46 protein-coding genes and 1 riboswitch (1 of these 47 cut by a window edge) are annotated in these 56,603 nt (G+C 68.9%); of the genes, 28 read left to right on the top strand and 18 right to left on the bottom strand.

Going from position 1 to position 56,603, the window contains the following annotated elements:
• Positions 1 to 1,682, top strand: a 1,682-nt coding sequence (locus NF4_RS23220; protein ID WP_198165435.1) for an NAD-glutamate dehydrogenase domain-containing protein, incomplete at its 5' end; no start/stop codon positions are given.
• Positions 1,683 to 1,882: 200 nt separating this feature from the next.
• On the opposite strand, the gene NF4_RS23215 is transcribed toward NF4_RS23220, so the two are convergent.
• Positions 1,883 to 3,022, bottom strand: a complete 1,140-nt coding sequence (locus NF4_RS23215; protein ID WP_063129474.1) for an SPFH domain-containing protein — start codon at positions 3,020 to 3,022, stop codon at positions 1,883 to 1,885.
• 205 nt (positions 3,023 to 3,227) lie between these two features.
• On the opposite strand from NF4_RS23215, the gene NF4_RS23210 reads away from it, so the two are divergent.
• Together NF4_RS23210 and NF4_RS23205 are read left to right on the top strand one after the other, a co-directional pair.
• Positions 3,228 to 4,748 carry an amino acid permease gene (locus NF4_RS23210; protein ID WP_157120523.1) on the top strand — a complete coding sequence of 507 codons (1,521 nt, stop codon included), beginning with the start codon at positions 3,228 to 3,230 and terminating at the stop codon, positions 4,746 to 4,748.
• 141 nt (positions 4,749 to 4,889) lie between these two features.
• A complete protein-coding gene (locus NF4_RS23205; protein ID WP_063129473.1) occupies positions 4,890 to 7,538 on the top strand; it encodes a serine/threonine-protein kinase in 2,649 nt (882 codons plus the stop codon).
• 4 nt (positions 7,539 to 7,542) lie between these two features.
• Here the strand turns inward: NF4_RS23205 and NF4_RS38735 are convergent, their stop codons facing one another.
• Positions 7,543 to 7,926, bottom strand: coding sequence for a DUF1707 SHOCT-like domain-containing protein (locus tag NF4_RS38735; protein ID WP_063129472.1), 384 nt, complete (start codon positions 7,924 to 7,926; stop codon positions 7,543 to 7,545).
• A 147-nt stretch (positions 7,927 to 8,073) separates the two neighbouring features.
• Between NF4_RS38735 and NF4_RS37950 the strand changes: the two genes are divergently transcribed.
• The 4 genes from NF4_RS37950 to NF4_RS23180 all read left to right on the top strand — a co-directional run bounded on the left by NF4_RS37950 (position 8,074) and on the right by NF4_RS23180 (position 12,609).
• Complete coding sequence (locus tag NF4_RS37950) at positions 8,074 to 8,370, top strand: WhiB family transcriptional regulator (RefSeq protein WP_063129471.1); 297 nt, start codon at positions 8,074 to 8,076, stop codon at positions 8,368 to 8,370.
• 87 nt (positions 8,371 to 8,457) lie between these two features.
• On the top strand, positions 8,458 to 9,213 hold the full coding sequence (locus NF4_RS23190) for a MerR family transcriptional regulator (protein ID WP_063129470.1): 756 nt from the start codon (positions 8,458 to 8,460) through the stop codon (positions 9,211 to 9,213).
• A gap of 209 nt (positions 9,214 to 9,422) precedes the next feature.
• Entirely contained in the window at positions 9,423 to 9,995 is a 573-nt protein-coding gene (locus tag NF4_RS23185) for a dihydrofolate reductase family protein (RefSeq protein WP_063814675.1), read from the top strand.
• A gap of 79 nt (positions 9,996 to 10,074) precedes the next feature.
• Entirely contained in the window at positions 10,075 to 12,609 is a 2,535-nt protein-coding gene (locus tag NF4_RS23180) for an ATP-binding protein (RefSeq protein WP_063129469.1), read from the top strand.
• Positions 12,610 to 12,628: 19 nt separating this feature from the next.
• Here the strand turns inward: NF4_RS23180 and NF4_RS23175 are convergent, their stop codons facing one another.
• Positions 12,629 to 12,943 carry a hypothetical protein gene (locus NF4_RS23175; protein ID WP_063129468.1) on the bottom strand — a complete coding sequence of 105 codons (315 nt, stop codon included), beginning with the start codon at positions 12,941 to 12,943 and terminating at the stop codon, positions 12,629 to 12,631.
• Between the two features lie 662 nt (positions 12,944 to 13,605).
• Complete coding sequence (locus tag NF4_RS23170; protein ID WP_084533356.1) at positions 13,606 to 16,077, bottom strand: phosphoketolase family protein; 2,472 nt, start codon at positions 16,075 to 16,077, stop codon at positions 13,606 to 13,608.
• A gap of 403 nt (positions 16,078 to 16,480) precedes the next feature.
• Here NF4_RS23170 and NF4_RS23165 point away from each other — a divergent pair, with 403 nt between their 5' ends.
• The 6 genes from NF4_RS23165 to NF4_RS23140 all read left to right on the top strand — a co-directional run bounded on the left by NF4_RS23165 (position 16,481) and on the right by NF4_RS23140 (position 23,100).
• Positions 16,481 to 17,056: an FKBP-type peptidyl-prolyl cis-trans isomerase gene (locus NF4_RS23165; protein WP_063129497.1), complete on the top strand. Its 576-nt coding sequence runs from the start codon at positions 16,481 to 16,483 to the stop codon at positions 17,054 to 17,056.
• Positions 17,057 to 17,285: 229 nt separating this feature from the next.
• Positions 17,286 to 18,659 (top strand): trigger factor, encoded by a 1,374-nt coding sequence (gene tig, locus NF4_RS23160; RefSeq protein ID WP_063129496.1) that lies wholly within the window; start codon positions 17,286 to 17,288, stop codon positions 18,657 to 18,659.
• 892 nt (positions 18,660 to 19,551) lie between these two features.
• Entirely contained in the window at positions 19,552 to 20,142 is a 591-nt protein-coding gene (locus NF4_RS23155) for an ATP-dependent Clp protease proteolytic subunit (protein ID WP_063129495.1), read from the top strand.
• 88 nt (positions 20,143 to 20,230) lie between these two features.
• Positions 20,231 to 20,896 (top strand): ATP-dependent Clp protease proteolytic subunit, encoded by a 666-nt coding sequence (locus NF4_RS23150; protein WP_063129467.1) that lies wholly within the window; start codon positions 20,231 to 20,233, stop codon positions 20,894 to 20,896.
• Between the two features lie 358 nt (positions 20,897 to 21,254).
• Complete coding sequence (clpX, locus tag NF4_RS23145) at positions 21,255 to 22,535, top strand: ATP-dependent Clp protease ATP-binding subunit ClpX (RefSeq protein ID WP_063129494.1); 1,281 nt, start codon at positions 21,255 to 21,257, stop codon at positions 22,533 to 22,535.
• Between the two features lie 100 nt (positions 22,536 to 22,635).
• Positions 22,636 to 23,100, top strand: coding sequence for a hypothetical protein (locus NF4_RS23140; RefSeq protein WP_157120521.1), 465 nt, complete (start codon positions 22,636 to 22,638; stop codon positions 23,098 to 23,100).
• Between the two features lie 15 nt (positions 23,101 to 23,115).
• Here the strand turns inward: NF4_RS23140 and NF4_RS23135 are convergent, their stop codons facing one another.
• Both NF4_RS23135 and NF4_RS23130 read right to left on the bottom strand, forming a co-directional pair.
• On the bottom strand, positions 23,116 to 23,685 hold the full coding sequence (locus tag NF4_RS23135; protein ID WP_063129465.1) for a carboxymuconolactone decarboxylase family protein: 570 nt from the start codon (positions 23,683 to 23,685) through the stop codon (positions 23,116 to 23,118).
• A 210-nt stretch (positions 23,686 to 23,895) separates the two neighbouring features.
• Positions 23,896 to 24,273 (bottom strand): nuclear transport factor 2 family protein, encoded by a 378-nt coding sequence (locus NF4_RS23130; RefSeq protein ID WP_063129464.1) that lies wholly within the window; start codon positions 24,271 to 24,273, stop codon positions 23,896 to 23,898.
• A 454-nt stretch (positions 24,274 to 24,727) separates the two neighbouring features.
• On the opposite strand from NF4_RS23130, the gene mihF reads away from it, so the two are divergent.
• Together mihF and NF4_RS23120 are read left to right on the top strand one after the other, a co-directional pair.
• Positions 24,728 to 25,042, top strand: coding sequence for an integration host factor, actinobacterial type (gene mihF / locus NF4_RS23125; protein ID WP_030523251.1), 315 nt, complete (start codon positions 24,728 to 24,730; stop codon positions 25,040 to 25,042).
• A gap of 173 nt (positions 25,043 to 25,215) precedes the next feature.
• Positions 25,216 to 25,653, top strand: a complete 438-nt coding sequence (locus NF4_RS23120) for a DUF6841 family protein (RefSeq protein ID WP_063129493.1) — start codon at positions 25,216 to 25,218, stop codon at positions 25,651 to 25,653.
• Between the two features lie 37 nt (positions 25,654 to 25,690).
• Here NF4_RS23120 and NF4_RS23115 read toward each other — a convergent pair whose 3' ends face one another.
• Positions 25,691 to 26,419 carry a TetR/AcrR family transcriptional regulator gene (locus NF4_RS23115; RefSeq protein WP_063129463.1) on the bottom strand — a complete coding sequence of 243 codons (729 nt, stop codon included), beginning with the start codon at positions 26,417 to 26,419 and terminating at the stop codon, positions 25,691 to 25,693.
• 108 nt (positions 26,420 to 26,527) lie between these two features.
• On the opposite strand from NF4_RS23115, the gene NF4_RS23110 reads away from it, so the two are divergent.
• Complete coding sequence (locus tag NF4_RS23110) at positions 26,528 to 27,700, top strand: FAD-dependent monooxygenase (protein WP_063129492.1); 1,173 nt, start codon at positions 26,528 to 26,530, stop codon at positions 27,698 to 27,700.
• A 124-nt stretch (positions 27,701 to 27,824) separates the two neighbouring features.
• Here the strand turns inward: NF4_RS23110 and fdhD are convergent, their stop codons facing one another.
• The 3 genes from fdhD to NF4_RS23095 form a co-directional block, all read right to left on the bottom strand.
• A complete protein-coding gene (gene fdhD, locus NF4_RS23105; protein WP_063129462.1) occupies positions 27,825 to 28,652 on the bottom strand; it encodes a formate dehydrogenase accessory sulfurtransferase FdhD in 828 nt (275 codons plus the stop codon).
• Positions 28,649 to 30,949 (bottom strand): FdhF/YdeP family oxidoreductase, encoded by a 2,301-nt coding sequence (locus tag NF4_RS23100; RefSeq protein ID WP_063129491.1) that lies wholly within the window; start codon positions 30,947 to 30,949, stop codon positions 28,649 to 28,651. The genes fdhD and NF4_RS23100 overlap by 4 nt, the downstream gene beginning before the upstream one ends.
• Before the next feature lie 104 nt (positions 30,950 to 31,053).
• Complete coding sequence (locus tag NF4_RS23095; protein WP_063129461.1) at positions 31,054 to 32,166, bottom strand: FHA domain-containing protein; 1,113 nt, start codon at positions 32,164 to 32,166, stop codon at positions 31,054 to 31,056.
• 236 nt (positions 32,167 to 32,402) lie between these two features.
• On the opposite strand from NF4_RS23095, the gene NF4_RS23090 reads away from it, so the two are divergent.
• Positions 32,403 to 32,924, top strand: coding sequence for a GNAT family N-acetyltransferase (locus NF4_RS23090; protein WP_063129460.1), 522 nt, complete (start codon positions 32,403 to 32,405; stop codon positions 32,922 to 32,924).
• Between the two features lie 2 nt (positions 32,925 to 32,926).
• Here the strand turns inward: NF4_RS23090 and NF4_RS23085 are convergent, their stop codons facing one another.
• Positions 32,927 to 34,477 (bottom strand): glycerol-3-phosphate dehydrogenase/oxidase, encoded by a 1,551-nt coding sequence (locus NF4_RS23085; RefSeq protein WP_063129459.1) that lies wholly within the window; start codon positions 34,475 to 34,477, stop codon positions 32,927 to 32,929.
• 98 nt (positions 34,478 to 34,575) lie between these two features.
• On the bottom strand, positions 34,576 to 35,148 hold the full coding sequence (locus NF4_RS23080; protein WP_063129458.1) for a TetR/AcrR family transcriptional regulator: 573 nt from the start codon (positions 35,146 to 35,148) through the stop codon (positions 34,576 to 34,578).
• A 120-nt stretch (positions 35,149 to 35,268) separates the two neighbouring features.
• Between NF4_RS23080 and NF4_RS23075 the strand changes: the two genes are divergently transcribed.
• Both NF4_RS23075 and NF4_RS23070 read left to right on the top strand, forming a co-directional pair.
• Positions 35,269 to 36,846 carry an FAD-binding oxidoreductase gene (locus tag NF4_RS23075; protein ID WP_063129457.1) on the top strand — a complete coding sequence of 526 codons (1,578 nt, stop codon included), beginning with the start codon at positions 35,269 to 35,271 and terminating at the stop codon, positions 36,844 to 36,846.
• Positions 36,843 to 37,766, top strand: a complete 924-nt coding sequence (locus NF4_RS23070) for a diacylglycerol kinase family protein (RefSeq protein WP_063129456.1) — start codon at positions 36,843 to 36,845, stop codon at positions 37,764 to 37,766. The genes NF4_RS23075 and NF4_RS23070 overlap by 4 nt, the downstream gene beginning before the upstream one ends.
• 9 nt (positions 37,767 to 37,775) lie before the next feature.
• On the opposite strand, the gene NF4_RS23065 is transcribed toward NF4_RS23070, so the two are convergent.
• The gene (locus tag NF4_RS23065; protein ID WP_232330610.1) at positions 37,776 to 38,462 is read right to left on the bottom strand and encodes a hypothetical protein; all 687 of its coding nucleotides are present in this window, start codon (positions 38,460 to 38,462) and stop codon (positions 37,776 to 37,778) included.
• 592 nt (positions 38,463 to 39,054) lie between these two features.
• Between NF4_RS23065 and NF4_RS23060 the strand changes: the two genes are divergently transcribed.
• The 9 genes from NF4_RS23060 to proB all read left to right on the top strand — a co-directional run bounded on the left by NF4_RS23060 (position 39,055) and on the right by proB (position 51,961).
• On the top strand, positions 39,055 to 41,733 hold the full coding sequence (locus NF4_RS23060; protein WP_063129455.1) for a valine--tRNA ligase: 2,679 nt from the start codon (positions 39,055 to 39,057) through the stop codon (positions 41,731 to 41,733).
• A 71-nt stretch (positions 41,734 to 41,804) separates the two neighbouring features.
• On the top strand, positions 41,805 to 43,190 hold the full coding sequence (gene folC, locus NF4_RS23055) for a bifunctional tetrahydrofolate synthase/dihydrofolate synthase (RefSeq protein WP_439956772.1): 1,386 nt from the start codon (positions 41,805 to 41,807) through the stop codon (positions 43,188 to 43,190).
• A gap of 37 nt (positions 43,191 to 43,227) precedes the next feature.
• Positions 43,228 to 43,647, top strand: coding sequence for a DUF4233 domain-containing protein (locus NF4_RS23050; protein WP_063129454.1), 420 nt, complete (start codon positions 43,228 to 43,230; stop codon positions 43,645 to 43,647).
• A 125-nt stretch (positions 43,648 to 43,772) separates the two neighbouring features.
• On the top strand, positions 43,773 to 44,189 hold the full coding sequence (gene ndk, locus NF4_RS23045) for a nucleoside-diphosphate kinase (RefSeq protein WP_030523235.1): 417 nt from the start codon (positions 43,773 to 43,775) through the stop codon (positions 44,187 to 44,189).
• 404 nt (positions 44,190 to 44,593) lie between these two features.
• Entirely contained in the window at positions 44,594 to 48,151 is a 3,558-nt protein-coding gene (locus NF4_RS23040; RefSeq protein ID WP_063129453.1) for a translation initiation factor IF-2 N-terminal domain-containing protein, read from the top strand.
• 358 nt (positions 48,152 to 48,509) lie between these two features.
• The gene (gene rplU / locus NF4_RS23035; protein ID WP_030523233.1) at positions 48,510 to 48,821 is read left to right on the top strand and encodes a 50S ribosomal protein L21; all 312 of its coding nucleotides are present in this window, start codon (positions 48,510 to 48,512) and stop codon (positions 48,819 to 48,821) included.
• A 46-nt stretch (positions 48,822 to 48,867) separates the two neighbouring features.
• Positions 48,868 to 49,134 (top strand): 50S ribosomal protein L27, encoded by a 267-nt coding sequence (gene rpmA / locus NF4_RS23030; protein WP_063129452.1) that lies wholly within the window; start codon positions 48,868 to 48,870, stop codon positions 49,132 to 49,134.
• A gap of 207 nt (positions 49,135 to 49,341) precedes the next feature.
• A complete protein-coding gene (gene obgE, locus NF4_RS23025; protein ID WP_063129451.1) occupies positions 49,342 to 50,799 on the top strand; it encodes a GTPase ObgE in 1,458 nt (485 codons plus the stop codon).
• Between the two features lie 40 nt (positions 50,800 to 50,839).
• On the top strand, positions 50,840 to 51,961 hold the full coding sequence (gene proB / locus NF4_RS23020) for a glutamate 5-kinase (protein ID WP_063129450.1): 1,122 nt from the start codon (positions 50,840 to 50,842) through the stop codon (positions 51,959 to 51,961).
• A gap of 29 nt (positions 51,962 to 51,990) precedes the next feature.
• On the opposite strand, the gene NF4_RS23015 is transcribed toward proB, so the two are convergent.
• The 5 genes from NF4_RS23015 to NF4_RS22995 all read right to left on the bottom strand — a co-directional run bounded on the left by NF4_RS23015 (position 51,991) and on the right by NF4_RS22995 (position 56,446).
• On the bottom strand, positions 51,991 to 52,650 hold the full coding sequence (locus NF4_RS23015; protein ID WP_063129449.1) for an endonuclease V: 660 nt from the start codon (positions 52,648 to 52,650) through the stop codon (positions 51,991 to 51,993).
• Between the two features lie 9 nt (positions 52,651 to 52,659).
• Entirely contained in the window at positions 52,660 to 53,544 is an 885-nt protein-coding gene (locus NF4_RS23010; protein WP_063129448.1) for a hypothetical protein, read from the bottom strand.
• Positions 53,545 to 53,653: 109 nt separating this feature from the next.
• Complete coding sequence (locus NF4_RS23005) at positions 53,654 to 54,433, bottom strand: ABC transporter ATP-binding protein (protein ID WP_063129447.1); 780 nt, start codon at positions 54,431 to 54,433, stop codon at positions 53,654 to 53,656.
• 46 nt (positions 54,434 to 54,479) lie between these two features.
• Positions 54,480 to 55,532: a FecCD family ABC transporter permease gene (locus tag NF4_RS23000; RefSeq protein ID WP_439956771.1), complete on the bottom strand. Its 1,053-nt coding sequence runs from the start codon at positions 55,530 to 55,532 to the stop codon at positions 54,480 to 54,482.
• On the bottom strand, positions 55,529 to 56,446 hold the full coding sequence (locus NF4_RS22995; RefSeq protein WP_084533364.1) for an ABC transporter substrate-binding protein: 918 nt from the start codon (positions 56,444 to 56,446) through the stop codon (positions 55,529 to 55,531). Before NF4_RS22995 ends, NF4_RS23000 begins: the two co-directional genes overlap by 4 nt.
• A gap of 133 nt (positions 56,447 to 56,579) precedes the next feature.
• Positions 56,580 to 56,603, bottom strand: a riboswitch (cobalamin riboswitch); it runs 130 nt beyond the window's last position.

The following is a 56,603-nucleotide window of genomic DNA, read 5'->3' as shown; positions in this document are numbered from 1 at the left end:
CGAAGGCCATTCCGGTCAGCCCGCAAGTCCGTGCCGCGCTGAAACTTCCGGCGGGTGTCACCCGGCTCTCGCCACCGGAGATGATCCGCGCAATCCTCGAGGCACCGGTCGACCTCTTGTGGAACGGTGGTATCGGTACCTATATCAAGGCGAGTTCGGAAACGAATGCCGATGTGGGTGACAAATCCAACGACGCGGTCCGCGTGAATGCCGATCGTCTCCGGGTTAAAGTGATCGGTGAGGGCGGAAATCTCGGTGTGACGGCGCTGGGGCGTATCGAGTTCTGCCGTAACGGCGGGAAGATGAACACCGACGCGCTGGACAATTCCGCGGGGGTGGATTGCTCCGATCACGAGGTGAACATCAAGGTTCTGCTCGACGCGGTGGTGTCGGCGGGCGAACTCGATATCGAGGATCGCAATCCGCTGCTCGCGGAAATGACCGACGAGGTCGCCGAACTGGTGCTGCGCGACAACATCTCGCAGAACTTCCGGATCGGCCTGTCCCGGTCGGGTGCCGGGCGGCGTGGTGCGGTGCACCGGCGGCTACTCACCGAACTGGAGACCCGGCGCGGCGTGGACCGCCGGCTCGAGGCGCTGCCGGCCGACGCCGAGATGGAGCGCCGGATAGCCGGCGGGGCGGGGCTGACCTCCCCGGAACTGGCCACGATGATCGCCCATGTGAAGCTCGCGCTGAAGGCCGATCTGCTCGCCGGCGACCTGCCGGACAGCCCCACTTTCGCGGCGGTGCTACCGGACTACTTCCCGACACCGCTGCGGGAGCGTTTCGCCGGCGCGATCACCAGGCATCCGCTGCGCCGGGAGATCGTGGCCACCGTGGTGGTCAACGAGATGGTCGATTTCGGCGGCGCGACGTTCGCCTTCCGGTTGTCCGAGGAGATCGGCGCCACCACCGACGACGCGGTCCGCGCGTTCACCGCCGCGGTGGAGATCTTCGGGTTGCGGGAGCTGTGGCAGCGCATCCGCTCCGAGCAGATGCCGACCTCGGTACGCGATCAGCTCGAGCTGGAGACCAACCGCACGCTGGAACGTGCCGCGCGCTGGCTGCTGCTCAACCGGCCGCAGCCGATCGCGATCGGGGCGGATATCACCCGTTATCGCGAGGGAGTGCGCGCGCTGGCGGACCGAGTGCCCGGCTGGCTGCCGAAACCGCTGGCCGAACGGGTCGCCGCCCACGCCGCCGAGGCGACCGAACACGGCGCCCCGCAGGATCTGGCCGCCGATGTCTACCGCCTGATCCATCTCTTCCCGCTGCTGGACGTGCTGGATATCGCCGATATCGCCGAACGCGACGCACGGGAGATCGCCGAACTCTATTTCGCGCTCAACGCGCATCTGGAGATCACCCGGCTGATCAGCGCGGTCGGCGATCTCGACCACGATCAGCGGTGGGCCAGCCTGGCGCGGCTGGCGCTGCGCGACGACCTGTACGAGTCGCTGCGGCTGCTGACCCTGGATATCGCGACCGCCACCGACCCGGAGGACCCGGTGACGGAGAAGCTGGACTACTGGGAGCAGACCAACCGGTCGCGGCTGACCCGGGCCCGTGCCGCGCTCACCGAGATCTTCGGGGTGAGCCGGCACGATCTGGCGACCCTGTCGGTGGCGGCGCGACAGGTGCGGAGCCTGGCGGGCAGTTCGGAGTCCGGCATCGTCGCCTGATCACGCGGGATTCGCGGGTGGCCGTCCGGCTCGGGCCGGACGGCCACCCGTCGTTTCCGCTGTGCCGCCGGGACCGAACTGGCCGAAGGCTCGTGGTCCTGTTGGTGCCTCACGGTCCTGGCAACGGGCCGGTCCGCCGACTCGGGTGCGGCGCCCAGCGACCGGCCGTGGTGCGCCCGGCGGCGGGGCGGCTTCCGGTTTCAGTCCGGGCGGCGGGTTCCGCAGGAGGCGCAGAACCTGGCCGTGGGCGGCAACTCGGTGTCGCATTCGCGGCAGCGGGCCGGTTCGGCCGGGGCGAAGCGATTCCCGCATTCGACACAGAACTTGGCGCCCGGTGGGTTGACCGTGGCGCAGGCGGTGCAGATCGGGTCCGCCGGCGCGGGAGCGAGTTCGGCGGGTTTCGCGGTGGGTGGCAGCGCTGGCGTGCTCGGCTCCTCCCGGGGCTGCTGATGCTGTTGCCAGGGCGAACTCGGCGGGGGCGGGAAATTCCCGGCCACCGCGGATCCCGGCTGCTGCAGGGCGTTGATGCCCAGCGCGGCGCCGATGAACCCACCGTCGTGGCCGTGCCCGGAGGCCAGCCCCTGGCCCGCGCCCAGCGCCATCTCCCCGGCGGCGTACTGCCGGAAATCTCCGGCGAGCCGGATGTAGGTGACATCCTTGGCGAGCCGTTTGAGCCGATCGGCGTCCTCGGGGGCCAGGGTGATGTCGAAGTTGCCCAGCCGCGGTATCCGTAACCCGTACTCGTAGAGCGCGGTATTGGTCTGCTGGACGACCGCCTGCTCGATCACAGGCAGGAGTCCGGACAGGCCGAGGACCGGCCACTCGCCCTGGGAAACGCCCTGTGTCACCGCGACCTTCATCGCCTTGAGCAGCAGGTCGGCGCTCCAGGATTCGATCCCGGCCGGATCGTGCAGATCGGTGCTGCCGGCCAGTGAGGTGATCAGCTGCCGGGCGTCTCGGACGGACAGCGCGAACTCACCGAAAACCCGCAGGGTGACGATCTGCTCGCTGACCGGGTCGGCGATGTCGGCGAGCCGGCCGCCGAATTTGATACCGGCGAATTCCCGGGTGGAGACGAAGTAGAGCTCGGCACGGTAGAGGTTGCCGCCGGTCAGCGTATCCACCAGTGCGCCGAGAACCGGGAGTTCGTCCGCGTCGATCCGGTGCCGGCCCGGGCCCAGCGCGCCCAGGACCTGACCGGACTTCACGAACAGTGCGGTCTGGTCGGCATTGACGATGGCGCGGGAGTATCGCCGGATGTTCACATCCGGCCACTTGTAGACGAGTTGCTTTTTGCCGGTCTCGGGGACGGCGATGAACTCGCGTTCGAACCAGGCCATCTGGGTGCTCCCTACGCATTTGACGTATCCAGCGTATCGACGTTCAGCGGCTCGATCAATGGCTCTTGCAGTGCGGCCGACCTCGGGTTTTCACCAAAGCGCCTGGTTTCCACTGGGTTACACCTGACGGCCCCCTATTGATCGTGCCGCTAAGTAGCGGTACATTGCTCGCAGACATGATCTGCGCCACTCGAAAGGCAACATGATGACAACAGTTCAAGAGCCTCCGGGTCAGGCGGCGCCGGCGGACGGTCTGCACGCCGAAGATGCGGGCTATCACAAGTCGCTGCGGCCCCGGCAGCTCCAGATGATCGCCATCGGTGGCGCCATCGGAACGGGCCTGTTCCTCGGCGCCGGCAGCCGGCTGCACGAGGCCGGACCCGGCCTGTTCCTGGTATACGCCGTCTGCGGCATCTTCGTATTCTTCATTCTGCGGGCCCTGGGCGAGCTGGTCCTGCACCGCCCGTCCTCCGGGTCGTTCGTGTCCTACGCCCGTGAGTTCTACGGCGAGAAGCTGGCCTTCGCGGTCGGCTGGATGTACTTCTTCCACTGGTGCATGACCGGCATCGTGGATATCACCGCGATCGCCACCTACGTCCACTTCTGGGGCGCGTTCGAGGTGATACCGCAATGGACCATCGCGCTGATCGCCCTGGCCATCGTGGTCGCGATCAATCTGATCTCGGTGAAGTGGTTCGGTGAGCTGGAGTTCTGGGCCGCGCTGATCAAGGTCGTCGCGCTCGTGGCATTCCTGATCATCGGCACCATCTTCCTGGCCGGTCGCTTCGATATCGAGGGTCAGCCGACCGGTCTCAGCGTCCTCTCCGACAACGGCGGCCTGTTCCCGAGCGGTTTCCTGCCGCTGATCGTCGTCACCACCGGTGTCGTCTTCGCCTACGCCGCGGTGGAACTCATCGGTACCGCCGCCGGTGAGGCGGAGAATCCCGAGAAGATCATGCCGCGCGCCATCAATTCGGTGATCGCCCGGATCGCGCTGTTCTATGTCGGTTCGCTGGTGCTGCTGGGCCTGCTGCTGCCCTACACCGTCTTCAAGTCCGGTGAAAGCCCGTTCGTCACCTTCTTCTCCAAGATCGGTATCGACGGTGCCGGTTCGGTCATGAACCTGGTGGTGCTGACCGCGGCGTTCTCCAGCCTGAACGCCGGCCTGTACTCGACCGGCCGCATCCTGCGCTCGATGTCGATGAACGGTAGTGCCCCGACCGTCGCGAGCCGCATGTCCAAGAACGGCGTCCCGTACGTGGGCATTCTCGCCACCGGTGTGATCGCGCTGGCGGGTGTCGGACTGAACGCGTTGGTTCCGGATCAGGCCTTCGAGATCGTGCTGAACGTCTCGGCGCTGGGAACTATCTTCTCGTGGACCGCGATCGTGCTGTGCCAGCTCCAGCTGTGGAAGTGGGCCCGCGACGGCAAGGTGACCCGGCCGAAGTTCCGCCTGCCCGGCACTCCGTACACCAGCTACGCCACCCTGGTGTTCCTGGTCGGTGTGGTGCTGCTGATGCTGTTCAGCGAGGAGATCGAACAGCGGGCTGCGGTGATCGCCATGCTGGTGGTTGGGGTTCCGGCCCTGGTCGCCGGTTGGTTCCTGGCGCGGAAGCGGGTGACCGAGCTCACCACCGCACGTGCCGCGGTGCCCGCGGCCCCGGCGCCGACCGAAGAACCCGGTAGCACCGTTCGTATCCTGGACGAACCCGAGGATCAGCGGTAACGCCGAACTGCGTGGAATACCCCGGATAGCAGGTCCGGGGTATTCCGCATTCCCAGGAAAGGGAACGATCGACCTGTCGCCCCCGCGGGCCGGGATCACAATAGACTCTCTCTGTTCTTCCGCGGGTTTGAGAGGTCGTGCATGCCAGAGCAGCCCAGCTCGTCGCAGCCCAGCTCCGAGCGTCCGCTCCCGCCGCCCTGGTCCAAGCGGCGGACCCGTGGCGCGGAAATGCCCCGCCGTGGCGCGCACACCTGGTCGACGCTGCGCACCAACAGCAGCGAAAGTGGCCGGCGGGCCGCCGAATCCGACCTGACGCGAGCCGCCGAAGAACTACTCGCCGAATCCGGCGGCGCCGAGCCGCGCAGTGCCACCGACGCCGCCTCGGTCCCCGGCGGATCCGGTGTCTTCGTGCCGGTGACAGTGGGTTCGGTACCCCCGGTCGTCGCCGCGCCCGCGGCATCGGACAGTCCGCCCGAGACGCCGGCGCTGTCGGACTTCGACCGGGCCATCGCCGCGTTGACCGGCGACGATATCGCCCGGCTCAACAGCCTCGCCGGTCCGGACGACGACGACGATCTCGACGAGTTGCTGCTCGCCGACGACGAGGAGGATTCCGACGATCCCGACCCGTTCGCCGGCTTCGAGGACGATATGCCCTCCGGGCGCAATGCCCGCTCCCGCCCGAGCGTCCGCCGCCTCGGCGCCGGACTGGTGGCGCTGCCACGGGTGGACCCGGTCGATCCCGCCACCGCGGTGCTCGCGGATCCGGTGGTGCCCGAGCACAAGCGGTTCTGCTGGAAATGCCAGGCGCCCACCGGGCGGTCCGGCCCGGACGGGCCCGGCGCGGTGGCGGGGGAGTGCGCGCGCTGCGGGTCGGCCTACAACTTCCTGCCCGCCCTCTCCGCCGGCGAGGTCGTGGCGGAGCAGTACCTGGTCAAAGGCTGTCTGGCCCACGGCGGTCTGGGCTGGATCTATCTGGCGGTCGATACGAACGTCAGTGACCGGTGGGTGGTCCTGAAAGGGTTGCAGAACCCGCAGGATTTCGAGGCGCACGTGGTGGCGCTGGCCGAACGCCAATTCCTCTCCGAGATAACGCATCCCGGCGTGGTCAAGATCTACAACTTCGTCAAGCACCGCTCGCAGCGCGAGGTGGCCGACGGCTACATCGTCATGGAGTACGTCGGCGGGCGCTCATTGAAGAAGATGCTGGATATGGCGGGGCCGGAACGTCTTCCGGTGGCCGAGACCATCGCGTACATGATGGAGGTCCTGCCGGCTCTCGACTATCTGCACTCGTTCGGGCTGGCCTACAACGACCTCAAACCGGACAACATCATGGTCACCGACGACGAGGTCAAACTCATCGACCTCGGCGCCGTCGCGGCGATGGAATCCTACGGCAGTATCTACGGCACCCCCGGCTATCAGGCGCCGGAGATCATCGAAACCGGTCCCACGGTGGCCACCGATGTGTACGCGGCCGGCCGCACCCTGGCCGCGCTGATCCTGGATCTGCGCAAGGATTCCCACGGCAACTACCGCACCGAGATGCCGACACCGGAGGAGTATCCGCTGCTGCGGCGCTATCCGTGCCTGTATCGGCTGCTGGTGCGCGCGACGCATATGGATCCGAGCCGGCGCTTCCCCTCCACCTATGCCATGTACTGCCAGCTGGCCGGGGTGTTGCGGATGGTGCTGGCCGCCGATTCCGGGCGCGAACACCCGCAGGCGTCGGTGGAGTTCGGTTCGCTGCGGGGGGATTTCGGTATCGACACCTTGATCGGCCAGACCGACGGGATGGTCGACGGCGGCCACCGCAGCCTCGGTCTCGACGCCGCGGCGGTGGTGGCCACCCTGCCCATCCCGCTGATCGACGCCGACGATCCCAGCGTCCAGCTGCTGAGCCCGCTGCTGCAAGGTGACGCCCGCCAGACCCTGGACTCCTTGCGCCAGACCTCCGAACGTATCGCGGCCGGCACCATCGACGCACCGGAGACCTTCGAGGTCGAGGGGGCGTTCGCCGCCGTCCGCGCCCATCTCGACCTCGGTGAAATGGCTCCGGCGCTCGCGCTGCTCGAAGAGCTGCGTCCCCGCGCGGTGACCGACTGGCGGGTCGAATGGTTCAGCGGTGTCATCGATCTGCTGGAGGGGCAGTACGAACTCGCCTATCTGCATTTCGACCAGGTACACACCATGCTGCCCGGTGAGCTGGCGCCGCCGCTGGCCCTGGCTGCCACGGCCGAACTCGCCTTGCAGACGCTGAGCGATCCCGGTGACTCCGACCGCTGGCATGCCGCCGCGTCGGAGTTCTACCGGCTGGTCTGGCAGACCAATCACGCCGTGGTCAGCGCCGCGTTCGGTTTGGCTCGCCGATTGGCCGCCGACGGTGAACTGTTGCAGGCCGTGCAGGTCCTCGACGAGGTCCCCGTTACCTCTCGTCATCACGGCACCGCCCGGATGACAGGCAGCCTGCTGCTGGTATCGCGGCCGCATCGGGAGATCACCGAGATCGATCTGCGTGAGGCGGCATCGCGGCTGGAACTCGTCGATGAGCCGCGGGCACTGCAGATGCAGGTCGTGGTGGTCGGCGCGGCACTGGAGTGGTTGAAGTCCCGGATGCGGCCCGCGTCCGCCGATGCCAGGCTGCTCGGCTATCCGCTCACCGTCGCGGGGCTCCGCGGCGGGCTGGAGTCACGGCTGCGCGCCCTGGCCCGGACCGCGCCCGGCCGCCTGCACCGGTACCGGCTCGTCGATCTGGCCAACAGCGTGCGACCGCATACCCGCTGGTGAGGGGTCAGGACTGCCCGGCGATCCGGCGCCGCCGGACCAGTGCCGGCAGCAGTGGCGCCGAGACCAGGACGATCACCAGCAGCAGTAGCCACAGCCAGCCGCCATACACCAGCGCAAGAACGAGCGCGAAGACGGCCGCGCCGCCGGCCAGCACCGCGAAACCGAGTGCGGGATCGGCGGTCTCGTTCGAGCCGGGTGTCGCCGACGGCGCGGGGAGATCGGTGAACAGGGCCGCGAGTTCCGGGGTGGTACGCGCGGCGGTCACGGCGGCGGTGCGTTCTTCGTATTCGGTGAGCGTGAGCAGGCCCGAACCGAGGTGCTCGGCGAGCTCCCGCAGCGCGCGATCGCGTTGCTCGACGGTGATGCGCGCGCCCGGTAGCTCACTCATACTCGCAGCATAGGACGGTTTCCGCGGTCCGGCTCGACCCGGTGGTCGCCACTGCCGGGAAGCCTTCGGGCGGCCGCTCGGCGCCAATTCCCACATCTGGGGAGTAATTACGCTGGCCTCACAGAATTGCGGGCAGAGGAGTTGTGTATGTCCACCGTGATCCAGTCTCGGCGCCCGGCGGCCGAGGTATGGGACTGGCAATTGAACGGGTCCTGCCGCGGCCTGGAATCCACCGTGTTCTTCCATCCCGAAGGGGAGCGGGGCCGGGCGCGCGCCGCGCGGGTGCGGCGCGCCAAACAGATCTGCGATACCTGTCCGGTGCTCGATCGGTGCCGCAGCTACGCGCTGGCGGTCGGCGAGCCGTACGGAGTATGGGGCGGTATGTCGGAAGACGAGCGCCGCACACATACCCAACGGGCCGTTACTTCTAGCTCGACGAACTAGCGAACCCCGCCCCAACTGGGGTTGAATCGGACGTTTCGGTCGTGTCCGGCGAAGGTCGTCGTCTCGCCTTTGTGGTTTCCTTGTTATATGGCTGCTGGTGTGGAGTACACGATCGATGAACTGGCGCGGGCTGCCGGCACGACCGTGCGCAGCCTGCGGGTTTATCACGAACGGGGGGTTCTACCTCCACCGCAGGTCAAGGGGCGTACGGGTTACTACAGTCCAGATCACCTCAATCGGGTGCGCACGATCAGCAGGTTGCTCGATCGCGGCATCAAACTGAACGGGATCAAGGAACTGCTCAAGGCCTGGGATCGCGGGGATGATCTGGGTGACATCCTGGGTGTCGGGCCGCTGCTCGGCGGTATGGAGTCCGGTGAGCCGTCCGCGGACGAGTCGGCCCCGCCCGCCGATGCCATTCCCGCCACCGAACTGCAGGAACGCTACGGTTCCGTGCCGAACGGGCTGGCCAGGATCGTCGCCGTCGGGCTCTACGAGCCGGTCGACGCCGCCACCTATCGGCCCGCCGATCGGCAGCTCATCCGGATCGCGGAGCAGTTGGCGGCCGCCGGTGTTCCCGACGCCGAGGTCCTCGGCGAGCTCGAACGGATCCGGGCCGATTGCGACCGGATGGCCCGCCGTTTCGTCGACCTGTTCCATCGCACGGCCTGGCAGAAGTACCAGGACTCCGGGCAGGAAGCCGCTGACCTGGCGGAATTGACCGGACAGTTGCAGCTCGCCCGCACCCTGCCCGGTAAGGCGGCGGCGGAGCTGGTGAACAAATTCGTCGCGCACTACATCGACAGCGACAGCGAACTCGCCGACCTTCCCGCGGAGAGCTGAACCGAGCACCACGGCTTCCCCGGCCTGGGAAATGAGTTGGGGAGCGTTGCGCTGAACGACGGTACATTAGGCGGTGGCTCTTCCGTCGGCCGACCGGCTTCCCGGCGAACGAGTACTTAGGTAACTTTTCGCTCTTCTACGGATGCGCGCAGCCCTGGGCGGGTGCAGAATCTGCTTCTTGGCACCTGACGCGGTAGATGAGGCATGGAATGGGAAGCGTGACACTGTGGATGCAGATATCACTCGACGGGTTCGCGGAGGGACCCGACGAGGCGGTCCACTGGCCGGTCGTGGACGAGGAACTCTGTACCGAATACCTGGATGAACTCCGCAGAGCCGACCTGCTGCTGTACGGGCGCAGAACCTACGAGATCCTGGCGGCCTTCTGGCCCACCGCCGATCTGGCCCCGGTCTCGCCGTTCTACGTCGAATTCGCGCGATTCTGGCGCGCCGCGCCGAAACTCGTCGTCTCCCGCACGCTGCGCAACCCCTCGTGGAACACCCGGGTCACCGGCCCGGATCCCATCGAGGAGGTGCGGCAACGCCGGGCCGCGGGGCAGGACATGGTGCTATTCGGCGGGGCGGAAACCGCACGGTCCTTCATGGCGCATGATCTGATCGACGAGTTCCGGCTCTTCGTGCACCCCCTGCTCCTGGGCGGCGGGGTTCCCCTGTTCCGGTCGCCGGTGGATACCAGCGGGCTGCAACTGGTGGATGTGCTGACCTTCGACAGCGCGGTGGTCCAGATGCACTACCGCCAGCAGGCCTGCCTGATGTGCTGAGCGCCCCGCGGACCGGTGTTGTGTGAAATGCACGGGTTCGTCGGACGGTCCGACGTGACGTGCACTAATTTACGTCTTCATGGCGGTGATCTACCCGGACGGTGCGGCACCGGCCGCACCTGCCACCGAGTTCTTCGGCCGGATGCGGGAACTCGCACGCCTGGACGACCTGCTGCGTTCCGGTTCGGGACGACTGATCACCCTGGTGGGGCCCGGCGGTATCGGCAAAACCAGATTGGCCGCCGAAGCGATGCGCCGGGTTCACCGCGCCGAACCGGACCGGCCGGTGTACTGGGCGCGCCTGGCCGAACTCGAACGCGACTGCGGTGAGTGCGCCGAGAATGTGCTCCGCTCGGTGGTGCGGACCGATAGCAGCGATCCCGACGCCCTGGATGTCGCGGTGGGTCCGCCCGCGGGCGCGATCGCCGAGCACGCGATTCTGGTGCTGGACAACTGCGAACACGTGCTCGCGTCGGCCGCGCGCGCGGTCATCGAGCTGCTCGCCGCCACCCCCGGTCTGACCCTGCTGGCCACCAGCCGCGAGCCGATCGGCTGGGCCGACGAGTACATCCTCGCCGTGCCGCCGCTGTCGGCCTTCGAATCGCTGCAGCTGTTCCGGCAGCGCGCCGAGCTCACCGGATGCCCCGTTTCCGACGATCCGGCCCAGCTCGCGCTGGTGCGCCGGATCTGCCGCCGCGTCGAGCACAATCCGCTGTTCCTCCGGCTCGCCGCCGCCCGGCTGCGCCACCAGCCACCCGCCATGGTGCTGGCCGAGCTCAGCGGCGACGCCGCCGATCAGCGCATGCGCTGGTCGCAGAGCGCGCGGGCGGGTACCGAACCGCGGCACCGCGGGGTCTACGACGTGATCGCCTGGTCGTTCGACCTGTGCGCGGCCGAGGAGCAGGTGCTGTTGCAGCGCCTGTCGGTCTTCGCGGCCGGATACGAAACCGACGGGGTCGTGCCGCAGCGCAACGGAGTCGAACTGCCCGCTGTCGTAGCGGTCTGCGCGGACGAGGTACTGCTCGCCGAGCGGGTGGCTCCGCTGCTGGAACGGCTGGCCGAACGCTCCCTGGTCTCGACTTTCCGCACCGAGACGAGTGTGCGCTGGTATCTGGTGGAGAGCGTGCGCCTGTTCGCCGGCGACCGATTGCGCCGCGAACCGGCCGAAGCGGCCCGGATGGCCGCCCGGCATCGCCGCTATCACCGTGATCGCGTGGTCGAGGCGCGTTCGCTCTGGTACGGGCCGGGCGACCGGTCGTGGCTCGACTGGGCGCGGACCTCCTGGGACGACATTCTGATCGGGATCGAAACCGGTCTCACCGATCCCGCGGAGGCACTGGTCGGCCTGGAGACGGCGTCGGTGCTGCTGTCGGTATGGGTGCCGTTCGTCAAGGGTGGTAGCCGGGCGCTCACCAGGCTCACCGCGCAAGCACTCGACGTCACCCGCACCGAGGGGGTCACCGAACACCACATCCGAGCCACCGCGCTGCTCGGCTGGTACTACCTGTGGCAGGGCGAGGCCGATCGGGCCGCGGCCCTGCTGGACGAGTGTGCCGCGGCCGGTGTGGGTGAGTCCTCCTGGCGGGATACGCCGGGAACGGATATCGGCCTGCCCGCTTCGGTCGAATGGATCCGGGGTCTGGAACTGATGCTGTTCCGGCTGGACCCGCACGCGGTGACGGTCCTGGAACGGGCCGGTCACAAGTTCACCGCGCAGGGTGACCGGGTGGGAGTGGAACGCGGTCAGATCTTCGCGGCGCTCGCGGCCGCCATGCTGAGCGATCCGGAGCGGGCCGACCGGATCACCCGTCGGCACCTGGAACGTTCGGTGGCCTCGGGGTCGTCACTGGCCGCGAGGTGGGCAGGAGTGGCGCGGACGCTGGCGCTCGCGCGTTCCGCCGAACCCGCGACCGCCCTGGAGCCGGCCCATATCGCGGTGTCCCGGATGGCTGCGGGCCGCAACAACACCTGGATGACCTCGTGGTCGGTGGCGGTGTGCATGCTCGTGCTGACCCAGGTGCTCGCGGGGGATCCCGCCGCGCTGGGTGCCGCGGCGGCCATCCGCATCCGTGCCACCGAACTGGCCTGGCTGGTCGGTGTTTTCCGGGCCTGCCACCGCTCGATGGGGGTCTGTATCGAGCGGGTGCCGATGGTGGTGCTCGGCGTGCGCCGGGCGACCGAGGTCGCCACGGCGGTCATCGGACCGGCGGATTTCGCCGTCGCCGAGCAACGGGGCGGGCAGTTCCGCCCCGGTAGCGACGCGGTACGGGAGTACCTGCGTCGCTGTTGGCCGGTGTGTCCGCTCGCGGTGGACACACCGGTCGATCGTGGGGAATCGGCCGATTCGCGCTGGGGGAGCTTATCGCCGGCCGAACGTGAGGTCGCGGTACTGGCGGCCGCGGGCTGGCCGAACAGTGCCATCGCCGAGCGGCGGGGTAGCTCGGTGCGGACGGTGGACGCGCAGGTCGCCAGTGTCCGGCAGAAGCTCGTGATCGGCTCCCGGCGCCAGATACCGGATCATATTCCGGCCCACCTCGCCGGTGCGGTGGATGCCGAACGTGCCGCCGGTCCCTCCCGGAGCCGGCGGCCTACGCCGCGCCTGCCCGGCCGGTAGTGACCGCGCGGCGCCGGGATCACCGGCAGGCGTAGTAGTACGGCTTGTAGGCGCAGATGTCGAGGTAGCCGCCCTGGTCGTTGTCGTAGGTGAAGCTGCGCTGGGCCGGGATCGCATGCACCGGCTCGCTGCGATTGCTGGGATCGCTCGGCAGGTCGTGGGTGTCGCCGTAGCTGCCCTTGCCCGGGTGGGAGTCGTCGCGGCTGCTGTGGCCGGGGACGTCGGCGAGGGCCAACTGAGGGGCGACGGTGGCGGGGATCGCGGCGAGGGCTCCGGCCAGCACGGCGGCGGCGGCGATTCGCTTCACGAATCCGAAGTTGCGGGCGATGGTCATGGCGTGCTCCGTTCTGTTCCGGCGGATAGAACTTCTACGGTGAGTCGATGTATGTGGGTCCGTAGTTCTATGTGCCGCTGTCTAACGGTACGGTACACGAGTGTTCGAATAAGCGTCTATGCATTTCCCACAATTGGGAACGGGTGGTCCGCTCGAGGGGGGCGGACTACCTCGCCAGGGGCTCGACCGGTTCGATGTCGGGCTCGGTACCGCGAACACCGCCTGGGGTGCGCAGGACAGCAGCTCGCCGCTCACGACCCGGTCCAAGGCCTCGATATCCAGGTCGTTTCCCGAAGCCCGGACGAGCGCTTCCGGCCCAGCCGGCGGTCGGGCGGTCGGCGCGGATCCTTCTCATGGGAGTACGCACGCCCGTGGGGGTCCAGAAGTGCTCCGGTCTACGGCTCTTGACGCCGAGCTGGACCGGGCGGCCGACCGGATCCACCGATATCGGCTGGTCAGAGCATATTTTGCGGAGGAAATTCCGGTTGGTCCACGTCACCGCCGCCGGCGTTCCGGACCCGGCGTTCCGGAACCACGCGGTACGAGAGCTCGGGCGTGGTCGCTTCGGTGCGCCTTGGACGGGGAGTCGACCGGGTTCGACCATCATCCTCTGCCACCGTCATCGGTCGGCCGTGGCCGGCAGTGACCCCGTCTGTGCCGTGTCAGGTGACCGGCCGACCGGGCCAGCGCCAGTTCGCCACCTCGGGAATGTCCTCACCGTGCTCGCGGGTCCAGGTGCGGGCTCGCAGGCGTGCGTCGACCATCTGCTGGCGCAGCCCCGCTGCCTGCTGCCGCAGCGCGGGCACCCGGTCGATCACATCCATCACCAGGTGGAATCGGTCGAGGTCGTTGAGCATGACCATATCGAACGGGGTCGTGGTGGTGCCGCGTTCCTTGTACCCCCGCACATGCAGACCCGAGTGATTGGTGCGGCGGTAGGTGAGCCGGTGGATCAGCCACGGATAACCGTGGAAGGCGAAGATCACCGGGGAGTCCCGGGTGAACAAGGTGTCGAATTCGCTGTCCGGTAGCCCGTGCGGATGTTCGTCGGCCGGTAGCAGCCGCATCAGATCGACCACGTTCACCACCCGCACCCGCAGCCAGGGCAGCTCCTCGCGCAGGATCGCCGCGGCGGCCAGGGTTTCCAGGGTCGGTACGTCACCGGCGCAGGCGAGGACCACATCGGGGGTGGTGGCCGGTTCGTCGCGGTGGCCCGCCCAATCCCAGATACCGATACCCCGGGCACAGTGCAGTGCGGCATCGGTGGGCCCGAGCCAATCCGGTTGCAGTTGTTTACCGGCCACCACCACGTTCACGTAGTGCCGCGAGCGCAGGCAGTGGTCGTACACCGACAGCAGGGTATTGGCGTCCGGCGGCAGATACACCCGCACGATCTCGGGCTTCTTGTTCAGCACCACGTCGAGGAAACCGGGGTCCTGATGGGTGAAACCGTTGTGGTCCTGCCGCCACACATGCGAGGACAACAGATAGTTCAGACTCGCCAGCGGCTGCCGCCACGGCACCGCCGCGCTCGCGTCCAGCCATTTCGCGTGCTGGTTGAACATGGCGTCCACGATGTGGACGAACGCCTCATAGCAGGTGAAGACCCCGTGCCGGCCCGTGAGCAGATATCCCTCCAGCAGGCCCTGGCACATATGCTCGGACAACACTTCGATCACCCGGCCGGAGCGATCCAATTTCTCATCATGGACGCCGATCTCGGCCTGCCAGTTGCGGCCGGTGACCGCGAGGATGTCCTGCAGCCGGTTGCTGGCCAGCTCGTCCGGAGCGAAGGTCAGAAAATTATCGGGATTGCGCGCGGTGACCTCCCGCAACCAGCTGCCGAGTACCCGGGTCGCCTCGTGGGTGGTCCGGCCCGGTTCGGTGACGTCGACCGCATGACCGCGCCAGTCGGGCAATCGCAGATCACGCACCAGCGCGCCACCGTTGGCTACCGGATTCGCGCTCATCCGCCGGCCACCGGCCGGGACGAGCCGGCACAGTTCCGAGACCGGGGCACCGGTTTCGTCGAACAGTTCCTCGGGCCGGTAGGAACGCAACCATTCCTCGAGCACCGCCCGATGCGACGCGTCCTGCCGGGCACCCGGCAACGGAACCTGATGGGCGCGGAACGTACCCTCCACCGGATCGCCGTCCACGATCGGTGGCCCGGTCCAGCCCTTCGGGGTGCGCAGCACGATCATCGGCCAGTGCGGGCGGGTGGTATCGCTGCCGTCCCGGGCGGCGCGCTGGATCTGCGCGATCCGCTCCAGGCAGGTGTCCACGGCGGCGGCCATGTCCTGATGGACCCGGGCCGGCTCGGCACCGGCGACGATCAACGGCTCGTAACCGTAGCCCCGCAGCAGCGAGACCAGCTCGTCCTCGGGAATACGGGCCAGCAGAGTCGGATTCGCGATTTTGTACTCGTTGAGGGCGAGAATCGGCACCACCGCGCCGTCGCGCGCCGGGTTCAGGAACTTGTTGCAATGCCAACTGCCCGCGAGCGGACCGGTTTCGGCTTCACCGTCGCCCACTACACAGAACACGGTGAGATCCGGGTTGTCCAGCGCGGCACCGAACGCGTGCAACAGCGAATAACCCAGTTCGCCGCCTTCGTGGAAGGAACCCGGTGTCTCCGGCGCACAGTGGCTGGGAACCCCACCGGGAAAAGAGAACTGGGCGAACAACGCGCGCATACCCTCGCCATCGCGGGGCACATGGCTGTACAACTCGGAATAGGTGCCCTCGAGCCAGGCGCAGGCGTTGGGGCCCGGCCCACCGTGCCCGGGCCCGGCGACGAACACGGCGTTCAGATCACGTGCCAGGATGGCGCGATTGGCGTGCACCCAGACCAGGTTCAGCCCCGGCACGGTGCCGAAATGGCCGAGCAGGCGGGGTTTGATGTGCTCCGGCGCCAACGGCTCGCGCAGCAGGGGATTCGCCATCAGATAGATCTGCCCCACCGACAGGTAGTTGGCGGCCCGCCACCACGCGTCGAGACATTCCAGCTCCTCGGCGGCCAAGGGGCCCGGGGCCGCCGACAGCGCATAGGGCCGGGGCGCGACGGTTTCCCCACCGTGACTGCCCACATTGTCGGCACTGGTGTCCCCGCCTGCACTCGCCAACTGCGTCATACGCCTAACCTCCTGGAGGTCGTGGTCGCGCCGGGCTACCGCACCCCGAGTGCGGACTGCCACCACGATAGCTGGAGGTGTGCCACACTGCCCTCGGTTCGCCGATGGCGGCCGGCGGAAATTCTTCGCTCTCACCCACGCCTTACCCACACCGCGGGATGGAAACCGGTGTCCGCGCCGGGGACCCGGCGGCTCGGGCGGCCGCGGCCATTCCGGACGGCAGGCCCGGACCGATGCGACCGGCACCGGGGTGAGCGCAATCTCGCAGGCGGCGGGGACCGAACCCGAGCTCCGCACACCGGTCGCCGCCACCGGCACCCGGGGCGGCTTCGCGCCGACGATGCGGGGAGGTGCCGCGATATCGCCGGGCCGCTCGTTCGAGGCCGGCGGTAGGGTGCGGCGCATGCAGACAATCGGCAGGATCCTCGCTGTCACCGCCGTCGCCGCGGCCGCCCTCGGCCTCGGTGGATGCGGCTCCGACGACTCCGGCGGCACCGCGACCACGTCCACGGCGGCCGATTCGTCCGCCGCTCCGGGGCAGACCGCGCCCGCCGAATCGAAGGGCCGCGAATGCACGGCCGACGATATCGACGTACAGGGTGGGTTCGGCGACGTCCCGCAGATCACCCTCCCCGACGACTGCGACCCGCCGAAACAACTCGTGATCAAGGACCTGGTGCCCGGCTCGGGCCCCGGCGCCGCCCCCGGTCAGCAGCTGACCATGAACTACGCACTGGTCACCTGGTCGGACAAACAGAAACTGGACTCCTCGTTCGACCGCGGCGAACCCTTCGAACTCACCCTCGGCGACGGTATGGTCATCCCCGGCTGGGAACAGGGACTCGAAGGCGTTCAGCAGGGTGCCCGCCGGTTGCTGATCATCCCGCCCGACCTGGGCTACGGTGCGGGCGGCAACGGAGTGAAGGCGAACGAGACGCTGGTCTTCGTCACCGACGCCGTATCCGTCCCCCAAGGGTGAGGCGCCGCCATAAACAGAGCACCGGGCTGCAGCGCACGTGACCCGGTCAACTACCCTGGTCGGGATGCGTATCCCGGGCGCGTGAAACCGCAGGTGCTCGCCGCTTCGGACGGTACGCCGAGGGTGCGTCCCCGCGCGCCGTCGCCAGACCACGCGCCATCACCCGGCCACGAGCACGGATATCGTGCGGGCCGGCGAACACGAACCGACGAGAACAAGGAGCATGTCCGTGAAGAGCACCGTCGAGCAGCTGAGCCCGACCCGGGTCCGGATCAATGTCGAGGTGCCCTTCGAGGAGCTGAAGCCGGACTTCGATCGCGCCTACAAGGCCCTGGCCAAGCAGGTGCGCATTCCCGGCTTCCGTCCGGGTAAGGCGCCGGCCAAGCTGCTCGAGGCGCGCCTGGGCCGCGGCGCGGTTCTGGAGCAGGTCGTCAACGACGCCCTGCCCGGCCGCTACAGCGAGGCCGTCACCACCTCCGAGGTCAAGGTCATCGGGCAGCCGGAGATCGAGATCACCAAGATCGAGGACGGCCAGGAACTGGCCTTCACCGCCGAGGTGGATGTCCGGCCGGAGATCACCCTGCCCGAGGACTACAGCACCATCGCCGTCACCGTGGACGCCATCGAGATCACCGATGCCGATATCGATGAGCAGCTGCAGTCGCTGCGCCAGCGCTTCGGCACCCTCACCGGTGTCGAACGCCCGGTCCAGGAAGGCGATTTCGTCTCCATCGACCTGTCCGCCACCGTCGACGGCGAGGAGGTGCCGGAGGCCGCGACCACCGGTCTGTCGCACGAGGTCGGTTCCGGCCAGCTCATCGAAGGCCTGGACGAGACCCTGATCGGGATGTCGGCCGAGGAGTCCAAGGAATTCACCTCGACCCTGGTCGCCGGTGAGCACGCCGGCCGGGAAGCCACCATCACGGTGACCCTCGGCTCGGTCAAGGAACGTGAGCTGCCCGAGGCGGACGACGAATTCGCCCAGCTCGCCAGCGAATTCGACACCATCGACGAGCTGAAGGATGATCTGCGGTCCCGCGTCGAGCGGGTCAAGAAGGTGCAACAGGCCGGCGATATCCGCGACAAGGTGCTCGAGCAGCTGCTCGAGAGCGTCGAGGTGCCGCTGCCCGAGGCCGTGGTGAAGGCCGAGATCGACGCTGTCCAGCACGACGCGATCCACGGCTTCGACCACGACGAGGCCAAGTTCGCCGAGGCGCTGGAGGCCCAGGGCTCGAGCCGCGAGGAGTTCGACGCCGACACCTTGGCGGCCGCCGAGAAATCGGTGAAGACGCAGCTGCTGCTGGACGCGGTCGCCGAGGCCGAAGGCACCCAGGTCGGCCAGGACGAGCTCACCGAGCGGATCCTGTTCCAGGCCCAGCGCTACGGGATGGCGCCCGAGCAGTTCATCCAGCAGGTGCAGCAGGCCGGCCAGCTCGGCGCGGTCTTCGCCGATGTCCGCCGCGGCAAGGCTCTGGCCGAGGTCGTCGGCAAGGTGACGGTCACCGATTCCGAGGGCAACAAGGTCGACACCGACGAAATGTTCGGTACCGCCAAGGAATCCGACGAGGAGACCACTGAAGAGGTCACCTCCGACGCGGAGTGACCCACGCGAGAATTGCGGGTAGGAAGCCCTGAGATCTAGGCGGTGTTGGCAATCGGGAGGCAGAAGATCGACAATCGCTGTCCCCCGTGCGCGCACATCCGAGTCCTCGGGGCTTCTGCTTTCCGCGAGGACGGGGATGCCTCCGGTACGCGCTGTACCGGGACTTCGAACGACGCGGGTGCACCCGGTGCCGAGTGGCGGTGCTCGGGAGCCGGGAAGAGCGAGTCGAGTCACGGGGAATCGAGGCCGGGCTTGCTCGCGAAGGCGAGAACAAGTGGGCTCGCTCGTGAAGGCGCTGTGTTTTTTGGCGCGCCTTCGGCGCGCGGGGTTGAGGCCCCCTGGGTCTCGCCGTTTCGGCCTCGGGACTCGAGCCTTCGGCTCCTGCGCTTTCGAGGCCGAAACGGCGCGACGGGCCTCAACCCTTCGAGGTGTCTCGTAAGACTCGACTCATGGGGTTGCGTAGCATACCGAGCTCCGGGGCAGCGGCTGACCGTGTTCCACGGTGGCACGCGGTACTCGGCCCAGTGTGTTGTGTCGTATGGCGAACCCGGGAGTGTGGGCCGTGTTCGTCCGCAGACCCTGGAATGGTTTCCCTCCGTGAACGGCTGCACCCGCCCGGTGCCGAGTTCGGCGAGGCCCACCAAGGGTTGCGGCCCGTCCCGCTGGTCAGGGCCCGAAGCGCATGCGCCGAAGGCGCGAGTCTCGGGCCCTGAACAGCGGGACCGAGGGGGCCGCAACCCCGCGGCGCCGGAGGCGCCGCAATTGATATTGCGCTCTGAGCGAATCGGGGTGGTACCGGGAGTTCGGTGCCGCCCTGCTTCGTTAATGTTTGTGACAGCAACGAGCCGGCGAGAGAAGGCAGGTATCCGTGACAATCAATCAAGCCGAGGTCATGACAGCTCCGACCGCTGGGCTCAATCTCAGCGATTCGGTGTACGAGCGCCTGCTGCGTGAGCGCATCATCTTTCTCGGCACCCAGGTCGACGACGACATCGCGAACAAGATCTGTGCGCAGATCCTGCTGCTGTCCGCGGAGGACCCGACCAAAGATATTTCGCTCTACATCAACTCGCCGGGCGGGTCGGTGAACGCGGGTATGGCGATCTACGACACCATGCAGTACGCCGAATGCGATATCGCGACCACCGCGATGGGGCTGGCCGCGTCCATGGGGCAGTTCCTGCTCACGGCGGGTGCGCCGGGAAAGCGTTTCGCGCTGCCGCACACCCGGATCATGATGCACCAGCCATCGGCCGGTATCGGCGGTTCGGCCGCGGATATCGCGATCATGGCCGAGCAGTTCGCATACACCAAGCGTGAGCTCAACGAGTTGCAGGCGATGCACACCGGTAAGCCGGTGGAGCAGATCAACGCCGACGCCGACCGCGATCGCTGGTTCACACCCGAACAGGCGCTGGAGTACGGCTTCATCGACCGTGTGATCACGAATGCGCGCCAGGCGGGCGGCACGGGCAGCAACTAGGGCGTTGCCGGCGAATCCGCGCCGGATGTCCGGCCGGTGTTCGCGAATCCGTCCAGCGGACAGCTCACTCACAGACTTGGAGACGAATATGGCCAATCCGATCGATCCTCGTGGCCTCGGCGGTATCGCCCCGGCGGGCCCGCAGTCGCGCTACATCCTGCCGTCGTTCATCGAGCATTCGAGTTTCGGCGTCAAGGAATCCAACCCGTACAACAAGCTGTTCGAGGAGCGCATCATCTTCCTCGGCGTGCAGGTCGACGATGCGTCGGCGAACGACATCATGGCGCAGCTGCTGGTGCTCGAATCGCTGGATCCCGATCGCGATATCACGATGTACATCAATTCGCCGGGTGGTTCGTTCACCTCGCTGATGGCCATCTACGACACCATGCAGTACGTGCGCGCCGATGTCGCGACCGTCTGCCTCGGCCAGGCGGCCTCGGCGGCGGCGGTACTGCTGGCGGCGGGGACTCCGGGTAAGCGGGCCTGCCTGCCGAACGCCCGCGTGCTGATCCATCAGCCGTCGGTCGAGGGCGGTATCCAGGGGCAGGTGTCGGATCTGGAGATCCAGGCGGCCGAGATCGAGCGGATGCGCCGGTTGATGGAGACCACCCTGGCCCGGCACACGGGTAAGGACCCCGATGTCATCCGTAGGGACACCGACCGCGACAAGATCCTGACGGCCGAGGACGCCAAGGAATACGGGATCATCGACACGGTGTTCGACTACCGCAAGCTCAGCGCCCAGAAGTGAGGCGCCTCCGGGTCCGGCGCGCCGTGTGACGGTACGCCGGGCCGGCCGGGCGGCGGGGCCCGGCCCAGGTGGATTCCCGCTGCGGCGTTGCGACACACCCCGGATGTTCGGTATCCGGAAAATGTGCCGTGACGCGGTATTCGCGTGAATCCCCGCACAACCGCGACGAGAAACCTGCCCGAGTTGTCGACCTCCATCGCACACACCGGGTACGGTCAAACCCAGGGACCTTTGTTCCCGGTTGACAGCACCGCCCTTCGATCCGGGTGATCGAGCCGGATTCGCTCCACCGCAGGCGGCGGTCGGCTGGAAGCTGGACGGATGGTTGCACGCGAACAAGGAAGTAGGGACCCACGAGATGGCGCGCATCGGCGACGGCGGCGATCTGCTCAAATGCTCGTTCTGCGGAAAGAGCCAGAAGCAGGTCAAGAAGCTCATTGCGGGACCAGGGGTGTACATCTGCGACGAGTGCATCGATCTGTGCAACGAGATCATCGAGGAGGAGCTGGCCGAGTCCAGCGAGGTCAAACTCGATGAGTTGCCCAAACCCGCGGAGATCCGGGATTTCCTGGAGAACTACGTGATCGGGCAGGACACGGCCAAGCGCACGCTGGCGGTCGCTGTGTACAACCATTACAAGCGTATTCAGGCCGGCGACAAGGGTCGTGACGCGCGCGGGGAAATCGTCGAGTTGGCGAAGTCCAATATTCTGATGCTCGGCCCTACCGGTTGCGGTAAGACCTATCTGGCACAGACGCTGGCGAAAATGCTGAATGTGCCGTTCGCGATCGCCGATGCCACCGCGCTCACCGAAGCCGGTTATGTCGGTGAGGACGTCGAGAACATTCTCCTCAAACTCATCCAGGCCGCCGATTACGACGTGAAGCGCGCCGAGACCGGGATCATCTATATCGATGAGGTCGACAAGATCGCGCGCAAGAGCGAGAATCCGTCGATCACGCGTGATGTCTCGGGTGAGGGCGTGCAGCAGGCGCTGCTGAAGATCCTGGAGGGAACTCAGGCGAGTGTGCCGCCGCAGGGTGGGCGCAAGCATCCGCATCAGGAGTTCATCCAGATCGATACCACCAATGTGCTGTTCATCGTGGCAGGGGCGTTCGCCGGTCTGGAGAAGATCATCTCCGACCGTACCGGGCACCGCGGGATCGGATTCGGCGCCGAGGTGCGGTCCAAGGCCGAGATCGATACCACCGATCATTTCGCCGAGGTGATGCCGGAGGATCTGATCAAGTTCGGTCTGATCCCGGAGTTCATCGGCCGGTTGCCGGTGGTGGCGTCGGTGACGAACCTGGACAAGGATTCCCTGGTGAAGATCCTGTCCGAACCCAAGAACGCGCTGGTCAAGCAGTACATCCGGCTGTTCGAGATGGACGGCGTGGATCTGGAGTTCACCCGGGACGCGCTCGAGGCCGTGGCCGATCAGGCCATCCTGCGCGGTACCGGCGCCCGGGGGCTGCGCGCCATCATGGAGGAAGTACTGCAGCAGGTCATGTTCGATATCCCGAGCCGTGACGACGTGGCCAAGGTCGTCGTCGACGCGGATACGGTGAACGACAATGTGCTGCCCACCATCGTGCCGCGTAAGCGGGAGCGTCCGGAGCGCCGCGACAAGTCGGCCTGAGGTCCGCGCAACCGCTGCGATACGCGACGGTGGCCGGCCCGGAGCCGGCCCGCAGTACTCTCGGTGACCCCTCGGCATTCGTGCGATGGAGGAGCAGGTCATGGTGACACAGCCGCTTGCGCGGGATATCCGGTCCGCGCGGCGTGGTGACGCCGATACGCCCACGCGGTTCCACCGCGTGGGCGTATCGCTGTCGGCGGCAGCGGCGGTCCTGGTCTCGTTGTTGCTCACCGCGCCGCCGGCCGGTGCGACCGTGCGCGAGGTCAGCGTGACCCCGGACCTGAACGCCGGCATCCGGACGAACTACGGCACCGGGTGCAGCTACACCGTGCGGGCCTGGCTCACCGAGGCAGTGACCGAGGTGACTTTCCTCGACAACGGGGTCCCGTTCGCCACGGTCGGACCGGACGGTGGCGGGCTGGCGCTTGTGCACTGGGTGCCCGCCTACGAGGGTGATCACACCCTGCAGGCGGTCCAGCCGACCGGTGGGAACGAGCAGGCGCCGTATGTGCGGGTCTTCGTCGGCAGGGGCGAGCACATCGGCTACGCCTGCTGGGTCATCTGAGCCGCGACGCCGGTCTCACGCCCAGGGCACGCGGCAGGAATCGGTGCCGAACCCCTGCGCGGTGATGCCGAGGGCGTGGTTGTTGCGGGCCCGCGAGTTCTCCAGCGCGATCTGATAGGTCAGTTCGACGACTCCGGCCCGGCCGAAGCGTTTCTCCAGGTCGGCGACCTGTTCGTCGGTGACGGTCATCGGGGTGGCGGTCATGGCGTCGGCATAGGCAATGGCCGCGCGCTCGTCGTCGGTGTAATGCGGTGACGTCTCGTAGTCCGCGATGTGCTGGAGTCGCTCGATATCCAGCCCGCCCAGCCGCTGCAGCATGGTTCCGAAGTCGACGCACCAGGAGCAGCCGACGGTCCAGGCCGTGCGGTAGACCGCGATTTCGCGGATATTGGCCGGCAGTTTTCTCGACGCCTTCTCGGCGAGCATCTCGTGTATGCCACTGGCCACCAGGATGCCGGTGTGGTGCGCGCCGACGGCGAAGGGTTCGGGGACTTCGCCGACCTTGCGCTTCGCGAACCAGTACAGCGCCTTGGTCAGGAACCCGGCGTTTTCGGGGGCCACGGCCGGAATGCGTGATGTGCTCATCGGGTCTCCTCTGAGGTGGGTTGGTTTCCCTGCAACTCGGACGAGACAGCGGCCCGCGGCGTAACGCCCCGGAGCGCCTCCTGTGACCGAGCGCACCCGTGCCCTGTGCTCAGGGTAGGCCGGGTGCGCGCCGGGGGCCAGGCCGGTGGTGGGCGGCACCGGGGTGCAGCGAGGTGGCGACTCAGCGCAGTCGAGTCGCCGCCTCGCGGCTCATTCGGGTTCGACGGACATATCGTCGGCGCCCCAGTAGGCGCGCATCCGGATGATCCGGCCTTCCGCGTCGAACTCCATGGTGTCGATCGGGCTCAGCGTCATACGCTGCCCGCCCGCTCTGGTCACCAGAGTGAACACGAAGGCGGCGTGGTTTCCGGCGATCCGCACGGTCTCCGGGACGAGGCTGGTCTCCCGCTCCAGGCTTGCTATCACGTCGTAGAACTCGCGGATGGCCTGGTGGCCCTGTTTGGGCTCGGTGCCGATCGGATCCTCGATCACGGCGTCGGGAGCATAGAGATCGACGATGGCCGAGGTCGGTCCTGAACCGACCAGTTTCACGTACTGCTCGACCACGTCGCGGATCTCCCGTGCCATCACCACTCCTACCGAAAATGAAACGTGTTCTAGATTCGGGAGCGTAGCAGTCGTGCGGGCTTCCGATCGCCGGATCGGGCCGCAAAAGGATATTCGCATATGTATCCGCCACTTCGGTGTGGCGAAAAATGCCTGGTAGCCGCGCTGGCCGTACAGGGCGGGCAGGTATCTCCGCTGACCCCTCGGTTCGCCGTTGAACCGCCGCCGTGCAAGTGTGCGTCTGCTGTGAATTTCGCCGCAGCGGGCTCGAGTGTTACGTGTTCCAGGCGTTCTTCCGTGCCGGATCCCATTGACCGGTCCGTCGGTTTCCGGGCTCCTACCGGGGGATCGAATCAGAAAACATTGCTATGACTGCAGGTCCGGACGGTGTGTCGATCGGTCGGTGTCGGTATTGTGATGTTGAATCGACCCGGTCAAACCAGATGTTCGAGCGATGAGTGAAAGCGGAGGAGATATGGCACTGCCAACGATGACCGCGGAACAACGCACGGAGGCTCTGGCCAAAGCGGCGGCGGTGCGCAAGGCGCGCTCCGAACTGATCGGTCAGGTGAAAGACGGCAAAGTCTCTGTCGCCGACCTGCTGCGCAAGGCCGATAGCGATGAACTGGTCAAGAAGACGAAGGTGGTCGCCGTGATCAAGGCACTGCCCGGTGTCGGCCCGGTGAAGGCCGCCAAGCTGATGGACCAGGCGGATATCCCGGAGGATCGCCGGATCGGCGGGCTGGGCGCCCGACAGCGGGCGGCGCTGCTGGAGGCGCTGGCCAACTGAGGAGGTGGAGCGTTCGATCGTGGACGCTCCGAACTCCGGCCGTGGCCGAGCCGGTCGGTGACACGACCGGCGTGGCCCGGCGGGTGACCCGCCCGTGCCGCCCTACCCGATCGGGCACGTCGATTCCGGGCGGTTTGCGGCCCCGGTGGGAGGAATGTGGATACCGTGGCGATATGGCCATCCGCGAAGAACTCGAATCGTTCCTCGACGAATACCAGTCGACGCTGAGCGCCTACGACGCCGAGCGTACGGCCGCCCTGTGGGGGACTCCGGGCACCATTGTCAGTGACGATTTCGTCGGTGCGTTGCATTCGCGGGAAGAGATGGCCCAGGGGCTGGCGCAGGCTCATCCCATTTATCAGACGCTGGGTCTGGCGCGCGTCGACCACACCGTGGTCGATTACGCGGAGCTGACCGGTTCACTGCTGCGGGCACGGGTGCGGTGGCATTTCTACGACAGCGACGACGCATTGCTCACCGACAGCGATTACGAGTACCTGCTGCGGCGTGACGACGACGGGTTGCGCACCTATGTAGCGGTCGCCATCGACGAGGCCGAGAAATTGGCGCGAGTGGCGGCGGACCGGGGCGTCCGGCTGCCGGGCATGTGAGTGCCGCGCTCTTTCCGGATCCGGGTGCCGCCTGCCCCTAGTCGCCGGGCGTGCCACGTTCGGCGAGCAGGGCGGCTATCCCGTCGAGAATGCGCTCCGTGCCGAATTCGAGGGCGGCGTCGCGCTGGGGGGTCGCTGCTCCGGCGGCGGGTGGAGGTTCCGATACGGCCGCGATCAGCCGCGGGAACCGGTCGCCCGCCAATTCCAGTGCCGCGGCCATTGCGCCGGTGAATTCTTCCTCGGTGGCGCCGGGGCCCACAACCTGCTGGGCCAGGCTGCGCACATGCCCGTTCAGTACGACGAGCGTGTCCAGTCGCTCCGGGCCGGTCAGTGCGATATCCGCCATCGCCTCCAGCGCGGCCTCGGTCCAGCTCAATTCGTTGGGGCCCATCGGCCGCGCTCCGGCGAGTAATTCCATCACCCACGGGTGGCGGCGGTACCGCTCGAAGGTGAGAAGTGCCCAGGACCGCAGGCCGCTTCGCCACTGCGGAGACTCCGAGGTGTCCAGTGCCGGCAGGCCGGCCAGGGCCTCCTCCACCATCAATGCGGTGAGTTCCGCCTTGCCCGGCAGGTGGCGGTACAGCGACATCTTCGTATAGCCGAGACGATCGGCCAGCCGCTGCATGGAGAGGGCTGCCAGGCCTTCCGTATCGGCCAACTCGACCGCCGCGGTGACGATCGCGGCCCGGGTGAGCGTCGGCTTGGGGCCTCTGGTCGGGCGCCGGTCGGTTCCCCAGAGCAGCTCGAGCACGGTCGGCGTCGCCATCGGGTCCCTTTCCGGAGGTGGATTGACATGAAACTGTGTCTACCATACGCTGATTAGCGTCCACTGGAAACAGTTTCCGATGGACGCATATTATGGATGGAGTTCGTCATGCAGAACCGCACCGTTCTCGTCTCCGGGGCGAGCATCGCCGGCCCCGCGCTCGCCTACTGGCTCGACCGCTACGGCTTCGATGTGACCGTGGTCGAACGGGCCCCGGCCCTGCGCCCGGGTGGGCAGGCCGTCGACTTCAAGGGATCTGTGCAGCGCACGATCCTCGAGCGGATGGGTGTGTACGACGAGATCCGGCGGCGCAGTACCGGCGCCACCGATATGGTCTTCGTCGACGCCGACGGCCGGGAACAAGCTCGGATATCCGGTGACTTCACCGGCGGCGACGTCGAGATCCCGCGGGGCGATCTGGCTCGGATCCTCTACGCCCCGACCGCTCAGCGCTGCACGTATGTATTCGGTGACTCGATCACCGCGCTGCGGGATACCGGCAGCGGTGTCGAGGTCGAGTTCGAGCACGGCCCGGCACGCCGCTTCGACCTGGTGTTCGGCGCGGACGGCATCCATTCCCGGGTGCGCCGGCTGGCGTTCGGGCCGGAGGAGAAGTTCGTCGGGCACCGCGGTTACTACTACGCCATCGCCGGGGAACCACTCGTCGCCGAACCCGGGGACGGACCGCGGCGGCGGGTCTCCCACGCGTACAGCGCCCCGGGCCGGCTCGCGGTCCGCGGTGGGCCGAAGGCGCAGCAGATGTACATGTTCGCCGCTGCCGCACGGGCCTTCGCCGACGAAGCCGATAGGCGACGCGTACTGGTCGAACACTTCGCCGGAATGAACGGACCGGTCTCCGAAATGCTCGCCGAACTGCCCGGGCACGACGACTTCTACCTGGACGCGCTGGCCCGGGTGCGGATGCCCAGCTATGTGTCGGGCCGGGTGGCCCTGGTCGGCGACAGCGCCTACGGCAACACTCTGGCCGGCTTCGGAACCGGTCTGGCAGTGGTGGGAGCCTATGTGCTGGCGGGCGAACTCGCCGCCGCGGCGGGTGAACACACCGCGGCATTCGCCCGGTACGACCGGATCATGCGCCGGTACGCGAAACTCGGGGGCCGCAGTAGCCCGGGCCCGTTCCTGGCGCCGAAAACGGCTCCCGGCCTGCGGCTCCGGAACTGGTTCCTGGGGTCACGCTGGTTCGATCTGATGGATAAGTTCGCCGGCGACGCCAAAGACGATATCGAGTTGGCCGACTACGCCGGTGCGGTCGCGCGATAGCGAGTACGGCTGCCGGCCCGCACATTCCACGCCGAGGGTCGTGAGCGTCTCGCCGGTGCCGGGACACCTGCCGCCGGACCCTACGGCCGCACTCGAGGGAGGTCTCGAGGCCACCCCGCCCGGGTCATTCGGTGGTGCCGATACCGCGGATGCGCTCCGGATGGGTATAGATGTTCATGGTCTCGCCGCGTACGAACCCCGCCAGGGTGAGGCCGGACTCGTCGGCCAGGTCGACCGCCAGCGAACTGGGTGCCGAGACGGCGGCGAGGACCGGAATACCGGCCAGGACAGCTTTCTGTGCCAGTTCGAACGACGCGCGCCCGCTCACCACGAGCACGAGATCGGACGCCGGAATACGGTTCTCGCGCAACGCCCAGCCGATCACCTTGTCCACGGCATTGTGGCGGCCGATGTCCTCGCGGACCACCAGGTCCGTACCGTCGGCGGTGAACAGACCGGCACCGTGCAGACCGCCGGTGGCATCGAAAACCGACTGGTGGGCGCGCAGGCGATCCGGTAGCGCTGCCAGTACCTCGGCATCGAGCAACGGTTGCGGCGCCGGCAGCGGATAGCGGCTGCGCATCCGGACCTCCTCGACCGCGGTGCGCCCGCAGAGCCCGCAGGCACCGGTGGTGAGGAACGGCCGGTTCGGGAGCACGATCGGGGCGTGCAAGCCCACATCCAGCACGTTGTAGGTGTTGCGCCCCTCGTCGTCGGTTCCGGCGCAGTAGCGGGCGCTGTGGATATCGGCGGCCGCGCCGATCAGGGTCTCACCGAACAGGAAGCCGTGCACCAGGTCGATATCGTGGCCGGGCGTACGCATGGTGACAGTGAGCGACTCGCCGCGTACGCGAATCTCCAGGGGCTCTTCCACAGCCAAGGTGTCGGGACGGACGATCTCCCCGGACGGGGTGATGCGCCGCATGCGGCGGCGGGCGGTGACTCTGCTCATGGCCGGTGGGTATGGGGTTCGAGCCGGACGGTGACGGCTTTCGACACCGGGGTGTTGGAGCGGGCGGCCACATGGTCCAGCGGCACCAGCGGGTTCGTCTCGGGATAGTAGGCGGCGGCATTGCCGCGCGGAGTGGAGTAGGCCACCAGCCGGAAACCTTCGACCCGCCGATCGACGCCGTCGCTCCACTCCGAGACCAGATCGACGAGATCGCCGTCGCGGAAACCCAGGTCGGCGATATCCGCGGCGTTCACCAGCACCACCCGGCGCCCGTGATGGACTCCGCGATAGCGGTCGTCGAGACCGTAGATCGTGGTGTTGTACTGATCGTGGCTGCGCAGGGTCTGCAGGATCAGCCGCCCCGGCGGAACCGGCACCCAGCGCAGCTCGTTCACCGCGAAATTGGCCTTCCCCGTGGCGGTCCGGAATTCGCGGGAATCGCGCGGCGGATGCGGCAGTACGAATCCGTTGCGTTGCCGGACCCGGGTGTTGTAATCGGCGCAACCGGGCACCACCCGGGCAATGGAGTCGCGGATGAGGTCGTAGTCACCGCGGAACCGGTCCCACGGCACCGGATGGTCCGGACCCAGCAGCTCCCGGGCGAGTTCGCAGACGATGGCGACCTCGCTGCGCAGTTGCGGCCCAACCGGTTTCAGCCTGCCGGTGGACAGGTGCACCATCGACATCGAATCCTCCACCGAGACCTGTTGCCGCACACCGTTCTGGATGTCCAGGTCGGTGCGGCCCAGGGTCGGCAGGATCACCGCGGTCTCCCCGTGCACGACATGGCTGCGGTTCAGTTTGGTGGAGACCTGCACGGTCAGCGCGCACCGGCGCAGCGCCGCTTCGGTGACCACGGTATCGGGGGTGGCGGAGACGAAATTCCCGCCCATACCGAAGAAGACGCGGGCGTGGCCGTCGCGCAGTGCCCGGATGGCGGCGACGGTGTCGTAACCGTGCGCCCGCGGGCTGGTGATCCCGAATTCCCGGTCCAGGGCGGCCAGGAAGGATTCGGGGGCCTGCTCCCAGATACCCATGGTGCGGTCGCCCTGCACATTGGAATGCCCGCGCACCGGGCACAGACCCGCCCCCGGCCTACCGATCATGCCGCGGGACAGCAGCAGGTTGGCCGCCTCTTCGATCGTGGCCACCGCGTGCGTGTGCTGGGTGAGTCCCATCGCCCAGCACACGATGGTGCTCGTCGAACCGGCCAGCAGTGCGGCCGTGCGTTCGAGATCGTCGCGGGAGAGTCCGGTTGCGGTGAGCACGGTGTCCAGGTCGACAGCTCGGATATGCCGCTCGTAATCGGCGAAACCGGCGGTGTGCGCGTCGACGAAGGCCCGGTCCAGCACGGTGCCGGGAGCCCGGTCCTCGGCCTCGAACAGCAGTTTCGCGAGGCCCTGGAAAAGCGCCATATCGCCGCCCAGGCGGATCTGCAGGAAATCGTCGGCGATATCCACGCCGGTGGTCAGACCCCGTACGGTCTGCGGATCGCGGAAACCGATCAGGCCGGTCTCGGGCAGCGGGTTGATCGCGATGATGCGCGCGCCCGCCTTCTTCGCGTCGGCGAGGGCGCTGAGCATCCGCGGATGGTTGGTGCCCGGATTCTGGCCGGCGACCAGGATCAGATCGGCGGCCGCGAAATCGTCGATGGTCACCGACCCCTTGCCGATACCGATCGAACCGGTCAGGGCGGTGCCCGAGGACTCGTGGCACATATTGCTGCAGTCGGGCAGGTTGTTGGTCCCGAAACTGCGCACCAGCAGCTGGTACAGGAACGCCGTCTCGTTGGCGGTACGGCCGGAGGTGTAGAACACGGCCTCGTCCGGCGAGTCCAGGCCGCGGAGCTGCTCGGCGATGAGCCGGTAGGCCTCCGCCCAGGAGATGGGGGAGTAGTGGGTATCGCCGGGCCGCAGCACCATCGGATGGGTGAGCCGACCCTGCCGCCCCAGCCAGTACCCGGACCGCTGCGCGAGTTCGTCGATCGAATAGCGGGCGAAGAACTCCGGCCCGACCGTCTCGAGCGTCGCCTCCTCGGCGACGGCCTTCGCGCCGTTCTCACAGAACTCGGCGGGCCGGCGGTGACCGCTCGGCTCCGGCCAGGCGCAGCCCGGGCAGTCGAATCCGTGCACCTGATTGACCCGGGCAAGGGTCCGCGCGGTGCGCACGACGCCCATATCGGATACCGCCCGCTGCAGCGCCACGGCCACCGCCCGGACCCCGGCCGCCTGCTCCTTCGGCGGGGTCACGGTCAGTTCGGACTCGTCGATATCGTCGGTCGGGGCGTTGCGGTGCATACCGACATTGTGGTCCACCTTCGTGGCCGGGGCCCGTCCTGGTTCCGGAGCGGCCGGGCGCCGGAGTGAAGAACCGGGTTCACGGGCTCACCGAGGCGTCGAAATCAGGCAGGGCCGCCGTGGTAGGTGAGGACCTGCTCGCTGATGCGGATCCGGCCGCCGGGCGGGAGCTCGGTCGGGGACTGGCTGATCCGGGTCCAGCGCGGTTCGCCGGGGGTGGAGACGAAGGTTCCGGCGGCGGTGCCGGCGTCGCGGAGGAAGACCTTGCCCGAGTCGACCGAGAGGTAGGCGTGGACCCGGGAAATGTGGCGATCGCGCTGCAGGACCAGGGGAGCGGCGGTTTTGCGGCGTACCGATTCGTCGACCGAGGGGCCGCGGCCGATGACGTAGGCGCGGTCCAGCGGGTAGGCGGTGCCGTCCTCGGCCACCAGGGTCGGCGGGGCCGGATGGGCTTGTTCGGCGCCGGGTGCGGCGCGGGTGTGCGGATGGGGCCGGGCCGGTTCCTTGCGCAGGCGGATCGGTTCGGGATCCACGCGCATGGGCGCCGGCGCGGCCGACCACGCGCGGGTGCCGGGCAGTGGTTCCGCGGCGGGGGCTTCGGCGAGGCCGGTGCGGGGCCCGGAGTGCGATTCGGGTTCCGGCTCGCTCGCGGCGAGCCCGGCCGGTGCCGTCGCGACGGGTTCGTAGGAGTTCGCCGCTTTCTTCGCCGGGGTGGCGGCCCGGTTCTGGTTCTTGGTGCTGCGGCGCACCGCGGCCTTGATGACGAAACCCCCGCCGGGCACGACTCCGGCGCGCAGATCGGTGCGCGGATACGGCGTGATCCGGCCGTCGGCTCCCGGACCCACGGTCAGGGTGCGCACCGGGTCGCGCACGATCTCGTCCACCCAGGTGAAGGCGCGGGCGCCGACGAGCCGCCGGGAACCCTCGGCGCCGGAGATCATCGCCGACACCGGGCCGCGCAGCAGGACCAGGGTGCCGTCGGCGGTGGGCGCGACGAGCCCGAACGGGGGCGGCTCCGAACCGGTCCCGAAGACGACCGCGGCGAGCCGCTGCGCGATGGCTGCCCCGGGATGCTCGGCGTCCGCCACGGCTTCGACCGCGCCGAGTATCCGCTCGGTGGACGCGTTGGCGCCCACGAGATAGATCACGACGTCACCGAACCGCGCGACCAGGCCCTCGCCCGGTGCGATCCCGATAGTGGACGTATCAACGCGCACCCGCGGCTCCTTCCTGGCGCACCACCGGATCCAGCATAGATGCGAATCCGTTACCCGGCTTATGAGATGGTGACGACGGATCGCCGGGGTGAGCGGGGGACACCACCCCGCCGCACGGAACAGAGAGTAGGGACCGTTATGCCGCTCAGCGCACTCGACGAACACACCGCGGTGGTCGCTGCCGGGCTATCGGCCGGGCACCCGGCACTGGCGTATGTCCGGCGGGCAGGTGCGGCGTGATCCGTGCGGCGAGCGCCGCGGATATCCCGGTGCTGCAGGAGATCGAGGTGCGGGCGGGGCAGCCCTTCGCCGCGGTGGGGATGGAGGCGGTCGCCGGTGATGAGCCGCTGTCGGCCGAGGTGCTGGGCGAATTCGTCCTGGACGATCGCGCCTGGGTCTGGGAGACCGCGGACCGGGGGCCGGCGGGGTACCTCATCGCGAGCATCGTCGACGGGAACGCCCATATCGACCAGGTGTCGGTACTGCCCGAATATCGTGGGGCGGGAATCGGCCGGCGCCTGATCGACCGCGCGGTGCGCTGGGCCGCCGACCACCGGTTACCCGCGATAACGCTCACCACGTTCACGGACGTGCCGTGGAACGGACCGTACTACCGGCGGCTGGGATTCCGCTATCTCGATCCGGCCGCGGAGACACCGCAACTGCACGCCCTGCGGGCCGCCGAGATCGCGCACGGTCTCGACCGCTGGCCCCGGTCGTGTATGTGGGCCGCGGTCGGGACCTGGGAATACGCCTGAGTTCACCCCGCGGCGGCCACCGCGGCCTCGGCGGCGGCCAGGGCGGCGGCCCGGTCGGCCGGGACCAGCCCGATCCGGGTGCGGCGGTCCAGGAGGTCACCCGCGTCGAGGGCGCCCTCCTGCTCCAGTGACCACCGGAATTCCGCCGCGAGCACATCCGCGCCGGGCGCGACCGGGACGGCCAGATCGGGGTCGGCGGCGGTCAGCGCGACGACCGCGGGGGCGTCGGCGCCGTAGCGTTCGATCAGGAGCTGGGGTGCGGCCAACCGGTCCCGTGCCGCGCCGGCGACCGTGCCGACCAGCGGCAGATTCCTCGTCCGGCACGGGCCGGCGCTCAGGTGCGCTCGGGCCACGGCGGCGTCTACGGCGTCCTGAGCCATCTTGCGGTAGGTGGTGAGTTTGCCGCCGACCACCGTCACCAGCCCGCTCGGCGCGGTGAGGACCGCGTGCTGCCGGGAGATATCGGCCGTGCTGTCGCCGGCCGTGCGCAGGAGCGGCCGCAGGCCGGCGTAACTGCCGCGGATATCGGTGTGGGTCAGCGGGATGCGCAGCACCGTGTTGACCGTGTCGAGCAGGAAGTCGATCTCGGTGCCGGTGGGCCGCGGTTCGTCGGGGACGGGTCCGGGCGCGTCCTCATCGGTCAAGCCCAGGTAGACCCGTCCGTGCGGGGCGGGCAGGGCGAAGATGAACCGGCCGACGGTGCCGGGCACCGGCACGGTCAGCGCCGCGGTGAGCCCGCCGAAGGCGGCGGCGTCGAAGACCAGATGGGTGCCGCGGCTGGGTCGCAACTCGATACTCGGATCGACCTGGTCCGCCCAGACACCGGCCGCGTTGACCACGGCGGCGGCGTGGACCTCGAGGCTTTCGCCGGTCAGGGTGTCGCGCAGGACGGCCCCGGCACCGCCGACCTGTTCGGCGGCGACGCGGGTCAGCACGGTCGCGCCGTGCGCGGCCGCGGTCCGGGCCAGCGCGACCACGAGTCGCGCGTCGTCCACCAGTTGCCCGTCCCATGCCTGCAGACCGCCGCGCAGTCCGTGCTGCCGCACCGTCGGTGCCAGTCGCAGTGCCTCGGCCCGGGTCACCCGCCGCGACCGCGGTAGCAGTGCTGCCGGCGTGCCCGCGCCCACCCGCAGTGCGTCGCCGGCCAGGAAACCCGCCCGGATCAGGCTCCGGGTGGACAACCCGATCCCGGGGAGCAGCGGGACCAGCTGGGGGAGCGGCCGGACCAGATGGGGCGCAGTGCGGCGCAGCAGGATGCCCCGCTCCACCGCGCTCTCGTGCGCGATGCCGATCCTCCCGCTCGCCAGGTAGCGCAGGCCGCCGTGTACCAGTTTCGAACTCCACCTGCTGGTGCCGTGGGCGAGGTCGTGGCGTTCCACCAGGACGGTGCGCAGTCCGCGGGCGGCCGCGTCGAGCGCGACGCCGGCACCGGTCACACCGCCCCCGATCACCAGCAGGTCGATGGTCGGGTGGTCACCGAGGACGGCGAGCTCACGGCGCCGGCGGCGCGCGTTCAACGCGGGCGCCGCGGTGGGGGAAGGGTTCTCGGCCATCTGTTTCTCGGCACGGCGTCCGCGGGGAGACGGAACGGAAGGCGGGGACGATCACCGCTTCCGGATGCGCCGGGCGCTACTCCTTCCTGGCAGGGGGATCACGGGGCGAGATAGGTATCGAGAGCGTGCCGGAGTTCGGTGTCGAGAGCGGATCCGTCGAGCAGATGGGCGACCGTGGCCGCCGACTGCACCGCGGACTGGGTGATCAGCAACACCATGGCCGCCAGCCGGTCGGGGTCGCCGGCCCGGACCGACCCGTCCGCCTGACCGTCCCGGATCCCGGTGCCGAACAGGTCGAGCAGTTGGCGCTGGTTGCGGCCCAGCCGACCGAACACATAGGTGAGCATCAGGTCGGTATCGGTGCGGAAGATCTTGCCGAACAGCGGGTTCGACCGGACCTCCGCGGCGCCGGTCACCACCCCGGTGACCAGCCGGTCGCGGGCCGGACCACCGGTCGGCACGGACGCGGCGATGATCTCGCGCAGTTCGCGCACCAGTAGTTCGGCGACCAGGTCGCGGCTGTCGGCCCATCGGCGATAGACGGTCGGCCGGCTCACGCCCGCCCGGCGGGCGACCTCGGTGAGCGTGGTGCGCCGGACGCCGAACTCCGCGACGCATGCGCGGGCCGCGTCCAGGATCGTCTGCTCGACCGCTGCTGCGCCGGATGACACGAACTCGACCTCGTCTCCAGTTGGTGTTACTGCTTGACACTACATGTCAAACTGTAACGCATGACAGGTGAGCAAGGCGAACGTCCGGTGAACTCGGCGTCGAGCGCGCGGCGACCGGATATGGTGTGGGACGCCTGGGGTGTTCCCGCCGGGCACACACCGCTGCCCGAGCAGATCCGCGGCCTGCTGACACAGGTGTTCGGAATCTCCGGGGAGCCGGCGACACGTCGTGATGAGGGCGATGTGCCGCTCCGGCCGTCGGTCCTGTCCCCGGACCGGCGGGCCGGTCTGGCAGACCTCGTCGGCGCGGACCATATCTCCACCGAACCGGTCACCCGGTTGCGGCACGCCGGCGGTAAGAGCACCCCCGACCTGCTGCGACGACGTGATCTCGCCCCGCAGGACGCACCGGACGCGGTGGTCTTCCCCGCCGGTCACGACGAGGTGGCGGCCGTCCTCGCCTACTGCTCGGAGCTGGGCATCGCCGTGGTGCCCTTCGGCGGCGGCACCAGTGTGGTCGGCGGGCTCGACCCGCTGCGCGGCGCGTTCGACACGGTGATCGCGCTGGACCTGCGCCGGCTGGACGCCCTGCTGGACTGCGACCCGGTCTCCGGCACCGCCACCTTCGGCGCCGGGGTCACCGGTCCGCGTGCCGAACAGTTGCTCGCCGAGCACGGGCTCTCGCTCGGGCATTTCCCGCAAAGTTTCGAATTCGCCAGTATCGGTGGATTCGCCGCGACCCGGTCGTCGGGTCAGGCCTCTGCGGGGTACGGCCGGTTCGACGATATGGTCCAGCGGGTCCGGGTGGCCACGCCCACGGGAAGTGTGCTGCTGGGACGGGCGCCCGCCTCGGCCGCCGGACCCGATCTGCGTGACCTGTTCGTCGGTTCGGAGGGTGTGCTCGGCGTCCTCACCGAGGTCACGGTCCGGGTTCATCCCGTTCCGGAGACCACCACCCATATGGCCTGGTCTTTCCCGGATTTCGAGACCGGAGCCGCCGCGTTGCGCGCGGTCGTGCAGGCGGGCGCGGCGCCGACGGTGCTGCGGTTGTCCGACGAAGCCGAAACCGGGCTGAATCTGGCGCGGGCGGGAAATGTGGGGGGCGCATCGGTTTCCGGTTGTCTCGCGGTGACCACGTTCGAGGGCACCGCCGCCCACACCGCGGCCCGTGGCGCCGAGGCCGCCGCGCTACTGCGCGCCGCCGGGGGGACCGAACTCGGTCCGGAGCCGGCCCGGGAGTGGCAGCACGGCCGTTTCGCGGCCCCCTACCTGCGCGATGCGCTCCTGGATGTCGGGGTGCTGTGCGAAACCCTGGAGACCGCGACCACCTGGAGCGCGCTGGCCGAGCTGAAAGCGAAGGTGACGAGCGCACTCACCGACTCGCTGACCGCCCAGGGTGCGCCCGCCCTGGTGATGTGCCATATCTCGCACACCTACCCGACCGGCGCGTCACTGTATTTCACGGTGGTGGCCAAACTGCTCGACGACCCGATCGCGCAGTGGCGGGCCGCGAAAACGGCCGCCGGGGACGCCATCGCCGCCGCCGGCGCCACCATCACCCATCACCACGCGGTGGGCGCGGATCACCGCGCCTGGCTACCCGATGAGATCGGCGATCTGGGCGTGCGGGTCCTGCGCGCGGTGAAACGCGAGATCGACCCGGCCGGGATCCTCAACCCTGGCAAACTGCTGCCATGACACGCGCAGCGGATCGCCGGGAGGTGCGTACGGTCGCCGTGGTGACCAACCCCGCCTCCGGGCAGGGCCGGGCGCGCGAGGCCGCCCGCACCGTCGTGGACCGGCTGAGCGCGGACGGCGTGTCGGTCGTCGAGATCCACGCACCCTCCGCCGCGCTGACCCGTGAGCAGGTGCGCGATGTGGTGACCGGCGGCGCGCCGGACGCGGTCGTCTGCGTCGGTGGCGACGGTCTGGTGAACACGATCCTGGACCCGCTGGCCCGTTCGGGCGTTCCGCTGGCCCTGGTCCCGGCGGGCACGGGCAACGACCTGGCGCGTGAACTCGGTATCGCCGACGAGCCCGCCCGTGCCGCGGAACTGGTCCGATCCGGGCAGGTGCGCACCATCGACCTGGGTCGGCTGGAACCCGCCGGACACGACCCGATGTGGTTCGCCACCGTCGCATGCACCGGCTTCGACGCCCGGGTCACCCTGCGGGCCAACCGGATGCGCTATCCGCGCGGCCGGTCCCGCTACACCTTCGCCGCGGTCGCGGAGATCGCGCACGGGATCGCGGTGCCCTACCGGATCGAATTGGGCGGCCCGGCCGCGGAGGCGATCACCACCGAGGCCTTGCTGGTCGCGGTGGGCAACACCACCACCTACGGCGGTGGCATGCTCATCTGCCCGGACGCCCGGTGCGACGACGGCCTGCTGGATGTGACCGTGGTCGGCAAGGTCTCCCATCTGGAGATGCTGCGGATCCTGCCCGCGCTCTCGGCGGGCCGGCGCATCGATCATCCCGCGGTGAGCCAGTACCGGGCCGAATCCCTGAGTGTGGCCGCTCCCGATGCCCCGGCCACCGCCGACGGCGAACCCGCGGGCCGGCTGCCGCTCACCGTGCGCGTCGAACCCCGGGCGCTCACCGTACTGACCCCCTGACCGCGGCGGTCAGGCGGCGAACCGGACCCGCAGCCGGTCCACGCCGACGCGGTCGACCACCACGACCGAGGCGGGCGCGGGCCGGGGACCGGCTCCGGCCTCGAGCCGCCCCAGCATCCGTCTCCAGCGCCACACGTGCCAGTGGAACGACAGCAGCCCGACCCGCCGCCCCCGAGCGTACTGTCCGGCCCGGGCGACCGTCGGCGGCACATCCAGCAACACCATGTGCATTTCGCGGCCGTGCCGGACGGCCCAGCGGGTCAGCATACGGCGCGTGAAACCGATGGTGCCGCAGTCGTGGATCACCACCGGGCCGGTGTGATCGCGCAAGGCGACCCAGATGCGGCCGAAATGCACCACGTGCACCACCGGCCGCCACAGCGGGTAGGGCAGCCAGGCCAGCCGGCGCCGCCACGCGTTGCGGGCGTGGATGGAATCGAGCACGACCGACCGATCGGGACCGGGTATCGCCTGCTCGGCGTCGGGGTCGGAACCGAACAGCCGGCGCAGCGCGGTGCTCTTGCCCGCGCCGGGAATTCCGGCGAACAGCACGGCCGCGCTCGCCGGGTACCGGAGCTCCCGCGTCGGCCGGCCCCGTAGGTCGTCTACGGCCCGGGGCCGGACGATGTCCGAATCCGATTCGGGGAAGATGGATTCCGCAGGGTTCAACGGTAACGAGTCGAGCGGGGGGTTCACCCCGTCCAGGGTCCCCAGTCGAACCGGTTTCGGCAAGATTGTCGGCTTTGTCCGCTCGAGGTCACAGGTTTCGGCCGAGCCGGCCGACTGCGGCGCGCCGGACGCCCGCCTGAGAATTCCGGTGCTCAAGCTGAGAATTGTTTATGGATTAGGAGCGCGGGCCAGGATCGGCGGTAGTCTTACTGCTGTAGGCGGAGTCTTCGGTGTCCCTCATCCACCGAAGGCTCCGCCTCGGCTTTTCTCCGCCACCTTTCCCGAGGTCCGGCGCGGTGTCCCCATCGTTCCCGTCCTTGGGTCGCCGCGCTCTCCCATCTGTCCCACGTAGCGGGACTCCGGTGTTCGCATTCGCGACACCGACCCTCCTGCAGGTCGTTCGTCCCGGCCGGATCCACCCTTGTGCGCGGCGCCCGACGGTCCGCGACCGACGGTCTGCGGTCGCCCGCCCGCGGAGGTCGTCATGAAGTCCCGGCGGTGTGGTGGGCCACCCGGGTCGGCCGGGGCGAACGTCCGCGCTCACCTCACGGCTGTTCCGGACGGCCGGGCTCCGACCCCGCAACACCGGCGGCGACGCCCTAGACACTAGAATCGCGGCGTGACCAGCGCAGCCCCTGACAACACGCGTAATCGTGCCGATGCCCTCCCCAAGAGCTGGAATCCCGGCGAGGTGGAGGCCGACCTGTACGAGCGCTGGGTAGCCGCCGGTTACTTCCACGCCGACCCGCACAGTTCCGCGCCCGCGTACTCGATCGTGCTGCCGCCGCCCAATGTCACGGGCACGCTGCACATGGGACATGCGCTCGACCACACGCTGATGGACACCCTGGCGCGCCGTAAGCGGATGCAGGGTTACGAGGTGCTGTGGCTGCCCGGGATGGATCATGCCGGTATCGCCACCCAGACGGTGGTGGAGAAACAGCTCGCCGCGGACGGGAAGACCAAAGAGGATTTCGGCCGCGAACTGTTCGTGCAGAAGGTCTGGGACTGGAAGCGTGAATCCGGTGGTGCGATCCAGTGGCAGATGCGGGCGCTCGGCGACAGTGTGGACTGGTCGCGGGACCGGTTCACCATGGACGAGGGCCTGTCGCGCGCGGTCCAGACGATCTTCAAACGCCTCTACGACGCGGGTCTGATCTATCGCGCCGAGCGGCTGGTGAACTGGTCGCCGGAACTGCGTACCGCCATCTCCGATATCGAGGTCAAGTACGAGGACGTCGAGGGCGAACTGGTGTCGCTGCGGTACGGGTCGCTCGACGATGCCGAACCGCATGTCGTGGTCGCCACGACCCGGGTGGAGACCATGCTCGGTGACACCGCGGTCGCGGTGCACCCGGAGGATCCCCGGTACCGGGAGCTGATCGGTACCACCCTCGAGCATCCGATCACCGGACGGCGGATCCCGATCATCGCCGACGATTACGTGGATCCCGAATTCGGTTCCGGCGCGGTGAAGATCACGCCCGCCCACGATCCGAACGACTTCGAGATGGGCCTGCGGCACAACCTGCCGATGCCCACGATCATGGACGAACGCGGCCGGATCGCCGATACCGGTACCGAATTCGACGGGATGGACCGGTTCGAGGCACGGGTGAAGATCCGTGAGCGGTTGGCCTCCGAGGGCCGGATCGTCGCCGAGAAGCGCCCCTACCTGCACAGTGTCGGGCATTCCGAGCGCAGCGGCGAAGCGATCGAGCCGCGGCTGTCCATGCAGTGGTGGGTGAAGGTCGAATCGCTGGCCAAGGCGGCCGGTGACGCGGTCCGCAACGGCGATACCGTGATCCACCCGGCGAGCCAGGAACCGCGCTGGTTCGACTGGGTCGACGATATGCACGACTGGTGTATCTCGCGGCAGCTGTGGTGGGGCCACCGCATCCCCATCTGGTACGGGCCCGAGGGTGAGGTGGTGTGCGTCGGCCCCGACGAGCAGGCCCCGGAGGGATGGGTGCAGGATCCCGACGTCCTGGACACCTGGTTCTCCTCCGGTCTGTGGCCGTTCTCCACGATGGGGTGGCCGGACGCGACCCCGGAGCTGGCGAAGTTCTATCCGACCAGCGTGCTGGTCACCGGATACGACATCCTGTTCTTCTGGGTGGCCCGGATGATGATGTTCGGTACCTTCGTCGCCGACGACGCCGCGGTGTCCACCGGTAAGGGCGGGGCCTATCAGATTCCCTTCAAGGATGTGTTCCTGCACGGTCTGATCCGCGACCAGTTCGGCAGGAAGATGTCGAAGTCCCGAGGCAACGGGATCGACCCGCTGGACTGGATCGACAACTACGGCGCGGACGCACTGCGCTTCACGCTGGCCCGCGGCGCCCAGCCCGGCGGTGATCTCTCGGTCGGCGAACCGCATGTCCTGGCCTCGCGCAGCTTCGTCACCAAGCTGTTCAACGCGACGAAGTTCGCGCTCATGAACGGCGCCCGCCCGGGGCCCGTGCCGGCGCGGGAGACGCTGACCGACGCCGACCGCTGGATCGTGGACCGGCTCGACGAGGTGCTCGCCGAGGTCGACGCCGCGTTCGACGCCTATGAGTTCGGTAAGGCCTGCGAGGCGCTCTACCACTTCGCGTGGGACGAACTCTGCGACTGGTACCTGGAACTGTCCAAGGTCCAGTTCGCCGAGAGCGAGGAGCGGGCCGAATCCACCCGGGTCGTGCTCGGGTCGGTGCTGGACGCGGTGCTGCGGCTGCTGCACCCGGTGATCCCGTTCGTCACCGAATCGCTGTGGCAGGCGCTGACCGGCGCGGAGTCGGTGGTCGTGGCGGCCTGGCCGCAGCGCTCCGGGACGCCCACCGATACCGGCGCGGCGCAGCGTATCGCCGACCTGCAGCGGCTGGTCACCGAGATTCGGCGGTTCCGCAGTGATCAGGGGCTGAACGACAAGCAGAAGGTCGCGGCACGGGTGCTCGGCCTGGACGCGGCGGGGCTGGCGCATCTCCATCCGGAGGTGGCCACGCTGGGCCGGCTCACCGAGCCCGGCGCGGATTTCGCGGCGACCGCTTCGGTGGAGGTGCGCCTGAGCGGCACCACGGTCACCGTCGAGGTCGACACCTCGGGCACCGTGGACCTCGCGGCCGAGCGACGTCGCCTGGAGAAGGATCTGGCGGTCGCGCAGAAGGAACTGGCGGGGACCGAGGCCAAACTCGGTAACGAGGCATTCCTGGCCAAGGCCCCGGAAGCGGTGGTGGACAAGATCCGGGCCCGGCGCGAGGTCGCCGCGGCCGAGGTGGAGCGGATCGGGGCCCGCCTGGCCGAGCTGAGCGGCAAGTGAACGCCCACGACGACGACGGCGAGCCGGAACCCCGCAACGGCGGCTCTCGGCTCGGCACCGGGCCGTCACCGGTGGATCTGGCGGAGATGGCGCTGGTCGAAGCGGAACTCGACCAGCGCTGGCCGGAAACCAAGATCGAACCGTCGCTCACCCGGATCGCCACGCTGATGGATGTGCTGGGTTCACCGCAGCGCGGGTTCCCGGCGATCCATGTCGCGGGCACCAACGGTAAGACCTCGGTGACCCGGATGATCGACTCCCTGCTCACCGCGCTACACCGCCGGACCGGCCGGCTCACCAGCCCGCATCTGCAGCTGGCCACCGAGCGGATCAGTATCGACAACCGGCCGATCTCCCCGGCCCGTTATGTCGAGCTGTATCGCGAGATGCAGCCCTATATCGAGATGATCGACGCCCAGTCGGCGACCGCGGGCGGCCCGGCGATGAGCAAATTCGAGGTGCTCACCGCCATGGCCTACGCGGCGTTCGCCGAGGCGCCGGTGGACGTGGCGGTCGTAGAGACCGGTATGGGCGGCAGCTGGGATGCCACCAATGTGATCGACGCGCAGGTCGCGGTCATCACCCCCATCGGCCTCGACCACACCGACTATCTGGGTCCGGACCTGACCTCCATCGCCAAGGAGAAGGCCGGGATCATCAAACGCGCCCCGGAGACGCTGGTCCCCACCGATACGGTCGCTATCATCGCCGAACAGGACCCCGAGGCGCTCGAGGTCCTGCTGCGCCGGGCCGTGGAAACCGACGCGGCGGTGGCGCGGGCCGGTTCGGAATTCCAGGTGCTGAGCCGGCGGATCGCCGTGGGCGGGCAGCAGCTCGAACTGCAGGGGCTCGGCGGGGTCTACGACGAGATCTTCCTGCCCCTGCACGGCGAGCACCAGGCCCACAACGCGGCGCTCGCGCTGGCCGCGGTCGAGGCGTTCTTCGGGGCCGGCGCGCAGCGGCAACTGGACATCGAGGCGGTCCGCGCCGGTTTTGCCCAGGTCACCAGCCCCGGCCGCCTCGAACGGATGCGCAATGCGCCCACCCTGTTCATCGATGCCGCGCACAACCCGGCCGGTGCTACCGCGCTGTCCGCGACGCTGACCTCCGAGTTCGATTTCCGCAAGCTCGTCGGCGTGGTCGCGGTGCTGGCCGACAAGGACGTCGGCGGCATCCTCACCGCGCTGGAACCGGTTTTCGACGAGATCGTGGTGACCACCAACGGGTCCCCCCGGGCACTGCCGGTGGATCAGCTCGCCGATCTGGCGGTCCAGCGGTTCGGCGACGAGCGGGTGGTCACCGCGGACTCGCTGCCGGATGCGCTGGAAACCGCCGTCGCGCTCGCGGAGGAGGTCGGTGCGTCCGGTGAGATGGTCTCCGGCGCGGGTGTGGTGGTCACCGGATCGGTGGTCACCGCCGGTGCCGCGCGCGCCCTGTTCGGGAAGGACCCGGCGTAATGCCGAGGACCGGCCGCCGCCGACAACGAGGAACAGCATGAGTGAGCCCGAAGCGCCGAAACCCGACGCGACGACCCCGGCTCCGCCCGATCCCTGGAAGGGGCTGCGGGGGGTGATGGCGGGTGCCCTGGTACTCGAGGCGATCACGGTGCTGCTGGCGCTGCCGGTGGTCGCCGATATCGCCGGTGGTGTCACCTGGGTGTCGGGTACCTATCTGGTGGTACTGGCCCTGGTGATGATCGCGGGCGCCGGCCTGCAGCGTCGTTCCTGGGCGGTCCCGTTCAATCTGGGGTTGCAGGTGCTGGTGCTGATCGGCGGGGTGTTCCATCTGTCGATCGCGGTCATCGGCGTGGTCTTCCTCGCGGTCTGGGCCTTCATCCTGCTGCTGCGCTCGGATGTGAAGCGGCGGATGGACGAGGGGACGCTGCCGAGCCAGCGCATGTCCGGCGGTTCCTGACCGAGGTCGCCGGGCCGCCCTCGGTGATCCGCCCACCCGGCCTGGTCAGGCCGTCGTTACTCGCGCGTAGGCCGGAGGAGGACTGCGGTTGGGCCGCGCCGGGCGGCGCCCATTAGGCTGACCGCGTGACAGAGCAGACGTTGATTCTGATCAAACCGGACGGTGTGGCCCGCGGCTACGTCGGCGAAGTACTGAACCGGATCGAGCGCAAGGGTCTCACCATCGCGGCCCTCGAACTCAAACAGGTGACCGAGGAAGTGGCCGCCGAGCACTACGCCGAGCACGCGGAGAAGCCGTTCTACCGCTCGCTGATCGAGTTCATCACCTCGGGTCCGGTCGTCGCGGCCGTCCTGGAGGGCCCGCGCGCCATCGCCGCCTTCCGGCAGCTGGCCGGCGGTACCGACCCCGTCGAGAAGGCCGCGCCCGGCAGTATCCGCGGCGACCTGGGCCTCGAGACCCAGTACAACCTGGTCCACGGATCGGACTCGCCCGACTCGGCCAAGCGCGAAATCTCGCTCTGGTTCCCCGAATTCCCCCTCTGATCACTGTCCGGTGCGGGCCGACCGGCCCCGTGCGAGTGCCTCGCGCAGCGCCATGGCGAACACCTGGCGCACGGTGTGGGATACTGGTACCTGGTTGCGCTCCCCAGTGGGCACGACCGGATGACACACTGCGGAACGATGCCGACATCGCTGCCGCGGACGTACAGCCGAATTTCTGGGCTGCGTCTGCCCGGCGCGCTGGACGAGCGCTCGGACCGCGGAGTTCAGCCATATGCCAGGCGCCGCGTGGCCAGTTAGCCCGACCGACGTTCGATAGTGGAGATAACCGGGCACGCGGGGCGAGACCATGGACCTCGCGCCAACCGCGCGAGGCAGACGGACAGCGCCCCCGCGACGGCCGCGTCACTCGATGAGGAACGCGCCCGGGGGTCCGAGGAGACTTCGTGGCCGATCTAGAGCCGCTGCACACAACATCACAGGACGACGATCACTTGCCGGAGCGAATCCGAGTACATGCCCTGGCCAAACGGCTCGGCGTGACCAGTAAGCGCATCTTGGCCAAACTCAGCGAACTCGGGACCGAAGCCCGTAGCCCGCAATCGAGCGTGGACCGGGCCGTCGCGGAGTCGGTGCGCGAATCACTGACCGCGCCGCCCGCACTCGCTCCGGCCGAGCCCGGGCTGTTCGAGCCCACCGGTACCTCGGCGGGCCCGGTCGGCGCGGGGGGTGCCGCCGCCCCACCGGCGACCGAGGTCGCTGCCACTCCGGCCGCTCAGGAGCCGGAACCGGCCGCCGCCGTGCAGCCGGGCACCGGCTCCGGGCAAATCCCTGGCATCGACGCGGAGCCGGTGTCGGCCGGTTCCGCCGAGCAGGCCGCGGCACCACCGGTCGAATCCGGCACCGAAGCGGAACCGGCGACCACCGCCGGGGCGGAGTCGTCCGCCGACGCGAGCGTGGTGTCCGCTTCGGCCGAGATTTCCGAATCTGCGGTTACCTCCGCCGCGAGTGGGACCCCGGCCGCGCCGGTGACCCCGCTACCAGCCTTCACGGCCGCGGTGAATCTGTTCGCGAGCCCGGTGCCCGAGGAACCCGCCTCGGCCGAACCGATCGTGTTCGAATCCGCGGTCGTCGCGGCCCCGCTGTTCCTCTCCCCGGACGCCGCGGCGGCCGAACAGCCGCGTCGGCGCCGTAAGCCCGAACCGGAGCCCGAGCCCGAGTCGGACGCCGAGACCGAGTCGGACGCCGAGACCGGAGCCGATTCCGAGGACCAGTCCGAGCAGGGCGACTCCGACGACCAGCCGCGGCGTCGCCGTCGCGGCCGGCGCGGGCGGGGACGCGGCCGGGGCGAGCAGGCCACCGATTCCGAGGACACCGATTCCGAGGACGACACGGGCGCCGACACCGAACAGGCCACCGACACCGACGACAAAACCGCCGAAGCCGACGAGACGGACGAGGCCGGGACCGACGAGTCCGCCGATGCGGGCGACGACTCGGAGAGCGGGTCCAGCCGCCGCCGGCGGCGCCGTCGGCGGCGCAAGGTCGCCGGTGAATCCGGCGACAGCGAACCGGCCGACGACGACCCGCCCAATACGGTCGTGCACGAGCGGGAACCGCGGAACAAGACCCGTACTCGCGCCACCGTCGACGAAGTGCAGGGCATCACCGGCTCCACCCGGCTCGAGGCCAAACGGCAGCGCCGGCGCGACGGCCGCGAGGCCGGTCGCCGCCGTCCGCCGATCCTCACCGAATCGGAGTTCCTGGCCCGGCGCGAGGCCGTGGACCGGGTGATGGTCGTACGGGAGAAGGAGTTCCCGGGCCACCCGTCCACCACCCAGGTGGCCGTGCTCGAGGACAACATCCTGGTCGAGCATTTCGTCACCAGCACCGGATCGGCGTCCATGGTGGGCAATGTCTACCTGGGCAAGGTGCAGAACGTGCTGCCCAGTATGGAGGCCGCGTTCGTCGATATCGGCCGGGGCCGCAACGGTGTGCTCTACGCGGGCGAGGTCAACTGGGAGGCCGCCGGGCTCGGCGGTAAGGAACGCAAGATCGAGCAGGCGCTCAAACCCGGCAACCAGGTGCTGGTCCAGGTGAGCAAGGACCCGGTCGGCCACAAGGGCGCCAGGCTGACCACCCAGATCAGCCTGGCCGGGCGCTTCCTGGTGTATGTGCCCGGCGGTACCTCCACCGGGATCAGCCGCAAACTGCCCGATACCGAGCGCAAACGACTCAAGGAGATCCTGCGCGAGATCGTCCCGGCCGACGCGGGCGTCATCATCCGGACTGCCTCCGAGGGTGTCAGCGAGGCCGAACTCACCCGCGACGTGGAACGCCTGCAGACGGCCTGGCGCAAGATCACCGCGGCCGCCGAGAACGAGTCGAACGCGCCGAAGACCCTCTACGAGGAGCCGGATCTCCTCGTCAAGGTCGTGCGGGATCTGTTCAACGAGGACTTCTCCCGACTGGTGATCGAGGGCGAACGCTCCTGGAACACCGTCGATAACTACATCGGCACCGTCGCACCCGATCTGCTCCCCCGGGTCTCCCGGCACGAGAACAACGGCGTCGACGTCTTCGAGGCCTACCGCATCGACGAGCAACTGGCCAAGGCCCTCGACCGCAAGGTGTGGCTGCCCTCGGGCGGCACCCTGGTGATCGACCGCACCGAGGCGATGACGGTGGTCGACGTCAACACCGGTAAGTTCACCGGCTCCGGTGGCGGCAACCTGGAGGAGACGGTCACCCGGAACAACCTCGAGGCGGCCGAGGAGATCGTGCGGCAGATGCGGCTGCGCGATATCGGCGGCATGATCGTGGTCGACTTCATCGATATGGTCCTCGAGTCCAACCGCGACCTGGTGCTGCGCCGTCTCACCGAGGCGCTGGGCCGGGACCGCACCCGGCACCAGGTCTCCGAGGTGACCTCGCTGGGCCTGGTCCAGATGACCCGTAAGAAGCTCGGTACCGGATTGGTGGAGGCGTTCTCCACCACCTGCGAGCACTGCCACGGCCGCGGCATCCTGGTGCACAGCTACCCGGTGGAGCCGTCGGGCTCCGACGAGGGCGGTGCCGGCCGGGGCCGGGAGTCGGGTTCGCGACGCCGTCGCAACCGGGACAAGGTCGCCGCGGCACCCGTGGCGCCGCAGCCGTCCACCCCCGAGCTGTCGGAAGAGGATGCGGCGGTCAAGCGGGCGCACCCCGTGGCACTGGCCATGGCCGCCCATCATCCGGAGACCGATCAGGGTGAGCCGGCACCCGAGGCCGAACAGGCCGCGGAGCCCGCTGCCGTGGGCGAACCGGGCGGTTCCGGTGCGGCCGCGAGCGGCAAGGGCGGTGCGGCGCAGCCCGAACCGCGGCGCCGTCGCACCCGGGTCCGCCGGTCGGCCGGTGCTGCCCCGGCGGAGACTCCGGCCGCGGAACTGAACGGCAGCGGTACACCCACCGGCTCCGGGGCCACCGAAGCGGCCGAATCCGAACCCACGGCCACCGAGCCGGTTGTCACCGAATCCACGCCCACCGAGCAGGTCGCGTCCGAGGCCGCCCCGGCGGAAGCGGTCGCCACCGGACCGGGCACGGTCGAGGAGAGCGGAGCTGCTGCGCCGGAGCCGGAAACTCCGGCGCAGACCCCGGTCGGCGACGACACCGCGGAGGTTCCCGCTGCGGCGGCCACCGCGACTTCCGCCCCCGCCGCGGATCGCAACGGTACCGCCGCTTCGGCGAACGGTGCGGCTCATCCGGCGGAGCCGGCCGCCGCGGCGAGCCCCACCGGTGACGGTGGGACGGAAACCCGCAGCCGGCGGCGCCGGGTCGCCCGCTCGACCTCCGCACCGGCCGCCGACAGCGCGGGCGCGGTATTCGTCCTGTCCGCCACCGAACAACCCGACACGCCGGTGACCGATTTCACGGCCGATCCGCCGGAGGTCGAGGTCCCGGTCCGCCGGGCGCGCCGCCGGGCCGCGGGTCGTCCGTCCGGGCCGCCGGTCGACGAACAGCACTGAGCCATCGCGCCGGGTGCCCGGCCCGCGGAATGCGGGCCGGGCACCCGGCGCGTCGCTACTGCCGAGTGGCCGTACCCGGAGGCCGGAGGTCCGCGTCACACCGCTTCCGGTGCTCCGGCGGGTCCGCCGGGGTGCGGCGCGGGGACCGGTTTGGTCGCATGTACCGGCATCCTGTAATCTTGGCAGTCGCTGCCCGGCCCAGCATGTGCTGTTCCGTGGCCGGTTCCCGATACCGAGAGCCACCAGTGGCCGAGGCGGCGGATTACCAGACCAGTCGTGCGGTGGACCCCGGTGCGAAACCGAGGTACTACCGTGTGAAACGAGTGCCGAGCACTATAGGAAGAAGGGCAGCCGACCGATGGCAACGTACGCGATCGTCAAGACCGGCGGAAAGCAGTACAAGGTCGCGGTCGGTGACCTGGTGAAGGTCGAGAAGATCGAGGGTGCGCCGGGCACCTCCGTGGCACTGTCGCCGGTGCTCGTCGTCGATGGCGCCGAGCTCACCACCGCGGCCGACGCGCTCGCGAAGGTTTCGGTGTCGGCCGAGGTGGTCGAGCAGACCAAGGGCCCGAAGATCCGCATCCACAAGTTCAAGAACAAGACCGGCTACCACAAGCGCCAGGGACACCGTCAGCCGCTGACGGTCCTGAAGGTCACCGGCATCAAGTAACCACCCCGCAGGGCCCCCGCAGGCCCGCGCTGAAGGAGTATCAGCAATGGCACATAAGAAGGGCGCATCCAGCTCCCGGAACGGCCGCGATTCCAATTCCAAGCGGCTCGGCGTGAAGCGTTTCGGCGGGCAGTCGGTGAAGGCCGGCGAGATCCTGGTGCGGCAGCGTGGCACCCACTTCCACCCCGGCGTCAATGTCGGCCGTGGCGGGGACGACACCCTGTTCGCGCTCGAGGCGGGTGCCGTCGAGTTCGGTAGCAAGCGGGGTCGTAAGACCGTCAACATCGTGGTCCCGGAGCCGGTCGAAGCCTGACCGGCTGACGACTCCACCACAGCGAGCGGGTCAGGGTGATAAACCCTCGGCCCGCTTTTCGCGTTTCCACCCCCGGTGCCGCCGCCCCGACCGGGCCCGGTCCCGTTTCCGGCGCTGTGTCTTCCCGACTCCGGAACGCACTGCCCGTCCCACCCTCGAACGCAGCGTCCGTCCCACCCCCGAACTCCTGAGGAGGATGATCCGGCCATGGCCAAGTTCATCGACCGTGTCGTTCTTCATGTCCGTGCCGGCAAAGGCGGGCACGGCTGCGCGTCGGTGCACCGGGAGAAGTTCAAACCGCTGGGCGGACCCGATGGCGGTAACGGGGGCAACGGCGGGGATGTGATCCTCGAGGTGGACCCCAATGTGCACACCCTGCTGGACTTCCACTTCCATCCGCACGCCAAGGCCGGCAACGGTAAACCGGGCGAGGGCGGTAACCGGGACGGGAAGAAGGGTGGGGAGCTGCTACTGAAGGTCCCGGACGGAACCGTCGTGCTGGACGCCGACGGGGAGGTTCTGATGGACCTGGTCGGGGCCGGTAACCGGTTCGTCGTCGCCAAGGGCGGCCGGGGTGGTCTGGGGAACGCGGCCCTGGTGTCCCGGGCCCGTAAGGCGCCCGGTTTCGCGCTGCTCGGTGAGGAGGGAGAGGCCCACGATGTCGTCCTCGAACTCAAATCCGTCGCCGATGTGGGGCTGGTCGGCTTCCCGTCCGCGGGCAAGTCGTCGCTGGTCTCGGTGCTGTCCGCCGCCAAACCGAAGATCGCCGACTATCCCTTCACCACGTTGGTGCCGAACCTCGGCGTCGTGAACGCGGGGGATACGACGTTCACGATCGCCGACGTACCGGGACTGATTCCCGGTGCCAGTGCGGGACGCGGCCTCGGCCTGGACTTCCTCCGGCATCTGGAACGGTGCGCGGTGCTGGCGCATGTGGTCGATCTGGCGACGCTGGAACCCGGCCGCGACCCCCTCTCCGATATCGACGCTCTCGAAGCCGAACTCGCCGCCTACAAACCCGCCCTCCGCGGTGACGTGAGCCTCGGCGACCTCGCGGATCGGCCGCGAGTGGTGATCCTGAACAAGGTCGACGTGCCCGAGGCGGAAGACCTCGCGGATCTGGTCACACCCGAACTGCGGGAGCGGGGCTGGCCGGTGTTCCGGATCTCGGCGGTCGCCCATTCCGGTCTGCGGCAGCTGACCTTCGCACTCGCCGAACTGGTACAGGCCTATCGCGACGCGCACCCCGCGGCCGCACCGAAGCGGCCGGTGATCCGCCCGGTCCCGGTGGACGATTCCGGGTTCACTGTGCGCGCCGACCCGGAGGAGCCGGGCGGGTTCATCGTGCACGGCACCCGGCCCGAGCGCTGGGTGCGCCAGACGCAATTCGACAACGACGAGGCCGTCGGTTATCTCGCCGACCGCCTGGCCCGGCTCGGCGTGGAGGACGAACTGGTGCGGCTGGGTGCGGAGCCGGGTGCGCCGGTGACCATCGGCGAGGTGACCTTCGACTGGCAACCGCAGATCGCCGCGGGCACCGATATGGTCCCGACCGGCCGCGGTACCGATATCCGGCTCGAACAGACCGATCGGGTCAGTGCGGCCGAACGTAAACACGCGTCGCGGGTGCGGCGCGGTCTGGTGGACGAGGACAGCGAGGAGTAGGCGGGGTGAACCAGGGTGACCACGGAGCAGGGGCACGGCCGTGACCCGGGTTTCGGCAGAACTCAGTGACGCCCGGCGGGCGATCGCCGGGGCCCGGCGGGTGGTGGTGAAGATCGGCTCGTCCGCGCTCACCAGCCTGACCGGTGGACTCGATATCGACCGGCTGGACCGGCTCGCCGACGCCATCGAGGCCCGGATGCGGGCCGGTTCCGATGTGGTCGTCGTATCGTCCGGAGCGATCGGTGCGGGTCTGGCCCCGCTCGGCTTGACCAGGCGGCCCCGTGACCTCGCGACCAAACAGGCCGCGGCCAGCGTCGGCCAGCTCGCGCTGGTCCATGCCTGGGGCACCTCGTTCGCCCGGTACGACCGCACCGTCGGTCAGATCCTGCTCAGCGCCGACGATTTCGCCCGCCGGGAACATCATCGCAATGCGCAGCGCACCCTGGACCGGCTGCGCTCGCTGGGTGCGGTGGCGGTGGTGAACGAGAACGATACCGTCGCCACCGAGGAGATCCGGTTCGGCGACAACGACCGGCTGGCGGCGCTGGTGGCCCATCTGGTGGGCGCCGACGCGTTGTTCCTGCTCTCCGATGTGGCCGGGCTCTACGACGGTGATCCGCGTAAGGGCGACGCGAATTTCATCGGCGAGGTGCGCACCAGCGCCGATCTCGACGGCGTGATCGCCGGGAGCGGCGGCGTGCTCGGCACCGGCGGGATGGCCTCGAAACTGTCGGCCGCCCGGCTGGCCGCGGACGCCGGTGTCCCGGTGCTGCTGGCCGCGGCCGCCGAGGCCGCCGAAGCGCTCGGGACCGGTACGGTCGGCACCGCTTTCGCCGCCCGTCCGGTGCGGCTGTCGGCGCGCCGGTTCTGGGTCCGGCACGCCGCCGACAGCCGGGGCGCGATCCTCATCGATTCCGGGGCGGTCGAGGCCGTGGCCCATGCCCGGCGCTCGCTGCTCGCCGCCGGAATCGTCGGGGTCCGCGGCCGTTTCCACGGCGGTGACGTGGTGGATCTCGTAGGCCCGGATCGCACGGTCGTGGCGCGTGGGGTCGTGGAATACGACGCCGCCGAACTCGCGACGGTGCTCGGCCGTTCGACCCGGGAACTGCCGGACGGTATGCAGCGTCCGGTGATCCACGCCGACGATCTGGTCCGCGTCTGACCGCGGGGACGACCTCGTCGGCTGCCGGGTCAGGCGATACGGCCCAGATGATCGGCTGTGCGGGTGGTCTCCGGTAGCCGGTGGCGCGGGGCCAGTCGCAGCACCAGCGCGCAGGCGGAGTCGAGGGTGAAGCGGTGTCCGACCGAGACGAACAGCGGTTTGACGCCGGGTTGGGTGCGCAGGGCACGGCCGACGATTTCCCCGTCCACGGTGACCGGGCTCGAATCACCGCGGGCCGGGCCGGGCTCGTGATAGTCGCCGGAGGATTTCTTCGCGACACCGATACTCGGCAGATCGGTGAGTACACCCAGATGCGCGGCGAGGCCGAAGCGGCGGGGATGGGCCAGCCCGTGACCGTCGCAGACCAGCACATCGGGCTCCACGCGCAGGGCTTCGAGCGCGCGGGTCAGCGGCGGTATCTCGCGGAATGCGAAAAGACCCGAAATATACGGGAACTCGATACGCTCCCGGACGACCGACTGGTCCACCACGGTCAGCGAATCCACATCCAGCACGGTGACCACGCCTATCGCGATATCGGGATCGCGGTAGGCGACGTCCAGCCCGGCGGCCCGCCGGATCGGGCCGTGCTCGTCGCCCAGCCGTACCCGGTCCCGCAGTCGCTGCTGCACGGCGACGGCCTCGTCCGCGCTGACCGCCCATTCGTGCATCCGCCGGACCCGTACCATGCCGGCAGCCTATCCGGCTTCGGGGACCACCGCGTAGGTGCGCAACCGTTCGGCGGCCCGTTCGTCGGCGAGTTCGACGCGCAGGTCGGGGTTCTCGTGGTAGAAGCGGATCAGCCAGTAGGTGGCCGCCGACCCGATCGAGAGTTTCTCCGCGTGGATACGTTTCGTGACCCGGCGACCGGGTTTGCGACCGGGGCGGGAGATCCGGATGGTGCCCTTGGAATTGTTGCGTGACACCACCTCGATCTGTTCGATCGAGGTCCAGCTCACCATGTTCGCGACCGAGGTCTTGGTGGGCAGCACGATATGCATCGGTGTCAGCACCAGCCGGCGGATCTCCGGTCGCCGCGCGTACACACAGAGATAGAGCAGAACCAGTCCGGCGGCGGTGAGAGCCACCCACGGTGGAATCGGCGGATGCGGATTCAGGGTGAGCGTGCCGGTCCAGGTGCCGATACCGAAGATCGCGCACACTGTCGCCAGGCCGAGGAAACAGATCACCAGGGCGACCTCGTAACCGAGGGACCGGCGGATCACCAGTGTGTCCTGCTCATTGGCGAATCGCGCGCGTTCGATCCGGATCCGCGAACGGCCACGCGAGGTCGCCGAGAGCATCGGCAGGTAGGAGGCGACCCAGGCGGCGGCCGCGATATGGATCGCCGGCTGTAACGGTTGCCCGGCGTCCAGCGCGAGCGCGGCCTGCGCCAGCAGAAAAGTGGCGAGAACGGCTACGAGGAACACCGCCGGATAGGTCCAGCCGTTCAGATTGCCCCACAATTCCCGCGGGGGCGGGAAAAAGTCCCGGTCCGGAGCCGGTCGCGGATCGGCCACCGCGTCCGGCCCCGCAACGGCCTTCGGCTGCTCGGGGGATACGGTGTGCGGCTGGCTTGTCATCGGTACTACCTGTACTTCAGATTCGATCGGGCGCCTGCGATGATATCGGCAATCGAAGGGCAACTCCGCCTCGTGCGCCGTGTCGTCTGTGCGCCACGGTGCTCCGGACTCAGCGGGTGGATCCGGGAGGGACCGCGGCGCGGCGGTAGCGGACGACCGGCACACCGTCGTCGACCGTGATCGTCGCGGCCACACCGTAGACGTCCCGCACGAGTCGTTCGGTGAGGGTTTCGGCGGGGATGCCGTGGGCGGCCACCCGGCCCCGGTCCAGAACCAGCAGGTAGTCGCAGAACATCGCGGCGAGATTGAGGTCGTGCAGGGCGACGACGGTGGTGAGCGGCAACCGCGTGACGAGATCGAGGATATCGAGCTGATGGGCGATATCGAGGTGATTGGTCGGCTCGTCGAGCAGCAGTTCACCGGGCTCCTGGGCCAGCGCCCGGGCGATCTGGGTGCGCTGCCGTTCACCACCGGAGAGGGTGCTCCAGTAACGGTGTGCGTGGCCGGTGAGCCCGGTGTCGCGCAGGGCCCGGTCGATCGCCGCTTCCTCGTCGCCGTCCTGGCCGAACACGTCGCGGTGCGGAACGCGTCCGAGCCGCACCACATCCCGCACGGTGATATCGACCTCGGTGTGCGCGTGCTGCCCGACCATGGCGATCCGGCGGGCCAGCGGGCGGCGGCCGAGGCGATGCAGAGGAGTTCCGTCCAGGGTGACGCTGCCGCGATCCGGTCGTGAAACTCCGGCCAGCAGGCGCAGTAGCGATGATTTACCGGAACCGTTCGGTCCCAGCAGACCCACTGTCTGCCCGGGTTCCGGACGGACGGTCACCGCGTCGACGACCAGGTTGCCGCCGCGAGTCCAGGACAGATCCTGTGCGTGCAGTGTCACCGTGCGCTCCGCGAGGCCGGGGTCCGGTTCTCGAATGCCCGGCCGGTCACGGCGCGCTCCGGGTACGGCACAGCAGCAGGGCGAAGGCGGGGACACCGATGAGTGCCGTGACGACGCCGACCGGTACCTCCTGCGGCGCGAACACGGTCCGGGCGAGCGCGTCGACCCAGACCAGCAGGATCGCGCCCAGTACCGCGGTCACCGGGATCAGCCGGCTGTGCCGGGGACCGACGAGGAAACGCGCGGCGTGCGGTAGCACCAGACCGATGAAACCGATCGCCCCGGCCGCGCTGACCAATACCGCGGTCATCAGCGCCGTGATCACGAGCAGGACGAGCCGGGTCCGGCCGACCGCGACGCCCAGGGTCGCGGCGGTCGACGAGCCGAAAGTGAACGCGTCCAGCGCGGAGGCGTACCACCGGCACAACGCCAGCCCGGCGACGCACACGGCCGCGGTCGTGCCCACATCGGTCCAGGTGGCGCCCGCGAGCGAACCCAGCAGCCAGAACAGGATCCCGCGGGTCCGTTCGGCGTCGGCCGAGGACAGGACGACGAACGAGGTGAGCGCGGAGAACAGCTGGGTTCCGGCGACCCCGGCCAGGACCACCTTCGCGGTGCCGCCCCCGGCTCCCGCGGCCAGTACCAGCACCAGCCCGAACGATACGAGCGCACCGAGGAAAGCGCCGGTGGACAACGAGATCAGACCGCCGCCCACACCGAGGACCGCCACCAGTACCGCACCCGTCGACGCGCCGGAGGAGATCCCGAGCACGAACGGATCGGCGAGCGGATTGCGCAACAGCGACTGCATGACCACCCCGCATACCGCCAGACCGGCACCGCAGATCGCGGCGAGCAGGGTCCGTGGTAGCCGCAACTGCCAGACGATGCCTTCGCGGATCGGCGAGACGGCCGCGGTGCCGATCCCGAGTTTCTCGAACAGCACCGCGTAGACCTCGCCGACCGACAGCTCGGCCGGACCGATCGTGACGGTGAAGGCCATCGAGACGACCAGGACGGCCGCACCGGCCACCACCAGCGCCGCCGTCGCGGGCGCGCGGGCGACCCGGACGGTGGTGCTCGGTGCTGCGGACCTCACGAACCGTAACCCCACCGCTCCAGGGCGTCGGCGACTTTCTCGACCCCGTCGACCGTCCGGATCGAGGGATTCATATCGGCGCCGTTGACCACGATGTAGCGCCGCTCCCGGACCGCGGTCAGTTTCGCCGTCACCGGATTCGATTCCAGGAAGGCGATCTTGCTGTCCAGCGCGTCCCCGGCGAGGCTGCGCCGGCTCAGGTCGGCCAGGACCAGGGCGGTGGGGTCGCGGTCGAGGACGGTCTCCCAGCTGACCTGCGGCCATTCGTCGGTGGTGTCGTCGAATACGTTTTTCGCGCCCACCGCGTCGGTGATGATCCCGGACGAGCCGCAACAGCCCGCGACGTACGGCGTGGAGGTGTCGGCGAACCAGTAGGCCAGCGAGACCCGCTCCGCGGCGATCCGCCCGGATGCGGCCGCGTAGCGGTCGCGCAGTTCGGTGACCAGCCGCTCACCGCGGTCCGCGACATCGAAGACGGCGGCCAGGTCGCGGATCTCCCGGTACACCGAATCCATGGTCAGCGGTTCGGTGCGGGCACCGTCGGCATTGACGCTGATATCGGTTTTGCCGTCGCAGTCGGTGGGCGAGAGATAGGTGGGGACACCCAGTTCGGTGAACTGCTGCCGCTCGGCCACGCCGCCGGGACCGAGGGTACCGCCGAAGGAGGCGGTGACGAAATCCGGTTCCTTGTCCAGGACGACCTCGAAGGAGGGTTTGTTGTCGGCCAGCCGCGGCACCCGCGCGTTGTCGGCGGCCAGGTTCTCCCGCACCGGATCGGTCCAGGTGGCGGTGCCGGCCATACGATCGGCCAGACCGAGCGACAGCAGGATCTCCGCCGACCCCTGATTGAGTGCGACCGCCCGCTGCGGCGGCGCCGCCACGGTGATCTCGACGCCGCAGTTCTCGATCGTCATCGGGTAACCGGCGGCGGACCCGGCGGCGGGACCGCCCGAATCGGGGGCACCGGTACATCCGGCCAGCAGGAGGGTGGATACCACGGCGGTGACCGCCGAAGAAAAGGACCGCGTCACGGCGTGGACTCCTTGCGTCTGGGCCTGTGCGCGAGGCCGG

Origin of the sequence: Nocardia fusca NBRC 14340 (assembly GCF_001618425.1) — a bacterium.
Taxonomy (GTDB): Bacteria; Actinomycetota; Actinomycetes; order Mycobacteriales; family Mycobacteriaceae; genus Nocardia; species Nocardia fusca.
Note: the sequence above shows the minus strand (reverse complement) of the source record. Positions and strands in the feature narration are given on the sequence as shown.

Bases quoted from the DNA above. Each gene is read 5' to 3' on its own strand.
- NF4_RS23015 (WP_063129449.1), bottom strand. From the start codon at position 52,650: ATGGTACGGGTCCGGCGGATGCACGAATGGGCGGTCAGCGCGGACGAG.
- rpmA (WP_063129452.1), top strand. From the start codon at position 48,868: ATGGCACATAAGAAGGGCGCATCCAGCTCCCGGAACGGCCGCGATTCC.
- NF4_RS23140 (WP_157120521.1), top strand. From the start codon at position 22,636: ATGGTGACACAGCCGCTTGCGCGGGATATCCGGTCCGCGCGGCGTGGT.
- NF4_RS22995 (WP_084533364.1), bottom strand. From the start codon at position 56,446: ATGACGATCGAGAACTGCGGCGTCGAGATCACCGTGGCGGCGCCGCCG.
- NF4_RS23205 (WP_063129473.1), top strand. From the start codon at position 4,890: ATGCCAGAGCAGCCCAGCTCGTCGCAGCCCAGCTCCGAGCGTCCGCTC.
- NF4_RS23170 (WP_084533356.1), bottom strand. From the start codon at position 16,077: ATGACGCAGTTGGCGAGTGCAGGCGGGGACACCAGTGCCGACAATGTG.
- rplU (WP_030523233.1), top strand. From the start codon at position 48,510: ATGGCAACGTACGCGATCGTCAAGACCGGCGGAAAGCAGTACAAGGTC.
- fdhD (WP_063129462.1), bottom strand. From the start codon at position 28,652: ATGAGCAGAGTCACCGCCCGCCGCCGCATGCGGCGCATCACCCCGTCC.
- NF4_RS23190 (WP_063129470.1), top strand. From the start codon at position 8,458: ATGGCTGCTGGTGTGGAGTACACGATCGATGAACTGGCGCGGGCTGCC.
- NF4_RS23110 (WP_063129492.1), top strand. From the start codon at position 26,528: ATGCAGAACCGCACCGTTCTCGTCTCCGGGGCGAGCATCGCCGGCCCC.
- clpX (WP_063129494.1), top strand. From the start codon at position 21,255: ATGGCGCGCATCGGCGACGGCGGCGATCTGCTCAAATGCTCGTTCTGC.
- NF4_RS23130 (WP_063129464.1), bottom strand. From the start codon at position 24,273: ATGGCACGGGAGATCCGCGACGTGGTCGAGCAGTACGTGAAACTGGTC.
- NF4_RS23135 (WP_063129465.1), bottom strand. From the start codon at position 23,685: ATGAGCACATCACGCATTCCGGCCGTGGCCCCCGAAAACGCCGGGTTC.
- NF4_RS23215 (WP_063129474.1), bottom strand. From the start codon at position 3,022: ATGGCCTGGTTCGAACGCGAGTTCATCGCCGTCCCCGAGACCGGCAAA.
- NF4_RS23085 (WP_063129459.1), bottom strand. From the start codon at position 34,477: ATGGCCGAGAACCCTTCCCCCACCGCGGCGCCCGCGTTGAACGCGCGC.
- NF4_RS23070 (WP_063129456.1), top strand. From the start codon at position 36,843: ATGACACGCGCAGCGGATCGCCGGGAGGTGCGTACGGTCGCCGTGGTG.
- NF4_RS23150 (WP_063129467.1), top strand. From the start codon at position 20,231: ATGGCCAATCCGATCGATCCTCGTGGCCTCGGCGGTATCGCCCCGGCG.
- NF4_RS38735 (WP_063129472.1), bottom strand. From the start codon at position 7,926: ATGAGTGAGCTACCGGGCGCGCGCATCACCGTCGAGCAACGCGATCGC.
- NF4_RS23075 (WP_063129457.1), top strand. From the start codon at position 35,269: ATGGTGTGGGACGCCTGGGGTGTTCCCGCCGGGCACACACCGCTGCCC.
- NF4_RS23210 (WP_157120523.1), top strand. From the start codon at position 3,228: ATGACAACAGTTCAAGAGCCTCCGGGTCAGGCGGCGCCGGCGGACGGT.
- NF4_RS23185 (WP_063814675.1), top strand. From the start codon at position 9,423: ATGGGAAGCGTGACACTGTGGATGCAGATATCACTCGACGGGTTCGCG.
- NF4_RS23120 (WP_063129493.1), top strand. From the start codon at position 25,216: ATGGCCATCCGCGAAGAACTCGAATCGTTCCTCGACGAATACCAGTCG.
- mihF (WP_030523251.1), top strand. From the start codon at position 24,728: ATGGCACTGCCAACGATGACCGCGGAACAACGCACGGAGGCTCTGGCC.
- NF4_RS23050 (WP_063129454.1), top strand. From the start codon at position 43,228: ATGAGTGAGCCCGAAGCGCCGAAACCCGACGCGACGACCCCGGCTCCG.
- NF4_RS37950 (WP_063129471.1), top strand. From the start codon at position 8,074: ATGTCCACCGTGATCCAGTCTCGGCGCCCGGCGGCCGAGGTATGGGAC.
- NF4_RS23165 (WP_063129497.1), top strand. From the start codon at position 16,481: ATGCAGACAATCGGCAGGATCCTCGCTGTCACCGCCGTCGCCGCGGCC.
- obgE (WP_063129451.1), top strand. From the start codon at position 49,342: ATGGCCAAGTTCATCGACCGTGTCGTTCTTCATGTCCGTGCCGGCAAA.
- NF4_RS23100 (WP_063129491.1), bottom strand. From the start codon at position 30,949: ATGCACCGCAACGCCCCGACCGACGATATCGACGAGTCCGAACTGACC.
- NF4_RS23010 (WP_063129448.1), bottom strand. From the start codon at position 53,544: ATGACAAGCCAGCCGCACACCGTATCCCCCGAGCAGCCGAAGGCCGTT.
- NF4_RS23115 (WP_063129463.1), bottom strand. From the start codon at position 26,419: ATGGCGACGCCGACCGTGCTCGAGCTGCTCTGGGGAACCGACCGGCGC.
- NF4_RS23155 (WP_063129495.1), top strand. From the start codon at position 19,552: ATGACAGCTCCGACCGCTGGGCTCAATCTCAGCGATTCGGTGTACGAG.
- NF4_RS23180 (WP_063129469.1), top strand. From the start codon at position 10,075: ATGGCGGTGATCTACCCGGACGGTGCGGCACCGGCCGCACCTGCCACC.
- NF4_RS23175 (WP_063129468.1), bottom strand. From the start codon at position 12,943: ATGACCATCGCCCGCAACTTCGGATTCGTGAAGCGAATCGCCGCCGCC.